The 57014-nt window shown below is 69.8% G+C and carries 55 protein-coding genes and 1 riboswitch (1 of these 56 running past the window's edge); of the genes, 9 read left to right on the top strand and 46 right to left on the bottom strand.

Annotation, left to right across the window (positions count from 1 at the left end):
• Positions 1 to 399 precede the first annotated feature (399 nt).
• Genes B0I29_RS40410 through B0I29_RS40420 form a run of 3 tightly spaced genes read right to left on the bottom strand, consistent with a single transcriptional unit; the run spans position 400 to position 1996 of the window.
• Positions 400 to 846 carry a PH domain-containing protein gene (locus B0I29_RS40410; protein WP_111654466.1) on the bottom strand — a complete coding sequence of 149 codons (447 nt, stop codon included), beginning with the start codon at positions 844 to 846 and terminating at the stop codon, positions 400 to 402.
• A complete protein-coding gene (hisG, locus tag B0I29_RS40415) occupies positions 846 to 1688 on the bottom strand; it encodes an ATP phosphoribosyltransferase (protein ID WP_111654467.1) in 843 nt (280 codons plus the stop codon). Before hisG ends, B0I29_RS40410 begins: the two co-directional genes overlap by 1 nt.
• 44 nt (positions 1689 to 1732) lie before the next feature.
• Positions 1733 to 1996 (bottom strand): phosphoribosyl-ATP diphosphatase, encoded by a 264-nt coding sequence (locus tag B0I29_RS40420; RefSeq protein ID WP_111654468.1) that lies wholly within the window; start codon positions 1994 to 1996, stop codon positions 1733 to 1735.
• Between the two features lie 78 nt (positions 1997 to 2074).
• Between B0I29_RS40420 and B0I29_RS40425 the strand changes: the two genes are divergently transcribed.
• The 3 genes from B0I29_RS40425 to B0I29_RS40435 are packed head-to-tail and all read left to right on the top strand — an operon-like array spanning position 2075 to position 4528.
• On the top strand, positions 2075 to 2950 hold the full coding sequence (locus B0I29_RS40425) for an ABC transporter substrate-binding protein (protein WP_111654469.1): 876 nt from the start codon (positions 2075 to 2077) through the stop codon (positions 2948 to 2950).
• Complete coding sequence (locus B0I29_RS40430) at positions 2947 to 3786, top strand: amino acid ABC transporter permease (protein WP_111654470.1); 840 nt, start codon at positions 2947 to 2949, stop codon at positions 3784 to 3786. The genes B0I29_RS40425 and B0I29_RS40430 overlap by 4 nt, the downstream gene beginning before the upstream one ends.
• Before the next feature lies 1 nt (position 3787).
• Positions 3788 to 4528, top strand: coding sequence for an amino acid ABC transporter ATP-binding protein (locus B0I29_RS40435; protein WP_111654471.1), 741 nt, complete (start codon positions 3788 to 3790; stop codon positions 4526 to 4528).
• A gap of 7 nt (positions 4529 to 4535) precedes the next feature.
• Here the strand turns inward: B0I29_RS40435 and ribH are convergent, their stop codons facing one another.
• From ribH to ribD, 4 genes are read right to left on the bottom strand one after another with little or no spacing between them, the layout of a single operon-like run.
• Positions 4536 to 5027: a 6,7-dimethyl-8-ribityllumazine synthase gene (gene ribH / locus B0I29_RS40440; RefSeq protein ID WP_111654472.1), complete on the bottom strand. Its 492-nt coding sequence runs from the start codon at positions 5025 to 5027 to the stop codon at positions 4536 to 4538.
• Positions 5028 to 5075: 48 nt separating this feature from the next.
• Entirely contained in the window at positions 5076 to 6284 is a 1209-nt protein-coding gene (locus tag B0I29_RS40445; protein WP_111654473.1) for a bifunctional 3,4-dihydroxy-2-butanone-4-phosphate synthase/GTP cyclohydrolase II, read from the bottom strand.
• A complete protein-coding gene (locus B0I29_RS40450; protein WP_111654474.1) occupies positions 6277 to 6876 on the bottom strand; it encodes a riboflavin synthase in 600 nt (199 codons plus the stop codon). Before B0I29_RS40450 ends, B0I29_RS40445 begins: the two co-directional genes overlap by 8 nt.
• Complete coding sequence (ribD, locus tag B0I29_RS40455; protein ID WP_111654475.1) at positions 6877 to 7959, bottom strand: bifunctional diaminohydroxyphosphoribosylaminopyrimidine deaminase/5-amino-6-(5-phosphoribosylamino)uracil reductase RibD; 1083 nt, start codon at positions 7957 to 7959, stop codon at positions 6877 to 6879.
• Between the two features lie 129 nt (positions 7960 to 8088).
• A riboswitch (FMN riboswitch) is annotated at positions 8089 to 8264 on the bottom strand.
• A gap of 159 nt (positions 8265 to 8423) precedes the next feature.
• Between ribD and B0I29_RS40460 the strand changes: the two genes are divergently transcribed.
• Entirely contained in the window at positions 8424 to 8999 is a 576-nt protein-coding gene (locus tag B0I29_RS40460; protein ID WP_111654476.1) for a TetR/AcrR family transcriptional regulator, read from the top strand.
• Positions 8996 to 9685, top strand: a complete 690-nt coding sequence (locus B0I29_RS40465) for a lysophospholipid acyltransferase family protein (protein WP_111654477.1) — start codon at positions 8996 to 8998, stop codon at positions 9683 to 9685. Before B0I29_RS40460 ends, B0I29_RS40465 begins: the two co-directional genes overlap by 4 nt.
• On the opposite strand, the gene B0I29_RS40470 is transcribed toward B0I29_RS40465, so the two are convergent.
• Complete coding sequence (locus tag B0I29_RS40470) at positions 9640 to 10644, bottom strand: GGDEF domain-containing response regulator (RefSeq protein WP_181558227.1); 1005 nt, start codon at positions 10642 to 10644, stop codon at positions 9640 to 9642. The genes B0I29_RS40465 and B0I29_RS40470 overlap by 46 nt on opposite strands.
• Positions 10645 to 10704: 60 nt before the next feature.
• On the bottom strand, positions 10705 to 11382 hold the full coding sequence (gene rpe / locus B0I29_RS40475) for a ribulose-phosphate 3-epimerase (protein WP_111654478.1): 678 nt from the start codon (positions 11380 to 11382) through the stop codon (positions 10705 to 10707).
• A 119-nt stretch (positions 11383 to 11501) separates the two neighbouring features.
• On the opposite strand from rpe, the gene B0I29_RS40480 reads away from it, so the two are divergent.
• Positions 11502 to 12764 carry an acyltransferase family protein gene (locus B0I29_RS40480; protein ID WP_245973149.1) on the top strand — a complete coding sequence of 421 codons (1263 nt, stop codon included), beginning with the start codon at positions 11502 to 11504 and terminating at the stop codon, positions 12762 to 12764.
• A 71-nt stretch (positions 12765 to 12835) separates the two neighbouring features.
• On the opposite strand, the gene B0I29_RS40485 is transcribed toward B0I29_RS40480, so the two are convergent.
• The 18 genes from B0I29_RS40485 to pyrR all read right to left on the bottom strand — a co-directional run bounded on the left by B0I29_RS40485 (position 12836) and on the right by pyrR (position 34403).
• Positions 12836 to 14332, bottom strand: coding sequence for an RsmB/NOP family class I SAM-dependent RNA methyltransferase (locus B0I29_RS40485; protein ID WP_111654480.1), 1497 nt, complete (start codon positions 14330 to 14332; stop codon positions 12836 to 12838).
• On the bottom strand, positions 14329 to 15255 hold the full coding sequence (gene fmt / locus B0I29_RS40490) for a methionyl-tRNA formyltransferase (RefSeq protein ID WP_111654481.1): 927 nt from the start codon (positions 15253 to 15255) through the stop codon (positions 14329 to 14331). Before fmt ends, B0I29_RS40485 begins: the two co-directional genes overlap by 4 nt.
• Positions 15256 to 15259: 4 nt before the next feature.
• Positions 15260 to 15811, bottom strand: coding sequence for a peptide deformylase (gene def / locus B0I29_RS40495; RefSeq protein WP_111654482.1), 552 nt, complete (start codon positions 15809 to 15811; stop codon positions 15260 to 15262).
• A gap of 69 nt (positions 15812 to 15880) precedes the next feature.
• Entirely contained in the window at positions 15881 to 18316 is a 2436-nt protein-coding gene (locus B0I29_RS40500) for a primosomal protein N' (RefSeq protein ID WP_111654483.1), read from the bottom strand.
• A 1085-nt stretch (positions 18317 to 19401) separates the two neighbouring features.
• Positions 19402 to 19962, bottom strand: coding sequence for a histidine phosphatase family protein (locus tag B0I29_RS40505; RefSeq protein WP_111654484.1), 561 nt, complete (start codon positions 19960 to 19962; stop codon positions 19402 to 19404).
• 127 nt (positions 19963 to 20089) lie between these two features.
• Positions 20090 to 21280 (bottom strand): methionine adenosyltransferase, encoded by a 1191-nt coding sequence (gene metK / locus B0I29_RS40510; RefSeq protein ID WP_111654485.1) that lies wholly within the window; start codon positions 21278 to 21280, stop codon positions 20090 to 20092.
• A gap of 45 nt (positions 21281 to 21325) precedes the next feature.
• Entirely contained in the window at positions 21326 to 22543 is a 1218-nt protein-coding gene (gene coaBC, locus B0I29_RS40515) for a bifunctional phosphopantothenoylcysteine decarboxylase/phosphopantothenate--cysteine ligase CoaBC (RefSeq protein ID WP_111654486.1), read from the bottom strand.
• A 94-nt stretch (positions 22544 to 22637) separates the two neighbouring features.
• A complete protein-coding gene (gene rpoZ, locus B0I29_RS40520) occupies positions 22638 to 22901 on the bottom strand; it encodes a DNA-directed RNA polymerase subunit omega (protein ID WP_014446315.1) in 264 nt (87 codons plus the stop codon).
• A gap of 27 nt (positions 22902 to 22928) precedes the next feature.
• On the bottom strand, positions 22929 to 23528 hold the full coding sequence (gene gmk / locus B0I29_RS40525; protein ID WP_111654487.1) for a guanylate kinase: 600 nt from the start codon (positions 23526 to 23528) through the stop codon (positions 22929 to 22931).
• A 32-nt stretch (positions 23529 to 23560) separates the two neighbouring features.
• Positions 23561 to 23878, bottom strand: a complete 318-nt coding sequence (gene mihF, locus B0I29_RS40530) for an integration host factor, actinobacterial type (RefSeq protein ID WP_111654488.1) — start codon at positions 23876 to 23878, stop codon at positions 23561 to 23563.
• Positions 23879 to 24062: 184 nt separating this feature from the next.
• Positions 24063 to 24893 carry an orotidine-5'-phosphate decarboxylase gene (pyrF, locus tag B0I29_RS40535; protein ID WP_111654489.1) on the bottom strand — a complete coding sequence of 277 codons (831 nt, stop codon included), beginning with the start codon at positions 24891 to 24893 and terminating at the stop codon, positions 24063 to 24065.
• Between the two features lie 20 nt (positions 24894 to 24913).
• The gene (locus B0I29_RS40540) at positions 24914 to 26188 is read right to left on the bottom strand and encodes an adenosylmethionine--8-amino-7-oxononanoate transaminase (RefSeq protein WP_111654490.1); all 1275 of its coding nucleotides are present in this window, start codon (positions 26186 to 26188) and stop codon (positions 24914 to 24916) included.
• Positions 26185 to 27213, bottom strand: a complete 1029-nt coding sequence (locus B0I29_RS40545; RefSeq protein ID WP_111654491.1) for a quinone-dependent dihydroorotate dehydrogenase — start codon at positions 27211 to 27213, stop codon at positions 26185 to 26187. The genes B0I29_RS40540 and B0I29_RS40545 overlap by 4 nt, the downstream gene beginning before the upstream one ends.
• A complete protein-coding gene (gene carB, locus B0I29_RS40550; RefSeq protein ID WP_111654492.1) occupies positions 27210 to 30527 on the bottom strand; it encodes a carbamoyl-phosphate synthase large subunit in 3318 nt (1105 codons plus the stop codon). Before carB ends, B0I29_RS40545 begins: the two co-directional genes overlap by 4 nt.
• Positions 30528 to 30533: 6 nt before the next feature.
• Complete coding sequence (gene carA / locus B0I29_RS40555) at positions 30534 to 31640, bottom strand: glutamine-hydrolyzing carbamoyl-phosphate synthase small subunit (RefSeq protein WP_111654493.1); 1107 nt, start codon at positions 31638 to 31640, stop codon at positions 30534 to 30536.
• The gene (locus tag B0I29_RS40560) at positions 31640 to 32905 is read right to left on the bottom strand and encodes a dihydroorotase (RefSeq protein WP_111654494.1); all 1266 of its coding nucleotides are present in this window, start codon (positions 32903 to 32905) and stop codon (positions 31640 to 31642) included. Before B0I29_RS40560 ends, carA begins: the two co-directional genes overlap by 1 nt.
• Complete coding sequence (locus B0I29_RS40565) at positions 32902 to 33822, bottom strand: aspartate carbamoyltransferase catalytic subunit (RefSeq protein ID WP_111654495.1); 921 nt, start codon at positions 33820 to 33822, stop codon at positions 32902 to 32904. Before B0I29_RS40565 ends, B0I29_RS40560 begins: the two co-directional genes overlap by 4 nt.
• Positions 33819 to 34403: a bifunctional pyr operon transcriptional regulator/uracil phosphoribosyltransferase PyrR gene (pyrR, locus tag B0I29_RS40570; protein WP_375790596.1), complete on the bottom strand. Its 585-nt coding sequence runs from the start codon at positions 34401 to 34403 to the stop codon at positions 33819 to 33821. Before pyrR ends, B0I29_RS40565 begins: the two co-directional genes overlap by 4 nt.
• A 288-nt stretch (positions 34404 to 34691) precedes the next feature.
• Between pyrR and bldD the strand changes: the two genes are divergently transcribed.
• The gene (bldD, locus tag B0I29_RS40575; protein WP_014446326.1) at positions 34692 to 35180 is read left to right on the top strand and encodes a transcriptional regulator BldD; all 489 of its coding nucleotides are present in this window, start codon (positions 34692 to 34694) and stop codon (positions 35178 to 35180) included.
• A 251-nt stretch (positions 35181 to 35431) separates the two neighbouring features.
• On the opposite strand, the gene B0I29_RS47195 is transcribed toward bldD, so the two are convergent.
• Positions 35432 to 35692, bottom strand: coding sequence for a hypothetical protein (locus tag B0I29_RS47195; protein ID WP_245973150.1), 261 nt, complete (start codon positions 35690 to 35692; stop codon positions 35432 to 35434).
• Between the two features lie 6 nt (positions 35693 to 35698).
• Between B0I29_RS47195 and B0I29_RS40580 the strand changes: the two genes are divergently transcribed.
• Positions 35699 to 36430, top strand: a complete 732-nt coding sequence (locus tag B0I29_RS40580) for an endonuclease domain-containing protein (RefSeq protein WP_245973151.1) — start codon at positions 35699 to 35701, stop codon at positions 36428 to 36430.
• 318 nt (positions 36431 to 36748) lie between these two features.
• Here the strand turns inward: B0I29_RS40580 and nusB are convergent, their stop codons facing one another.
• From nusB to aroB, 4 genes are all read right to left on the bottom strand, one after another.
• Positions 36749 to 37183: a transcription antitermination factor NusB gene (nusB, locus tag B0I29_RS40585; protein WP_111654498.1), complete on the bottom strand. Its 435-nt coding sequence runs from the start codon at positions 37181 to 37183 to the stop codon at positions 36749 to 36751.
• Positions 37183 to 37740 (bottom strand): elongation factor P, encoded by a 558-nt coding sequence (efp, locus tag B0I29_RS40590; protein WP_111654499.1) that lies wholly within the window; start codon positions 37738 to 37740, stop codon positions 37183 to 37185. Before efp ends, nusB begins: the two co-directional genes overlap by 1 nt.
• 74 nt (positions 37741 to 37814) lie before the next feature.
• A complete protein-coding gene (gene aroQ, locus B0I29_RS40595; RefSeq protein ID WP_111654500.1) occupies positions 37815 to 38234 on the bottom strand; it encodes a type II 3-dehydroquinate dehydratase in 420 nt (139 codons plus the stop codon).
• Positions 38231 to 39304 (bottom strand): 3-dehydroquinate synthase, encoded by a 1074-nt coding sequence (gene aroB, locus B0I29_RS40600; RefSeq protein WP_111654501.1) that lies wholly within the window; start codon positions 39302 to 39304, stop codon positions 38231 to 38233. Before aroB ends, aroQ begins: the two co-directional genes overlap by 4 nt.
• A 100-nt stretch (positions 39305 to 39404) precedes the next feature.
• On the opposite strand from aroB, the gene B0I29_RS40605 reads away from it, so the two are divergent.
• Positions 39405 to 40118: a Clp protease N-terminal domain-containing protein gene (locus B0I29_RS40605; RefSeq protein WP_111654502.1), complete on the top strand. Its 714-nt coding sequence runs from the start codon at positions 39405 to 39407 to the stop codon at positions 40116 to 40118.
• Here the strand turns inward: B0I29_RS40605 and B0I29_RS40610 are convergent.
• The 14 genes from B0I29_RS40610 to B0I29_RS40685 form a co-directional block, all read right to left on the bottom strand.
• Positions 40115 to 40615: a shikimate kinase gene (locus B0I29_RS40610; protein ID WP_111654503.1), complete on the bottom strand. Its 501-nt coding sequence runs from the start codon at positions 40613 to 40615 to the stop codon at positions 40115 to 40117. The two genes, B0I29_RS40605 and B0I29_RS40610, sit on opposite strands and share 4 nt — an antisense overlap.
• Positions 40615 to 41793 (bottom strand): chorismate synthase, encoded by a 1179-nt coding sequence (aroC, locus tag B0I29_RS40615; protein WP_111654504.1) that lies wholly within the window; start codon positions 41791 to 41793, stop codon positions 40615 to 40617. Before aroC ends, B0I29_RS40610 begins: the two co-directional genes overlap by 1 nt.
• Before the next feature lie 67 nt (positions 41794 to 41860).
• Positions 41861 to 42730, bottom strand: coding sequence for a shikimate dehydrogenase (locus B0I29_RS40620; protein WP_111654538.1), 870 nt, complete (start codon positions 42728 to 42730; stop codon positions 41861 to 41863).
• Between the two features lie 25 nt (positions 42731 to 42755).
• Positions 42756 to 43931: an endolytic transglycosylase MltG gene (gene mltG, locus B0I29_RS40625; RefSeq protein WP_111654505.1), complete on the bottom strand. Its 1176-nt coding sequence runs from the start codon at positions 43929 to 43931 to the stop codon at positions 42756 to 42758.
• Between the two features lie 277 nt (positions 43932 to 44208).
• Positions 44209 to 45390, bottom strand: coding sequence for an endolytic transglycosylase MltG (mltG, locus tag B0I29_RS40630; protein WP_111654506.1), 1182 nt, complete (start codon positions 45388 to 45390; stop codon positions 44209 to 44211).
• Positions 45391 to 45852 (bottom strand): Holliday junction resolvase RuvX, encoded by a 462-nt coding sequence (gene ruvX, locus B0I29_RS40635; protein ID WP_111654539.1) that lies wholly within the window; start codon positions 45850 to 45852, stop codon positions 45391 to 45393.
• Between the two features lie 89 nt (positions 45853 to 45941).
• Entirely contained in the window at positions 45942 to 48623 is a 2682-nt protein-coding gene (alaS, locus tag B0I29_RS40640; RefSeq protein WP_111654507.1) for an alanine--tRNA ligase, read from the bottom strand.
• The gene (locus B0I29_RS40645; RefSeq protein ID WP_111654508.1) at positions 48620 to 48910 is read right to left on the bottom strand and encodes a hypothetical protein; all 291 of its coding nucleotides are present in this window, start codon (positions 48908 to 48910) and stop codon (positions 48620 to 48622) included. The genes alaS and B0I29_RS40645 overlap by 4 nt, the downstream gene beginning before the upstream one ends.
• Positions 48911 to 48935: 25 nt before the next feature.
• Positions 48936 to 49385 carry a DUF948 domain-containing protein gene (locus tag B0I29_RS40650; protein ID WP_111654509.1) on the bottom strand — a complete coding sequence of 150 codons (450 nt, stop codon included), beginning with the start codon at positions 49383 to 49385 and terminating at the stop codon, positions 48936 to 48938.
• A 79-nt stretch (positions 49386 to 49464) separates the two neighbouring features.
• On the bottom strand, positions 49465 to 53232 hold the full coding sequence (locus B0I29_RS45440) for a hypothetical protein (RefSeq protein ID WP_146617048.1): 3768 nt from the start codon (positions 53230 to 53232) through the stop codon (positions 49465 to 49467).
• Positions 53229 to 54818, bottom strand: a complete 1590-nt coding sequence (locus B0I29_RS40670; protein WP_111654513.1) for a replication-associated recombination protein A — start codon at positions 54816 to 54818, stop codon at positions 53229 to 53231. Before B0I29_RS40670 ends, B0I29_RS45440 begins: the two co-directional genes overlap by 4 nt.
• A gap of 130 nt (positions 54819 to 54948) precedes the next feature.
• The gene (locus B0I29_RS40675) at positions 54949 to 55173 is read right to left on the bottom strand and encodes a hypothetical protein (protein ID WP_111654514.1); all 225 of its coding nucleotides are present in this window, start codon (positions 55171 to 55173) and stop codon (positions 54949 to 54951) included.
• An 18-nt stretch (positions 55174 to 55191) separates the two neighbouring features.
• Complete coding sequence (locus tag B0I29_RS40680; RefSeq protein WP_111654515.1) at positions 55192 to 56454, bottom strand: MFS transporter; 1263 nt, start codon at positions 56452 to 56454, stop codon at positions 55192 to 55194.
• A protein-coding gene (locus B0I29_RS40685; protein WP_111654516.1) for an ArsR/SmtB family transcription factor crosses the window boundary here: on the bottom strand, positions 56451 to 57014 show its 3' portion. The gene runs 24 nt beyond the window's last position; only the last 564 of its 588 coding nucleotides appear in the window; its start codon lies off the right edge, out of view — the gene reads right to left on this strand; its stop codon occupies positions 56451 to 56453. Before B0I29_RS40685 ends, B0I29_RS40680 begins: the two co-directional genes overlap by 4 nt.

Here is a 57014-nt window from a genome sequence, read left to right on the forward strand (position 1 = left end):
CGTGGTTCGACGCTGATGGGGCCTCCTCAGAACGTTGTTCTCTCATCCATAACGCCGTGTGCGTTACGAATGATGCCAATGGCGGTCGGCCCCGAGTGTCCCGATGGTGGCGGGACGCCGGGAAAGCAGAAGACCCCGTCAGTGCTGTGAAAAGCACATGGCGGGGCCCGCTCGACCGGTCATCGGCGTCCGGGAGGACGCGCCCCAGCACAGAGCAGAACTCTGTCCGGGTGACCGGACCCAGCCACCTAAGTGACTCGGGTGGGAACCTAGCGGGCTCCTCTTTCGCGCCTGTGCCCTCTTTCCGGAGACCGGTTCGAGGGCATGGCGTGGTCGACTAGCGGCAAGTCTAGCAGCTCCGCTGGTGGCTCCCTCACGGGAGCCACCAGCGGGTGAAACTCAGGCTTCCGTCGCCGCCGAGTGCAAGGACCTGAGGGTACGCACACCCTCCACCGCGTAGTCCTTGTCGACCGCCTGCAACGCGTGCACCGAGACCTGATCGTCGTCGAGCAGCTCCAGGCTCGCCCAGGCCGCGTTCCGGTCGAAGCGGACCGCACGGATCACGTCCCACGGCAGGTCGTAACCGCCCACCACGTTGCGCACGTGCACGCCCTGCTCGTCAGCGGTGACCCGCGGACGGCAGAACGCCAGGATGCCCAGCCCGAGCAGGATGCCCAGCCCGATCATCGCGGCCTGGTCACCGCGCTGGAAGCTGGCCCGCGAGTTCTCGAACCCGGCGTTGCCGTGCAGGCCGAAGCTCAGGACGGTGAACAGCACCGCCACCGCGATCGCCGCCGGGATCGCCACCACCCGGATCTTCTTGGGCCGGAAGACAACCGCTGTCATCACAACCTGCAATTCGCGATGTCGGTGACGAGGATGGCACGGGCGCCCAGCTCGTACAGCTCGTCCATGATGCGGTGCACCTCGCCGCGCTGGACCATCGCCTGCACGGCGACCCAGCCCTCGCGGTGCAGCGGGGAGACCGTCGGCGACTCGATGCCCGGCGTCAGCCCGGTCGCCTGGTCCAGCAGGTCGGCCCGGACGTCGTACGCCAGCATCACGAAGTTCCGCGCCACCAGCACACCCTGCAGGCGCCGCAGCAGCTGGGCGGCGCCGGCCGGCACCTGCTCCTCACGGCCGATCAGGATGGCCGAGGACTGCATGATCGGGTCGCCGATGGTCACCAGCCCGGCCTGCCGCAGCGTCGCGCCGGTCTCGACGACGTCCGCGATCAGGTCGGCCACACCGAGACGGACCGCGTTCTCCACCGCGCCGTCCAGGCGGACGACGTCCGCCTTCACCTCGTTCTCGGCCAGGTAACGGCCGACCACACCGGGGTACGCGGTGGCGATCCGCCGGCCACCGATCTCGGCCGTGCTGGTCAGCGCGCCGGCCGGTGCGGCCCAGCGGAACGTGGCCTTGCCGAAGTTCAGGTCGAGCAACTCGGATGCCGGAACACCGGAGTCGACCAGCAGATCCCGGCCGGTGATGCCGAGGTCGAGGTCACCGGAGCCCACGTACGTGGCGATGTCCTTCGGACGGAGGTAGAAGAACTCGACGTTGTTGGCTTCGTCACGGCAGAGCAGGTCTTTGGGGTCGGTGCGCTGGCGGTACCCGGCGTCCCGCAACATCTGTGACGCCGGTGCGGACAGGGTGCCCTTGTTCGGAATGGCGATGCGCAGCATCGGACGTGCTCCTTCGATCTCTGTCAACGGGTCAGGGACGCGCGTCAGAGATGTCGGTAAACGTCCTTGAGCTCGAGTCCGGTGGCGATCATCAGCACCTGTGCCTGGTAGAGCAGCTGAGAGATCTCCTCGGCAGCCCGCTCCGGCCCCTCGTGCTCGGCCGCCATCCAGGACTCGGCGGCTTCCTCGACGACCTTCTTGCCGATGAAGTGGACTCCGCGTTCGAGCGCCGCGACCGTGCTCGAACCGGGGGTCTGTTCCGCCGCCTTGCTTTGCAACTCGGCAAACAGTTCTTCGAACGTCTTCACGGGAAACGATTGTGGCAGCTCATCACGTCTTGACGACGAACGCCCCCAGCCACTGGGACGTCTTCTAAGCTGCCCGGCATGGTCAGCCGATACACCCCCGCTGCGCTCGGCGGCGTGGCGCTCCTCTTCGCCGCCGTCACCGCCTGCTCTCCCGTGGAGGAAGATTCCTCCCCCACCGCCTCAGCGTCGTCCTCCTCGGCGGACAACTGCGCGCCCGGCAGCCTCGCCACCGAGACGCCAGGCAAGCTGACGATCGGCACCGACAACCCGGCGTACGAGCCATGGTTCAGTGACAACAAGCCGGCCAACGGCAAGGGCTACGAGTCCGCCGTGGCGTACGCCGTCGCCGACCGTCTCGGGTACCCGGCCGCCAACGTGGTGTGGGCGTCGGTGACGTTCAACAACGCGATCGCGCCCGGCCCGAAGGCCTTCGACATCGACATCAACCAGTTCTCCATCACCGACGAGCGCAAGGAGGCCGTCGACTTCTCGTCGCCGTACTACCTCGTGCGGCAGACGGTGATCGCCACCAAGGGCTCGAAGATCGCCGGCGCCACGTCGATCGCCGACCTCAAGGGCGCGAAGCTCGGCGCCCAGGTCGGCACGACCAGCTACCAGGCCGTCACCGACCTGATCAAGCCGGACGCGCAGCCGTCGGTCTACAACAACAACGACGACGCGAAAGCGGCGCTGGAGAACGGCACCATCGACGGCCTCGTCGTGGACCTGCCGACCGCGTTCTACATGACCGGTGCGGAGCTCACCGACGGCCTGATCGTCGGCCAGCTGCCCCAGGTCGGCGTGCCCGAGCAGTTCGGCATCGTGCTGGACAAGGGCTCGGCGCTGACCGGATGTGTCAGCAAGGCGGTCGATCAGCTGCGCCAGGACGGAACTCTCGCTGTACTGGAGAAGACCTGGCTCGCCGACACCGCCGGAGCGCCCGAACTCTCGTGACACACGCACCAAGCACCAGGCAACGGGAACGGATCGCCTACCGCCGCCGGAAGGCGGTCCGTTCCGTGCTGCTCGCGGCTCTCTCCACGGCCGTGGTCGGCACTCTGCTCGCCGTCGGGATCACCGGCGCTCCCGGCTGGGACCGGGTCAAGACCTCGTTCTTCGACCCGGACGCGGCCGTGGAGTACCTTCCCGAGATCCTCACCGGGCTCTGGCTCAACATCCGGCTGCTCGTGGTCTGCGCCGCGCTGGCGCTCACCCTCGGCCTGGTGGTCGCGGTCCTGCGTACCCTGCGCGGCCCGGTCTTCTTCCCGGTACGCGCGCTGGCCACCGGATACACGTACTCGTTCCGTGGCCTGCCGCTGATCATCGTGATCTATCTGTACGCGTTCGGCATCCCCGGCCTGCGTCTGCAGGGCACACCGGACGTCCTGGTCCTCGGCGCGGCCGCGATCATCGTGACGTACGGCGCCTACCTGGCCGAGGTGTTCCGGGCCGGCATCGAGTCGGTGCATCCCAGCCAGATCGCGGCGGCCCGTTCGCTGGGGCTCAGTTACCGCCAGGCGATGCGCCACGTGGTCCTGCCCCAGGCGGTACGCCGGGTCGCCCCGCCGCTGCTCAACGACACCGTGGCACTGCAGAAGGACGTCGGCCTGATCTCGCTCGCCGGTCCGATCGACGCGATCCGGGCGGCACAGATCGGTGTCGCACAGGATGCCAACTTCACCCCGTACATCGTCGCCGGGGTTCTCTTCGTCCTGCTCGCCCTGCCGCTCATCGGGGTCACCGACTGGGTGACGCTGCGCGCGGCCCGCCGCCAGAACGCGGGGTCCTGACGTGGTTCTTTCCTGCGTGGATGTCCGGAAGTCGTTCGGCGATCACGTCATCCTCGACGGGCTCACGCTGGACGTGGCCGAACACGAGGTGGTCGCCCTGATCGGCGCCTCCGGCTCGGGCAAGTCGACGCTGCTGCGCTGCGTGAACCTCCTGGAGGAGATCGACGACGGCACGATCACCCTCGACGGCGACGAGATCACCGACCCCCGGGCGAACCCCGACGCGGTACGCCAGAAGATCGGCCTGGTCTTCCAGTCCTACAACCTGTTCCCGCACATGACGGTGCTGGACAACATCACCCTGGCCCCGGTCCGGGTGCACAAACGCCCCGCGGCCGAGGCGAAGGAACAGGCGATGACCTGGCTCGACCGGGTCGGCCTGACGGCGAAGGCCTCGGCATATCCGGACCGGCTCTCCGGCGGGCAGCAGCAGCGCGTGGCGATCGTACGCGCGCTGGTGAACAACCCCCGGCTCCTGCTGCTCGACGAGGTGACCTCGGCGCTCGACCCGGAGCTGGTCGGCGAGGTGCTCACGATGATCCGTGACCTCAAGGGCGAGGGCATGACGATGGTGCTGGCCACCCACGAGATGGGTTTCGCCAAGCAGGTCGCGGACCGGGTGGCGTTCCTCGACGGCGGCAAGGTCCTCGAACAGGGGCCGCCCGCACAGGTGCTGGGCGACCCCGTCGAGGCACGCACGCGCCAGTTCCTGGCACGCATCATCGAAGCCGGGCGGCTCTGACCGGCCGTTACCGGTTGAAGATCCCCGGCTTGCCGATCTCGCGGAGGGTGAGGGCCGCGTCGAGCACGGCCACCGTGGCCTGCCAGCCCTTGTCCTCGATCGAGTCCTCCAGGCCCGCACGGTCGCGGGCCTGGCCGAGGCTCTGCACGGTGAGCACGCCGTGCGCGACAGGCGTGCCCTCGTCGAGGGCCACCCGGGTCAGACCGCTGGTGACCGCGTCGCAGACGTACTCGAAGTGCTGGGTCTCGCCCTTGATCACGACGCCGAGAGCGACCACCGCGTCGTACTTGCGGGCCAGCGCCTGAGCCACGACCGGCAGCTCGACCGAGCCGGCGACCCGGAAGACGCCCACGTCGGTCACCCCGCACGCCTCGGCAGCCGACTTGGCCCGCTCGATCATGTGCTCGACCAGGTCGTTGTGCCAGCGGGAGCCGACGATGCCGATCGAAAGCCCGGCAGCGTCGACGGGTTCCGTGTGCGGGTCACCAAAGCCAGCCATGATAAGTCCCCCTTTTTCCGTTCAATCTTCCCTTACGCGGGAACCAGATCAGCCCAATGCCTCGAACAGATGCCCCATGCGGTCGCGCTTCGTCCGCAGGTAGTGCACGTTCTCCGGGTGCAGCCGGACCGGCAGCGACTCACGGCCGGTGACACGCAGACCGTAACCCTCCAGGCCGGCCCGCTTCGCCGGGTTGTTCGTGAGCAGGCGCATCGAACGGATGCCCAGCTCGGCGAGGATCTGCGCGCCGGTGCCGTAGTCACGCGCGTCGGCCGGCAGCCCGAGCTCCAGGTTCGCGTCGACCGTGTCCAGCCCGCGGTCCTGCAGCTGGTACGCCTGAAGCTTGTGCAACAGCCCGATCCCCCGGCCCTCGTGGCCGCGCATGTAGAGCACCACGCCGCGCCCGGCCGCCGCGACCCGTTCCAGCGCCGCGTCCAGCTGCGGGCCGCAGTCGCACCGCTTCGAGCCGAAGACGTCGCCGGTGAGGCACTCGGAGTGCACCCGGACCAGCACGTCCTCGCCGTCGCCGATCTCGCCGAAGACCAGCGCCACGTGCTCGCCGTTGTCCGCCTCGGTGCGGTAACCGACAGCGGTGAAGTCGCCGTGCTCGGTCGGCAGCTTGGTCTCCACGACCCGCTCCACCTGGCGGCCCTGACGCAGGGTCAGGTACGCCACCAGCTCGGCGATGGTGACCACGGTGAGTCCGTGCTCGGCGGCGAACTTCTCCAGGTCGGGGCGGCGCTGCATGGTGCCGTCGTCGTTCACCATCTCGCAGAGCACGCCCGCGGCCCGCGCCCCGGCCAGCACCGCGAGGTCGACCGACGCCTCGGTGTGGCCCGGCCGGCGCAGCACGCCACCCGGCTTGGCCCGCAGCGGGACGATGTGACCCGGGCGGGTGAAGTCGTTCGGCTGGGTCTCCGCGGAGGCGAGCAGCCGGATCGTCCGGGCCCGGTCGGCGGCGGAGATGCCGGTGGTGCCGCCCACCCGCGCGTCCACCGTGATGGCGTACGCCGTCTTGTAGGAGTCCTGGTTATGCTCCACCATCGGCGGCAGGTCGAGGCGGTCGGCCTCAGCCTCCGGGATCGCCACGCAGACGTAACCCGACGTGTAGCGGACCATGAACGCGACCAGCTCCGGCGTGGCGTGTTCCGCCGCGAAGATCAGGTCGCCCTCGTTCTCCCGGTCCTCGTCGTCCACCACGATCACCGGCTTGCCGGCCGCGATGTCCGCGATCGCTTGCTCGATGCTCTCAAACATTGCGGCTCCCCAGCATCTTCTCGACGTACTTCGCGATCACGTCGACCTCGAGGTTGACCGGATCGCCGATGGCCTTGCTGCCCAGCACGGTGAGCTTCGAGGTGGCCGGGATCATCCCGACCGCGAAGCTGTCCGCGGTGACCTCCATGACCGTCAGCGAGACGCCGTCGACGGTGATCGAGCCTTTGTGAACCACGTACTTCTCCAGCTCGGCAGGCAGCGAGAAACGCACGATCTCCCACTGGTCGGCCGGCTCGCGGGCGATGATCCGCGCGACGCCGTCCACGTGCCCCTGCACCAGGTGACCGCCGAGGCGGCTGTTCAGCGCGGCGGCCCGCTCCAGGTTGACCTGGCTGCCGACCGCCAGCGCGCCGAGGGAGCTGCGGCGCAGCGTCTCGCCCATCACGTCGGCCGTGAAGATCCCGCCCTCGTTGTCGATGACGGTGAGACAGACGCCGTTCACCGCGATCGAGTCGCCGTGCCCCGCGTCGGACGTGACCAGCGGGCCGCGCACGGCGATGACCGCCGAGTCGCCGCCGTCGTCCGTCAGGCGAACAATCTCGCCAAGCTCTTCGACGATTCCGGTGAACATTCAGCTCTCCTTCTGCTGCGGCATTGAGAGGCTCTCCTTCTGCCGCAGCAACGCGGTGAAGCGCAGGTCGCCGCCGATCTGCGTGATCTCGGTGAACTCCAGCTCGACGGCGTCGGCGATGGTGCCGATGCTGGCGTCGATCAGGGCAGCCCGGCCGTCGCCGAGCAGTTTGGGCGCGATGTATCCGATGACCCGATCGACCAGTCCGGCGTCCAGAAAAGCGCCGGCCAGCGTCGGGCCGCCTTCCAGCAGCACATTGCGCACGTCTCGCGCGTACAGCTCGGTGAGCATCCGGCTCAGATCAACCCGGCCCGCAGGGCCGCTTCCGGCCGCGGCCGCGGTGACGATCCAGGTGGGTGCGGCGGCGTCACGCACGCGGGCGTTTTCCGGGGTACGCCCGGAGGAGTCGACCACCACACGCAGAGGCTGCTTGATCGCCAGGGTGCCGTCGCGCAAGTCACGAACGGTGAGCTGAGGGTCGTCGGCGACCACGGTGCCGACGCCGGCCACGATCGCGTCGACGGTGCTGCGCAGCACGTGCACGTCGGCCCGGGACTCGGCCGAGGAGATCCACTGGCTGGTGCCGTCGGCGGCGGCCGAGCGGCCGTCCAGCGTCGCGGCGAACTTCCAGGTCACGTACGGCCGGCCCCGGCGCACCGCGGTCAGCCAGGCGACGTTGCCGAGCTCGGCCTCCTCGCGGCGGACCCCGGTGGTCACCTCGATGCCGGCCGCCCGCATCGTGGCGGCGCCGCCGGAGGCGACCGGGTTGGGGTCGTCCACCGCGATCACCACGCGCCGCACACCGGCCGTGATCAGCGCTTCCGAGCACGGACCGGTACGCCCGGTGTGGTTGCACGGTTCGAGAGAGACGACGCAGGTCCCGCCCCGGGCCAGCTCGCCGGCCTGCGCGAGGGCGACGATTTCGGCGTGCGGGCCGCCCGCGTACACATGGAAGCCCTCACCGACGACCTCGCCGGACGCGGAGAGAAGCAGGCAACCGACGACCGGGTTGGGGCTGGTCGTGCCGAGGCCGCGGGAGGCAAGCGCGATCGCGCGGCGCATCGCCTCGTCCTCGGTCACCATCGGGCATTCCTCTCGCGCGGTACGGACACGCGCGCCGAGGATGATGGGAAACGCCGGGAATCGGACACAAGGGTACGCTTCGCGCACCCCGGTGGAGTCGCGGCCACGAGGGCACGACTCACCGATTCCGCGCGCTGTCTCCCATCCGGACTGTCTGACCAGACTTTCGCCTGATCAACCGTCGGCCCTGGAGTCTCACCAGGTCAACCGCATGTCGATGGAACGACATCCGGGTCGCGGGCTTACCGAAGCTTTCGCTCCGGATCACCGCCGGTTCGGAATTTCACCGAGTCCCGCCAGCGCGTGGTGGGTCAAGTCAGAGTCTTGCACGCAATAACGAATTTGCCACCTGGCCAGCGAGCTACCTCACATCACGTGCCCAACGGGAACATTCGGCGAACCCACCATTCCTACCAATTTGGCAGGAGTAGACAACGTCTACGATCTCCTGGTAGACATTGTCTATGGAGTCTGACCACGGATTACGGGAGCGACTGGTGCGAGCCGGCATCGACCTGGTCCGCGCCGAGGGCTCGGCTGCGCTCTCCTTGCGGGAGATCGCCCGCCGCGCCGGCGTCTCGCACGGCGCGCCCCGGCGACACTTTCCCACCCATCTGCAACTGCTCTCGACGATCGCCCGGGCCGGGTTCGCCGACCTCGCCGCCCGGGTCGCCACCGCCCTCGCCGACGCGCCGGCCGATCCGCGCGCCAGGGTGGTGCTGCTCGCCGGGGTCTACGCCCGGTTCGCCACCGAGGAGCGCGGCATGTTCGAGCTGATGTTCCGCCACGACCTGCTGGAGAGCGGCCACCTGGGGCTTCGCGGCACCAGCATGCCACTGTTCGGCCTGCTCGTGGACCTGGTCGCCGAAGCCAAGCCGGCCGACGCGCCGCCGGAGGTGACCGCCGGGGCGCTCTGGGCCGGGCTGCACGGGGTGGTCCAGTTGTGGAACTGGGGCAGTCTCCCACTCGCCACCGGCCTGCCCGGCCCCGAACCCCTGCTCGAGGCCGTGATCACCGCGCACATGGGAGGCGTTCGGTGACGCGTACCCCCGCTCTTTATGTCCTCACGAACGTGACCGTCGGCAGCACCTTGCGCCGCGTGTGGCGACCGCAGGTCGCCGGTCTGGAACACATCCCGGCAGGCGGCGCGATCCTCTGCCCGAATCATCAGACCGTCGGTGACCAGCTGTTTCTCGGGGTCACAGTGCCGCGGCACATCGCGTTCTGGGCGAAGGCCGAATATTTCCGGGCGACCGGGCCGCGGGGCTGGCTCACCCGGCACGCGGTCACCGGCATGGGCGCCATCCCGGTGGAGCGCGCCGGCGGGCGGGCCGTGCTCAGCGCGTTCGACGCGGCGGTGCCGATCCTGCGCGCCGGCGGGCTGGTCGCGGTCTTCCCGGAAGGCACCCGATCCCCCGACGGCCGTCTCTATCGAGGCCGCACCGGCGCGGTCCGCCTCGCCGCACAGGCCGGTGTCCCGATCGTCCCGGTCGGCATCCTCGGGACCCGCGAGGCCCGCCCGGCCGACATCCTGCGCCCGAAACGGCGACCGATCTCGATCACCTTCGGACCGGCGCTGGACGTGGCCGGACGTGCTCAAACCCCGCGCGAGGCCCGTGCGCGCACCGACGAGCTGATGGCGACGATCCAGGCCATGACCGGTCAGGAGTACGTGCCGGCTTACGCGCCTTCCTCGGCCTCACGGCGGCGGTCGATCGCGACGTAGGAGCCCGGCTGGGATTTCGCGACCTTCTTCATCTCCGAGGCGACCGCGATGACCACCCGGGGATCGGCGAACCGGCGGCCCTCCGAGGTCGCCTGCGCCACCCCGATCGACAGCGTGACCAGAGCGGCTTTCTGCTTGTTGCCGCGCCGGTCCGGCACCTCGATGAAACCCCGCTGGGCGTCGATCGGCTCGTAGAGGCGGTCGGCCACCCGCTCGAAATCGGTGACGGTGCGCTTGGTCAGCGGCAGGACCTGGTCCGGCGTACAGATGAAGACGAAGTCGTCGCCGCCGATGTGGCCCATGAAGATGGACGGCGGGCCGGTTTTCGCGCTGGCCCGCTGGAGGCTGCGTGCCAGCGCGATGATGAAGTCATCGCCGCGGTCGAAGCCGTAGACGTCGTTCACGCTCTTGAAGCGGTCGATGTCGATGTAACCCACCGAGTAATCGCCGCCGTTGCGCATCCGCTCGCCGATCTCCCGGCGGACCCGCGCGTTGCCCGGCAGGCCGGTCAGCGGCGACACCTCACGGGCGTCCTTGTGACGGCGCAGCGTGGTGGAGACCCGCGCGATCAGCTCGGCCGTGTCGAACGGCTTGACCAGGTAATCGTCGGCGCCGGCGGTGAGGCCGACCACCTTGTCCACGGTCATGCTCTTCGCGGTCAGCATGATCACCGGCAGCGCCGAGGTGAGCGGCTCGGCCCGGATCCGGCGGATCAGCTCGACGCCGTCCATCCGGGGCATCATCCAGTCGACCACGGCGAGACCCGGCCGGTGCGTCTCCATGACCTCGAGCGCTTCCTGACCGTCCTTGGCCCGGACCACCTCGAAGCCGTGCACCTTCAGGTTGAACTCGACGAAGCTGGCGATGTCCTGGTCGTCGTCGACCACCAGGATCAGGTCGGGACCCTCCTCGGATTCCAGCTCCGGATCGATCTCGGGGCGGGACTCAGCCGCACTCATCGCACCTTCCTGGACAGCGCCGGGGGACAGTGGTTCCGATGATGGTCCCTGAACGGGCCGTCACGCCACCCCCATCGCCCGGGCGGCGAGACCACGCAGCTTGCGGATCGCCTCGGCCGGGTCGGCGGCGCCGTAGACGGCGGTGCCCGCGACGAACGCGTCGGCGCCCGCCTCGGCGGCCTGCTCGATGGTGTCGGCCGCGATGCCGCCGTCCACCTCGATCCGGATCTCCAGGTTGTTGACCTTGGCGCGGCGGCGCACGTCACGCACCTTGTCCAGCATCTCCGGCATGAACGCCTGGCCGCCGAAACCCGCCTTGATCGTCATGATCAGGATGGTGTCGAGGTAGGGCAGCAGCTCCAGGTACGGCTCGACCGGGGTGTCCCGGTCGATCGCCAGGCCCGCCTTGGAGCCGGCCGCGCGCAGCGTTTTCGCGAGAGCCACCGGGTCGTCGCAGGCCTCGGCGTGGAAGGTGACGTTGTAGGCGCCCGCTTCGGCGTACGCCGGGGCCCAGCGCTGCGGGTCGGTGATCATCAGGTGCACGTCGAACGGGATCGCCGTGGCTTTACGCAGGCTCTGCACCACGGGAAGGCCGAGCGTCAGGTTCGGCACGAAGTGGTTGTCCATGACGTCCACGTGGACCCAGTCCGCGGCCCCTTCGATCGCCCGCACCTCCTCCCCGAGCCGGGAGAAGTCGGAAGCAAGGATGCTCGGCGCGATGATCGGCGACAGTTCCACGGCTGAAAGTGTATGGCCCGGGCGGCCGGGCGCACACTTGCCCGGTTGTATCTCACCTGGCAATGCCCTGGCCATGGGGACCATGTGCGCCACCTGTGGTCTATGTATTGTTACCCGCCATGACGCTTCTCCCCGGCCTGCGGCGGCCGGAGCCCGCCGCCCCGGCAGAGCAGGGCGGTGCCCGCCCGCGCACCAACCGGCTCGCCGCGCTCGACGGCCTGCGCCTCGTCGCGGCACTCATCGTGTCGCTGTACCACTACACCGGTTACACCCGTGGCGTCGAGGACTCCTGGGGCGTGAAGCCGGAAACCGCCTTCCCCACGCTGCATCACGTCGGTCAGTACGGCTGGATGGGCGTTCAGCTGTTCTTCATGATCAGCGGTTTCGTCATCTGCATGAGCTGCTGGGGCCGGACGCCAGGGGCGTTCTTCCAGTCCCGGATCATCCGGCTGTTCCCGGCGTACTGGGCCGCCGTGCTGATCACCACCGCGGTCATCACCATCTGGCCGGTGGTGCGCAACCCGAAGAGCTGGCACGACGTGGTCCTCAACCTGACCATGCTGCAGGCGCCGATCGGGGCCCCGCACGTGGACGCGGTGTACTGGACCCTCTGGAACGAGGCGCTCTTCTACCTGCTCTTCACCGTCGTGGTGTGGCGCGGGCTCACTCTGCGCCGCACGGTGATCTTCGGGTACTCCTGGCTGCTCGCCTCGGCGATCTCCTTCCAGACGGACTTCCCGCTGCTGAAGGTTCTGCTCCAGGCCGAGTACGCGCCGTTCTTCGTCGCCGGCATCACCCTGTACCTGATCCACCGGTTCGGGCCGGACATGCTGCTCTGGGGGCTGCTCGCGGCGTCGTTCGCGATGGCCCAGTACTGGACGTTCCGGCGGGTCGGCTACGTCGGCCGTACCCACCTGGACGCCCAGCTGTCCGGCACGGTCGGCGCGATCCTGGTGACGCTCTTCTTCCTGATCCTGCTGGCGATCGCCCTCGGGTACACCTCGCGCATCCAGTGGCGCTGGCTGACCACGGCCGGGCTGCTGACCTACCCGTTCTACCTGCTGCACGAGAACATCGGCTGGACGATCATCTACGGCATCCGCGACTTCGCGCCGCGGCCGGTGGTGCTGGCCGTCGTCATCGCGATCATGCTGGTGTCGGCGTACCTGTTGCATCGTCTGTTCGAGAAGCCGATTGCCCGGATTCTGAAGACGAAGCTCGCTGCGGCGGCGGGATCTCTCGGCCGCGGTGACCGGTACGCGTCCGCGCGCCCGGCAGCGCCGGCCGCTCCGGCCGCTGAGGTCGCGCCGGTGTCGCCCGCCCCCGTCATCCCGGGGCAGCGTGCCTCCACGGAGAACGAGGGCGTGACGGCGGTCCGATAGTTCGCTTCACACGGAAAAGGCCGGGCCCATCGGGCCCGGCCTTTTCCGTTCGTTCGTTCTTCGCGCTCTGCTCAGCTCGTGCGGCGCAGGACCGCCAGGAACATCGCGTCCGTGCCGTGCCGGTGCGGCCACAGCTGCACCGTCGGGCCGGGGCCGAGGCCCGGCATGCCCGGCGGCAGCAGCGGCCGGGCGTCCACGAAGTCCACCTCGACACCACTCCGGCGGGCGCCCTCGCTCACCGTCACCTGCGTCTCGACCATGTGCGGCGAACACGTCACGTACGCCACCACGCCACCCGGCCGGACCGCCCGCAGCGCCGCCACCAGCAGTTCCCGCTGCAGCTTCGTCAGCGGCGGCAGGTCGGCCGGCTGACGACGCCAGCGCGCCTCGGGACGACGCCGCAGCGAGCCGAGCCCGGTGCACGGCGCGTCGACCAGAACCCGGTCGAACGACTCCTCCGGCAGGTCCGGGTCACGCCCGACCGACCGGCCGTCCATCGGCAGCACCGTCACCGGCATGCCCTCGGTGGCCTGGTCGACCAGGCGGGCCCGGTGCTCGGACACCTCGACCGCGGTCACCTCGGCGCCACGGCCGGAGGCGATCGCGCCGATCAGGCCGGTCTTGCCGCCCGGGCCGGCACACAGGTCCAGCCAGCGGTTGTCCCGGCCCTCGACCGGCGCGGCCAGCAGCGCGGCCGCGACCAGCTGCGAGCCCTCGTCCTGCACGTGGGCGCGACCCTCACGGATGGCGGCCATCTCGCGCGGCGCGCCACCGTTCAGATAGACCGCGTACGGCGAGAACGCGCCGGGAACACCGTCCACCTCGTCGGCCAGGTCGATCGCGTCCGCCCGGCCGGGGCGCGCGCACAGGTGCACGGCCGGCGGCTGGTTGTCCTCGATCAGCAGGCGGGCCGTCTCCTCCAGGTCGCCGCCGAGCGCCTCGGCGAACGACCGGATGATCCACTGCGGGTGGTGGTGGATCACCGACAGGTTGGCGATCGGGTCGGCCTCGTAATCCGGCGCGACCTTGGTCAGCCACCCGTCCAGCGGCGTCTCGGAGACCGTACGCATCACCGCGTTCGCGAAACCGGAGGCTCCCGGCGCGACCGCGCGGACCAGGTCGACCGTCTGGTTCACCGCGGCGTGCGCCGGCACCCGGGTGTAGAGCAGCTGGTAGACGCCGAGCCGCAGAGCGTCCCGGGCCGGCGGGTCGATCCGGGCGACTTCCCGGCCGGCCGCGTCCGCGATGATCAGGTCGATGGTGCCGAGCGCGCGGAGCGTCCCGTACGTCAGCTCGGTCGCGAACGCCGCGTCCCGGCCGTGCAGACCCATCCCGCCGAGGATCTCGGAGAGGACCAGGTTCGCGTACGCGTCATCGCGGTGCACCGCGGCGATCGCCTCGTACGCGGCCTGGCGTGCCGGGTCGGACGGCGGGCGACCGGCGCGCGGCGCCCGGCCACTGCGGAAGTCACGCCCGTCCCTGCCGTCGCGGCCGTCACGGCCGTAACCTGGCCCCGCCGGCCGGCGCGGACCGCCGCTGTGCGGCCGCGATGCGCGATGTTCCGTCATGCGAATTTCTCCCCTGCTTGGATCCGCATGCCTCGCGCCCAGTCGGTGGCGGACATCGGTTTCTTACCGGCGGCCCGGACCTCGCCGAGAATCACCGGAGTTGTCGCGGTGCCGGCCAGCACCTGCGTACGTTCGACCAGCAGCTCACCGGGCGGAAGCGAGCCGGCGTTCGCCACCGGGCGTACCGGTCCCAGCTTCAGCCGATCGCCGCGCAGCGTCGTCCACGCGCCCGGCGCCGGAGTGCAGGCGCGGATCCGCCGGTCCACCGCGAACGCCGGGTCGTCCCAGCGGATCCGGGCGTCGTCGACGGTCAGTTTCGGCGCGAACGAGACACCGTCGGCCGGCTGCGGGTGAGCCCGGGCAGTGCCCGCCTCGATCGCGTCGAGCACCGCGACCAGCAGGCCGGCGCCCTCGACAGCGAGCCGGGCCAGCATGTCACCCGAGGTGTCGTTGAATCGGATCTGATCGGTCAGCGTGCCGTAGATCGGGCCGGTGTCCAGCCCCGCCTCCAGCTCGAAGACACTGGCGCCGGTCACCGAGTCGCCGTGCAGCACCGCGTGCTGCACCGGCGCGGCACCACGCCAGGCCGGCAGCAGCGAGAAGTGCAGGTTCAGCCAGCCGCGTTTCGGGATCTCCAGCGCGCTCGGCGGGACCAGAGCGCCGTACGCCACCACGGGCACACAGTCCGGCGCGATCTGACGCAGCCGCTCCTGGAACTCGGGGTCACGCGGTTTCTCCGGGGTGAGCACCTCGATGCCGCGCTCGTCGGCCCACGCACCGGCGGGCGAGCGGACCAGGCGGCGGCCACGGCCGGCCGGCGCGTCCGGACGGGTCAGAACCGCGACCAGCTCGTGGCGGGAGGCGGCGATCGCGTCGAGACTCGGGATCGCGACCTCGGGTGTGCCGGCGAAGACTATCCGCATGTGATCACCGCCCGAACCCGAAGATGCTGTGCGGGCTCTCCTTGACCGTCGGAGGCTTGCCGGCGTCGTACCACTCGGCGGAACGGATCTGCTTCATCGCCTCCTTGCGGGAGGCGGCGTCCAGCCGGTCCAGGAACAGAACGCCGTCGAGGTGATCGGTCTCGTGCTGCACGCAGCGGGCCATCAGGCCGGTGCCGACGAGCTGGATCGGCTCGCCGTGCTCGTTGAAACCGTTCGCGACCGCGTTCTGCCGGCGCTTGGTGTCGATGTAGATGCCGGGGATGGAGAGACAGCCCTCGGGGCCGTCCTGCTCCTCGTCGTCCGGGAAGGAGAGCACCGGGTTGACGATGTGGCCGACCACGTCGTCGACGTCGAAGGTGAAGACGCGCAGACCGACGCCGAGCTGCGGGGCGGCCAGTCCGGCGCCACCCTCGTCCTGCATCGTTTCGACCAGGTCCTTGACCAGATTACGCAGTTCCTTGTCGAAATCGACGACGGTGTCGGCCGGGGTACGCAGGACCGGGTCGCCGAAAAGACGGATGGGCTGGACGGTCACGCGGCGAAACTCCTGACTGTGGTGGCTTGCACCCGCCCAGTCTACGTTTCGTTCTTCTTACGGCTGAGGTCAGAACAGGTCGGCCGGATCCACCTGGATGCGTACCGGCTGAGCCGCCTTGCGCGTGCTGCGCATCGCGGCCGCCTCGTGCAGCGCCCGCGCCAGGTCACCGGCCTTGGATCGGGACACCCGCAGCAGCATCCGCTCCTGTTCCTCGGGGGCCTCGCCACCGTTCGCCGGTGGGCCACCGCGGGCCGGCGTTGCCGGAACCGGGCCGAGCACCTCGGCGCCGTCCGGCAGGCTCGCATGGGCCAGCAGGTCGGCCACCGCCGCCGCCGTACCGGTGACACTCGCCATCCGGGCGGCCGGTGGAAAGCCCAGCTCACGGCGTTCAGCCAGCTCACGAGCGGCGAACCAGCCCGGGTCCCAGCGCAGCAGCGCCTGCACCGGCGCGAGCGATCCGTCCGCCACGACGACCACCTTGCCGCCTTTGTTGGCCGGCTGAGCCAGCGCCGCCGCGTTCAGCCAGCGGCGCATCGTCTCCTCAGCGGCACGCAGATCGGAACGGCTCAGCAACGCCCACGCGTCGAGCAGCAGCACCGCTCCATATCCCCCGCCCTCGGCGGCCGGCTCGGCGCCGGGCGTGGAGACCACCACGGACGCGACCCCCGGGACCGTGACCAAGACCTCATCCTTGCCCGATGTGCGCACCGGCACACCCGGGAAGGCACGGCCCAGCTCCTCGGCGGTCCGCCGGGCACCGGTCACCGAGGCACGCAGCCGCCGCTCACCACAGGCCGGGCACGAGTACGCCGCCGACCCCCGGCCGCACCAGTGACAGATCGGCACGTCCCGCGCGCCCTGCAGCCCCAGCGGCCCGGCACAGTGCGGGCACCGTGCCGGCGTCCGGCACTCGGCACACGCCACCGACGGCAGATAACCCCGGCGCGGCACCTGGACCAGCACCGGAGCGTCGTTCTGCAGAGCCTGCCGCGCGGTCTGCCACGCCAGGCTGGGCAGCCGCGCACTCACCGCACCCGGGTCGCGAGCCAGCTGCGGGTCATCCCCGGTGGGCGCGATCGCCGGCGACCGCCGGCGCAGCACGGCGCGCTCCGCGACGATCTCTTTCGCCCACCCGGTCTCCAGCAACAACTGCGCTTCCCCGGTACGCGCGAAGCCCCCCACCAGCACACCGCAGTCGGCCAGCTGAGCCCGGGTGAGCAGCACCTCCCGAGCATGCGGGTAAGGCGCCCGAGGCTCGGCGAGCACATCGTCACCGTCGTCCCAGATGACCACGAGCCCGAGCTTCTCCACCGGCGCCCACATGGCCGCCCGGGTCCCGGCCACCACCGGCACCCGATGCCGGCTGGCAGCGAGAAACCGCCGGTAACGCTCGGCCGGCCCGAGAGCCGCGTTCAACGCGACGTGCCGCCCCTCACCGAGCACGGCACCGAGAGCCCGATCAACCCGGTCGAGATCCCGGGCGTCCGCGACCACGATGACAACCCCACGCCCGCCGCGCACGGTGGCAGCGGCAGCCTCAGCGATCCGGGCGGCCCAGTCCTCCCCCGGCAGCCCCGACCACACAGCCCGAGCAGCCCGCCCGTCCTCCAGAGCCCGCAGATATCCCAGCCCGGTCGCATAGGAGTCCCACCCACCCGGAGCCGGCCCCCGAATCTCCCCCAGCCCGCCCCCAGCGGCCGGGCCCACTAGCAGCGGCCCTAAGCCCGCGCCCAGCCGCGCCGCAGCCGCAGTCCCTGGCCCAGCCTCTGTCCAGGTCTCAGCCTCAATCCCAGGCCCAGCCTTAATCCGGGTCGCAGCCCCAGGCCCAGCCTCAGACCGGGCCTCAGTCCCGGGCCCAGCCTCAGTCCCGGGCCCAGCCTCAGTCCCGGGCCCAGCCTCAGTCCCGGGCCCAGCCTCAGTCCCGGGCCCGCCCTCAGTTCCGGCCTCAGCCTCGGGCTCAGCCTCAGCCGACGCCAAGTCCTCGGCCTCGTTCTCACCTGCGACCGACGCAGCAGGCTCAGCTGTGTCCGGCTCTGTTGTGTGCGGTTCTGTTGTGTGCGGCTCAGAATCCGGCGTGGCCGGGGTCGCCTCTGCGATGGTTGGCTTGGCCGGCGCGGCCTGGGTCTCGACCCGCGCGTGCCGAGGCGGAACCGCCAGCCGCAGCACGTCGGCGAGGTTGCCCGCGTAACGATCGGCGACCGCCCGCGCGAGCCTGGCGATCTCCGGATCGAGCACCCGCTCGGCCGAGACGACCTTCTCCAGATATGACAGCTTGCCGCCGTGACCGGACGACTCCACCCGCTCCAGCAGGAAGCCGCTCATCAACTGCCCGGCGAACCGCACCTTGACCCGCACACCAGGCTGCGCGGCCTCGTCGTCGGCCGCCGCCACCAGATAGTCGAACGGCCGATCGAGGTGCGGCAGCGCCACATCGACGCAGACTCGGGCGACCGGCAGCCGCTCGGCCGGTTCCCGTTCACTGCGCGCACCCTTGGTCCCCATCGCCGAACATTCTGCCCGGCCCCTACGACAACTCTGCCCGGACACCGCCCCACCACACGTGAGACACCACTCAACCCGCCACCCAAAGCTCGGCTGTACCCCACGGTCACCACGCCGTACAGCCGGCAGCCCCCAGCGCCAGCCGTCCAAACCCGGCTGTCACAGGCGGTCGCCACGCCGTACAGCCGGCAGCCCTCAGCGCCAGCCACACACCCGGCTGTCATTGGCGGTCGCCACGCCGTACGGCCGGCAGCCCTCAGCGCCGGCCAACCGCCGTGAGTGGCAAGCCCGGCCAGCGCTTACGGTCGTTGAATCGCCCAGCCGGCGACCACAAGCACAAGCCGGCCCCGCGTTGCGGTCCAGCTCCCGCCGATCTTGAGCCTTTGTGCACGCCCGGCGGTGGAGAAACGCTCAAGATCGCCACGGGCGCGTAGACCCGGGCACACGGTGGCCTCACGTGTGGCCTGGCCCACCCGCCGACAGGTCCAGCTGGCTCCGCCTCACGGGCAGCCGATCAAGCACCCACAGCCAGCCGGACGAAACGAGCTGGCTCCCAGCGCCGTCACAGCACTGACCCTGCTGGTCAAATTGAGGTAGCCATCTACCCGCGGGATGCGTGACGTCGAATCGTGGTCGGGTGTGTTCTGCCGCCGGCGGTGAGCCGTACGCCGGGACGAGCCGTAGCTCAGATAGGTCATGAGGGTGCGATTACATATCTGGCCTACGGCTCGCGCCGGCCAGCCGTAGGCCAGACACCTCATAACGGCCCGATGACCTATCTGGGCTACGGCTCGCCCCACTGAACGGCTCACCCCGCGAGCACCCCACCCGGTGCGTGTCGAGTTAAGGCGCGTATCGAACCCGAAATCAACACACCCGTCGGGAACGCGCAGTCTTGGGCCGCGGCTGCCGCCGGGCCGCGATTCGGGGACCACGATCGCCACGGAAAAGCCGAGCCGCAGAGGCGATCAAGAACGACCGTCCTCCGCCAACGAGACCTCAATGAACCAGCAGGATCAGCACCGAGCACCAGCCAGACCGTCCAGCGCCGAGCCCCCCGAGCCCCCCGAGACCCCCAGCACCCCTCAATGGGTGACGCAGCGGACCTCTTCATGCACCAAATCGATCTCCACGATGTCCGGGAACCGAAGCTCCGACCAGAACACCGCAGGATCCGCGATCTGGTACCGCGACGCCATCCACACCGTAGGCGCCAGCCCGTGCGTCCCCACGACCAAAGTCCGGCCCTGCGAAGCGGCAGCAGCCGCGTGTTTCACCATCGCCCCGTCAAAGCGCGAGATCACCGCGGAATGCGGCTCCCACCCCTCCGGGCACCCGCCCGACGCATAATCCAGGGCGGCCGAGCGATATTCGTCATCACTGAACCAGAAGTGCGGCCGATGCACCTCAGCCAGCGCGTCATCAGTCACGACGTGCTGAGCCCCGGCGATCTCCTGCATCGTCTGCGCGGCTTTCGGCTCGGTGCTGGCCACGTAATAAGCGGGATGGGAGACGTGCAGGCGCAGCAGCCGGGCGGCGACCCGGCTGTCCCACGCGAGGGGCCAGTGCTCGGAAGGAACGGCCGGGTCGACGGCCGGCATCGCGTGCCGGACGAGGATCAGCCGTTCACCCTGGACAGCCGTCATCGCCGAAGAGTAGCCCTCTGAACCATCCACAACGTTCATGCGAACAAACACGCAAATCACCGGCGCACAGATCAAAAGAGCCGGCGCCCCAACGGGCACCGGCTCCTCCAAAACCAGAAAACAACGATCAGGAAGCGGCGTTCTTCAGGTCCGCGGCCCGGTCGGTGCTCTCCCAGCGCAGCTCGGCCAGCTCCCGGCCGAAGTGGCCGTAAGCGGCGGTCTGCTGGTAGATCGGGCGCAGCAGGTCGAGGTCGCGGATGATCGCGGCGGGACGCAGGTCGAAGACCTCGTTGATCGCCTTCTCGATCCGGTCCACCGGCACGGTCTCGGTGCCGAACGTCTCGACGAACAGCGACACCGGGTGCGCCTTGCCGATCGCGTACGCCACCTGGGTCTCGCAGCGCTCGGCCAGGCCGGCGGCGACCACGTTCTTCGCCACCCAGCGCATCGCGTACGCCGCGGAGCGGTCCACCTTCGACGGGTCCTTGCCGGAGAACGCGCCGCCACCGTGGCGGGCGTAGCCACCGTAGGTGTCCACGATGATCTTGCGGCCGGTCAGGCCGGCGTCGCCCATCGGGCCGCCGATCTCGAAGCGGCCGGTCGGGTTCACCAACAGGCGGTAACCCTCGGTGTCGATGCCGAGGCTCTCCAGCTCCGGCGCGATCACGTGCTCGCGGATGTCCGGGGTGAGCAGCGACTCCAGCGAGATGTCCGCGGCGTGCTGCGACGACACCACGACGGTGTCGAGCCGCACCGGGCGCAGACCGTCGTACTCGATGGTGACCTGGGTCTTGCCGTCCGGGCGCAGGTACGGAATGGTGCCGTCCTTGCGCACGGCGGACAGCCGGCGGGCGAGCCGGTGCGCGAGGGCGATCGGCAGCGGCATCAGCTCGGGCGTCTCCGAGCAGGCGAAGCCGAACATCATGCCCTGGTCGCCGGCGCCCTGGGAGTCGAGCACGTGCTCGCTGTCACCGGAACGCAGCTCGAGGGCGCTGTCCACACCCTGCGCGATGTCCGGCGACTGCGAGCCGATCGAGACGCTGACGCCACAGGAGGCTCCGTCGAAACCCTTCTTCGACGAGTCGTAACCGATCCGCAGGATGGTGTCGCGCACGATCTTGGGGATGTCGGCGTAAGCCTGCGTGGTGACCTCACCCGCGACGTGCACCTGGCCGGTCGTGATCAGGGTCTCCACCGCGACGCGGCTGCGCGGGTCCTGCTCGAGCAGGGCGTCGAGAATGCCGTCGCTGATCTGGTCAGCGATCTTGTCCGGGTGGCCTTCCGTGACCGACTCGGAGGTGAACAGGCGGCGTGCCACGGTGCTCCTCAGATTTGTCGAATACAACGTAACGCGGAAGTGTAGTCAGCCCCGCTGGATGGCCACGGCCTGGGCATCCAGGCGTGCCACGACGTGGTCCAAAATCATATCGGCCACATCGTCTTTGGGGAGTTCACCGAAGGTGGCGGTGGATCCGTCGGCGCCCAGCAGAGTGACCGTGTTGCTGTCCTGGCCGAACACGAGGCCCGGACCCACCTCGTTAACGACGATCAGGTCGGCGCGTTTCTTCACCAGTTTGGCGCGCGCGTGCTCCAGCGCGTCATGCGTCTCGGCGGCAAACGCGACAAGCAGCTGACCAGGACGCTTCGCCGCACCCAGTTCGGCCGCGATGTCCGGGTTCACATCCAGAACGATCGGGTCGGGCGCGGAGCCCGGAAGCTTCTTGATCTTCTGCGACGAAACGACCGCCGGACGGAAGTCAGCCGGCGCGGCCGCCATGATCGTCACATCCGCCGCGGCGGACACCTCCACCGTGGCCTTGCGCAGCTCCTCCGTGGTGCCCACCCGGACGAGATCGGCGCCGGCCGGGTCCGGGAGTGACACGTTCGCCGAGACGAGTGTCACCCGGGCTCCCCGCGCGAGCGCGGCTTTTGCGAGGGCATAACCCTGTTTGCCAGAACTGCGGTTGCCGAGGAAACGCACCGGATCCAGCGGCTCCCGCGTCCCGCCTGCGGTCACCACCACGTGCCGACCAGCAAGATCAAGTTCAAGACCCCGCTTGAGTACGCGCATCGCGTACTCAAAAATCGCGACCGGATCCGGCAACCGGCCTTTCCCGGTGTCCTTGCCGGTCAGCCGCCCGACCGCCGGCTCGATGACGATGGCGCCGCGCTCGCGCAGAGTCGCCACGTTCGCCCGGGTGGCCGGGTTCTCCCACATCTCGGTGTGCATGGCCGGCGCGTACACGATCGGGCAGGTCGCCGTGAGCAGCGTGTTGGTGAGCAGGTCGTCGGCGATGCCGTGCGCGGCTTTCGCGAGGATGTCGGCGGTGGCCGGCGCGACCACGACGAGCTCGGCGGCCCGGCCGATCCGCACGTGCGGCACCTCGTGCGCGTCATCCCAGACCTCGGTGGCGACCGGGCGGCCGGAGAGCGCGGCCCAGGTCGGCTCGCCGACGAACTTGAGGGCCGACGCGGTCGGCACCACCCGCACGCCGTGCCCCGACTCGGTGAAGAGCCGCAACAGCTCGCAGGCCTTGTAGGCGGCGATCCCGCCGCACACCCCCAGGACGACCTCGGTCACGCCGCACCTCTGCGTAGCAGGAGAACCACAGATAACAATTGATCCCGCGCCCAAGACCTGGGACGCGGGATCAGCATGCTGGATCAGATTTAGATCACGGGTTGTCGGTCGGCTCGGCCGTCAGCAGGCCGGCGTTGATCTCCCGCATGGCGATGGAGAGCGGCTTCTCCTGCGGAGTGGTCTCCACCAGGGGGCCGACGTACTCCAGGAGACCCTCGCCCAGCTGGCTGTAGTAGGCGTTGACCTGGCGGGCGCGCTTGGCCGCGAAGATCACCAGCGAGTACTTCGACGAGGTCTTGTCGAGCAGCTCGTCGATCGGCGGGTTGGTGATGCCTTCGGGGTTCGCGATGGTTCCCACAGTCAGTGCTTCCTTAATGCTCGGGACTCAATGCTCGTGTGCTTGAGCTGGCGCTAAGTACGATGAACCGAGCAATCCTACCAGCTCATCGGCGGCCCGTTCGACGAAGTCGTTGACCACGGTGCGGTCGAATTCGGCCTCGGCGGCCAGCTCCTCGTCCGCGTGGGCCAGTCGGCGGCGGATGGTCTCCTCGTCGTCGGTGCCCCGGCCGATGAGACGGCGCTGGAGCTCCTCGACACTCGGCGGCGCCAGGAAGACCAGCTGGGCCTCCGGCATCGCCGCACGCACCTGACGGGCGCCCTGCAGGTCGATCTTCAAAAGAACGGGCCGGCCCTGTTGGAGCCAGCCCTCGACCTGCGCTCGCGGTGTCCCGTACAGATTGCCCGCGAATTCCGCCCACTCCAGCAGCTGACCGCCATCGATCAGGCGCTGGAACTCCAAGCGGTTCACGAAGTGGTAGTGCTCCTGGTCGGTTTCGTAGTCCCGTTTCTTACGGGTCGTCACCGAAACGGACAGCCTGATCCAAGGCGAGCGCGCCCGGATCAGCTCGATCACACTGTCCTTTCCGACCCCGGAAGGGCCGGAAAGAACGGTGAGGCGTGCTGCCGGGCGCGCGTCGTCATCCATGCTCACGGCTCATGTCTACACGAGCCCATGAGTCAGTTCGCAGCGAACTCCCCCAGGAGGGCCTTCCGCTGCTGGTCGCCAAGACCCCGGAGCCGGCGGCTCTCGGCAATCTTGAGCTTCTCCATGATCTGGGTCGCGCGGATCTTGCCGATGCCCGGCAGCGCCTGAAGCACGGCCGAGACCTTCAGCTTGCCGACGACCTCGTCGCCCTCCGCGCGGTCGAGCACGGCGGCGAGGGTGGTCTTGCCGGACTTGAGCTGTTCCTTCAGCTCAGCCCGAGCCTTGCGGACTTCCGCAGCCTTCTCCAGCGCAGCTTGGCGCTGTTCGGGGCTCAGTGACGGGAGCGGCACCAGTTCTCCTCAGGTCCCTTACGCGGCGGTGGTTCAATACCGGCGCTTCTGTGAAACGTGGTGTGCCAGGGAACCAAAGGGGCATGTGGTTCCCGGCGCCGGGAAAACTAGCGGTCAACGGCGCTTTCGGCAACGTGGGGGTACCCCGCGAACCGCTTCCTGACGCCCTGGTACGCAGGCAGTTTCACCCGAGCGCGGCTCGACAGTCGTCAAGAACACGTTCGCCGGCGGCGCGCAGATCGGCGATCTCCGGGCCCGCGCCGAGGACCTCGCGTGAGTACGAGGGCAACACGTTCCGCAGGCTCTCGCCGAAGACGGCGCGCAGGTCGGACGGTGTCGCGCCCTGCGCTCCGAGGCCCGGAGCGAGCAGCGGGCCGTTGACCGCGGAGAGGTCGTGGCCGGTCTCGCCGATCGTCGCGCCGACCACGAGCCCGAGACTTCCGAGCGGCACCGCACCCGCGTTGACCTGCGAAATCTCGTCGATGACGGTTTGCGCGACAGTTTTTCCGGACGCTGTGACGGCGTGCTGGACGGCCGGGCCCTCGGGGTTCGAGGTCAGCGCGAGAACGAATACACCGCCGCCGTGAGCGGCCGCCAGATCGAACGCCGGCTGCAATGAGCCGACGCCAAGATAGGGACTCACAGTAATCGCGTCGGCACACAGAGAACTCGCCGGATCCAGATATGCCGACGCATAAGCGGCCATCGTCGAGCCGATGTCGCCACGTTTCACGTCGAGAAGGACGATCGCGCCGGCCTCTCGGGACTGTCGGATAGTTGACTCAAGAATCGCGACGCCACGTGACCCAAATCTCTCAAAAAACGCGGACTGTGGTTTCAGAACGGCCACCCGATCGGCCAGCGCCTCGACCACCGTTAGGGCGAAGCGTTCCAGGCCGGCGATGTCGTCGGAGAGGCCCCAGCGGGTGAGCAGAGAAGCGTGCGGATCGATGCCGACGCAGAGCGGACCACGCTCCGCCACGGCCGCGTGAAGCCGTTCGCCGAAGGTCTCCATTGATATTTCCCCCAAACGTGTCAGGTAGCTGCCACCGCGGCGATGATCGCCGCGGTAATGCGGTCCACGTCCGCGTCGTCCGCCACATAGGGCGGCATCGTGTAGATCAGGTCCCGGAACGGCCTCAGCCAGACGCCCTCGGCCACAGCGGCCGCGGTCGCCGCCGCCATGTCCACCGGATGATCAAGCTGCACCACACCGATCGCACCGAGAACGCGGACGTCCGCGACCCCTCGCGCCCCCCGGAGCGGCCCCAGGCCGTCTTTCAGCCGGCTTTCGATCATGGGTACGCGCGAAGCCCACCCGCCATCCCGCAGGAGGCCCAGCGACGCGTTGGCCACCGCGCAGGCCAGTGGATTGCCCATGAACGTCGGGCCGTGTGCCAGCCCGCCGCCCTCCCCCGCCGAGATGGCCGACGCCACCTCCGGCGTGCACAGCGTCGCCGCGAGGGTCAGATAACCACCCGTCAGGGCTTTACCGAGGCACATGATGTCCGGGCTCACCCCGGCGTGATCAGCCCCGAAGAGCGTGCCGGTCCGGCCGAACCCGGTAGCGATCTCGTCGAAGATCAGGAAGATGCCGTGTGCCGCGGTCACCTCGCGCAGCACCCGCAGGTACTCCGGGTGGTGGAACCGCATCCCGCCGGCCCCTTGGACGACCGGCTCGACGATCACCGCGGCGATCTCGCCCTGATCCCGCTTGATCATCTCGGTGAGTTCGTTCGCGTAAGCGTCGTCGTATTCCGCCGGAGGCGGGCCGGCGAAGACCTGGACCGGCAGCACCCCGGTCCACAGCGAGTGCATTCCGCCCTCCGGGTCGCAGACGCTCATCGGGTGGAACGTGTCGCCGTGATAGCCGCCCCGCCAGGTCGCCAGGCGCTGCCGTTCCGGCCGGCCCAGCGCCCGCTGCGCCTGGAGCGCCATCTTGATCGCCACCTCGACCCCGACCGAGCCGGAGTCGCAGAGGAAGACGTGGTCCAGGCCCGCCGGGGTCATCTCGACAAGCGTGCCGGCCAGCCGGATCGCCGGCTCGTGGGTGAGCCCGCCGAACATCACGTGGCTCATCCGGCCGGCCTGATCGGCCAGGGCCGCGTCCAGCACCGGGTGCCGGTACCCGTGGATCGCCGCCCACCAGGACGACATCCCGTCCACGAGTTCCCGGCCGTCGGCCAGGCGCAGCCGGACCCCGGCCGCACTCTCCACCAGATAGGGGTCGGTGCGACCGGGCATCGGGCCGTACGGATGCCAGACGTGCGCCCGGTCGAGCGCGAGAAGCTCGCGCTCGGACGTGCTCATCGCGCGCGGTGCGAGCGGATCGGCCGGGCGCCCCGGGCGATCGCCCGGACCAGGTCCGGTCCCCGATAGATGAACCCGCTGTAGAGCTGCACCAGCGAGGCTCCGGCGTCCAGCAACCGGGAGGCGTCGTCGACCGACATGATGCCGCCGACCCCGATGATCGGCAGCCGGCCGCCGGTCTCGTCGTGCACGAACTTCACCACCTCGCGGGCCCGCTCGGTGAGCGGCTTGCCGGAGAGTCCGCCGGCCTCACCCGCGAGGTGCTGGTCGGCGTCGGCGATCCCGTCCCGGGACAGCGTGGTGTTTGTGGCGATCAGACCGGCCGCGCCGTGGTCGAGGCAGACCTCGAGGAGCTGGGCGATGGCCGGCTCGGTCAGGTCCGGGGCGATCTTCACGAGCACCGGCACCGGGCCGCTCAGCGCCTTGAGCAGCGCACCGATCGAGTCGGCGTCCTGCAGCGAGCGCAGCCCCGGCGTGTTCGGCGAGGAGACGTTGACCGCGATGTAATCGGCGTACGGGTGCAGCAGCCGGTACGAGGTCAGGTAGTCCTCGACCGCGTCCTCCAGGGGCGTGACCTTGGACTTGCCGAGCGAGATGCCCAGCGGGACGTCCAGCTTGCCGGCCGACGCCAGCCGCTCGGCCAGCGCGGCCGCGCCGAGGTTGTTGAACCCCATCCGGTTGATGATCGCGTCGGAGCCCTTGAGCCGGAACACCCGTGGCTTGTCGTTGCCCGGCTGCGGCTTCGCGGTGACCGTGCCGGCCTCGACGAACCCGAACCCGAGCGCGGACCACGCCGGCAGCGCGATCCCGTTCTTGTCCATCCCGGCGGCCAGGCCGACCCGGTTCGGGAACCGGACGCCGAACGCCTCCACCGGCGCGGCGAACGAGTACTGACCGCGCAGGGCGGCCAGCGCCGGAGCCGGCAGCGAGGCGAGCCGGTTCAGCGTCCACTCGTGGGCGTGCTCGGCGTCGCCGCCGCCCAGCCGGAACAGAACCGGCCGGACGGCGTTCGCGAACAGATTCACTTGGCCAGCTCCGGCCGGAGCAGCGCGTGCAACTCCTGCAAGGGGCGGACCGTCATGTCGCCGCGCATCAGCGCCTCGATGCCCATCACCGCGGCGGCCGCGCCGGGCACCGTGGTCACACTCGGCACGTCGGCGGTGACGGCGGCGCTGCGGATCTCGTACCCGTCGAGCCGGGCGCTGGCGCCGGAGCCCTGCGGGGTGTTGATGATCAGGGCGATCTCGCCGGCCAGGATCAGCTCGACGGCGTTCTTGCCCGGGCTCTCGTAGTGCTTCGGGACGACCTCGCACTCAATGCCGTACCGGCGCAGGACCTCGCCGGTGCCGGCCGTGGTGACGATGGTGAAGCCCAGGTCGGCGAGGCGCTTGACCGGGAAGACCATCGAGCGCTTGTCCCGGTTCGCCACCGAGACGAAGACCTTGCCCTTGGTCGGCAGCGAGCCGTACGCGGCGGCCTGCGACTTGGCGAACGCCTGGCCGAAGCCCGCGTCGATGCCCATCACCTCACCGGTCGACTTCATCTCCGGGCTGAGCAGGTTGTCCACGCTCTTGCCGGCCGGGGTGCGGAACCGCTTGAACGGCAGCACCGCTTCCTTGATGGCGATCGGCGCGTTCGCCGGCGTGGTGCCGCCGTCGCCGTCGGCCAGCAGCAGGCCCTCGGCGCGCAGCTCGGCGATGGTGGCGCCGAGCGCGATCCGAGCGGCCGCCTTGGCGAGCGGGACCGCTGTCGCCTTGGAGACGAACGGCACGGTCCGGGACGCACGCGGGTTGGCCTCCAGGACGTAGAGGGTCTCGTCCTTGAGCGCGTACTGCACGTTGAGCAGGCCGCGGACGCCGACGCCGCGGGCGATCGCCTCGGTGTACCGGCGCACCTCCGCGATGTGCGTGGCGGCCAGGTTGATCGGCGGCAGCGAGCAGGCCGAGTCGCCGGAGTGGATGCCGGCCTCCTCGATGTGCTCCATCACGCCGCCGAGGTAGACCTCGCCGGTGGAGTCGCACAGCGCGTCGACGTCGATCTCGATGGCGTCGTCGAGGAACCGGTCGACCAGCACCGGGTGGTCCGGTGAGATCTCGGTGGCCCGCTCGATGTAACCCTTCAGCGTCGGCTCGTCGTAGACGATCTCCATGCCCCGGCCGCCGAGCACGTACGACGGGCGGACCAGGACCGGGTAACCGATCGAGTCGGCGATCGCCTTGGCCTCGGGGAAGCTGACCGCGGTGCCGTGGTCCGGCGAGCGCAGCCCGGCCTCGGCCAGGACCACGCCGAACAGGCCACGGTCCTCGGCCAGGTCGATCGCTTCCGGCGAAGTGCCGACGATCGGCACGCCGGCCGCCTTGAGCCGGTGCGCCAGGCCCAGCGGCGTCTGCCCGCCGAGCTGGACGATCACGCCGACCACACCGGGTCCGCCGGCCGCCTTGCCCGAGCTGTCCTCGGCGTGGAAGACCTCGAGGACGTCCTCGAAGGTGAGCGGCTCGAAGTAGAGCCGGTCCGCGGTGTCGTAGTCGGTGGAGACCGTCTCCGGGTTGCAGTTGATCATGACGGTCTCGAAGTCGACACCGCGAAGAGCCTGTACGGCGTGCACACACGAGTAGTCGAACTCGATGCCCTGACCGATCCGGTTCGGCCCGGAGCCCAGGATGATCACCTTGGGCCGGTCGCTCGGCGCCACCTCGGTCTCCTCGTCGTACGACGAGTAGTGGTACGGGGTGTTCGCCTCGAACTCGGCGGCGCAGGTGTCCACGGTCTTGTAGACCGGGCGGATGCCGAGGCGGTGCCGCAGCGAGCGGACACCGTCCTCGCCGGCCAGCTCGGGGCGCAGTGCCGCCAGCTGCTTGTCGGAGAGTCCGGAACGCTTCGCCCGGCGCAGCAGCTCGTCGTCGAGGACCGGCGAGGCCAGGATCTCGGCGCGCAGCTCGACCAGGGCCTGGATCTCGTCGAGGAACCACGGGTCGATCCGGCCGCTGGCCTCGTGCACCTGCTCGACGGTCGCGCCGAGCCGCAGCGCGGCCTCGACCGTGTAGAGCCGGCCGTCGTGCGGGATCCGCAGCGCGGCGAGGGCCTCGTCGAGGTCGGTGAAGGTGGGCGCGGTCCAGAAACCGGCCGCCTTCGTCTCCATCGAGCGCATCGCCTTGTTGAGCGCCTCGGCGAAGTTGCGGCCGAGGCTCATCGCCTCGCCGACCGACTTCATCGTGGTGGTGAGCTCCTTGTCCGCCCCCGGGAACTTCTCGAAGGCGAAGCGCGGGATCTTCACGACCACGTAGTCGAGGGCCGGCTCGAACGCGGCCGGCGTCTTGAGCGTGATGTCGTTCGGGATCTCGTCGAGCGTGTACCCGATGGCCAGCTTCGCGGCGATCTTCGCGATCGGGAAGCCGGTGGCCTTCGAGGCGAGCGCCGACGAGCGGGAGACCCGGGGGTTCATCTCGATCACGATCATCCGGCCGTCGTCCGGGTTGATCGCGAACTGGATGTTGCAGCCGCCGGTGTCCACGCCGACCTCGCGCAGCACGGCGATGCCGAGGTCACGCAGGTTCTGGTACTCACGGTCGGTCAGCGTCATGGCCGGCGCCACGGTGACGCTGTCGCCGGTGTGCACGCCCATCGGGTCGATGTTCTCGATCGAGCAGACCACCACGACGTTGTCGTGCTTGTCGCGCATCAGCTCGAGCTCGTACTCCTTCCAGCCGAGCACGCTCTCCTCGATGAGCACCTCGGTGACCGGGGAGGCGGCCAGGCCGGAGCCGGCGATCCGCTCCAGGTCCTCGTCGTTGTGCGCCATGCCGGAGCCGAGCCCGCCCATGGTGAACGAGGGGCGGACCACGACCGGGAGGCCGATCTCGGCGACGGTCGCGCGTACCTCGTCCATCGAGTGACAGACCCGCGAGCGCGGCGTCTCGCCGCCCGCTTTCGCCACCACGTCCTTGAAGAGCTGCCGGTCCTCACCCTTGCGGATGGCCTCGACATTGGCGCCGATCAGCTCGACGCCGTACTTCTCCAGGACGCCGTTCTCGTGCAGCGCGATCGCGGTGTTCAGCGCGGTCTGCCCGCCCAGGGTCGGCAGGATCGCGTCCGGGCGCTCCTTGGCGATGACCAGCTCGACGAACTCGGGCGTGATCGGCTCGACGTAGGTGGCGTCGGCGAACTCCGGGTCGGTCATGATCGTGGCCGGGTTGGAGTTGACCAGGGAGACGCGGATGCCCTCGGCCTGCAGCACCCGGCACGCCTGGGTGCCGGAGTAGTCGAACTCGCAGGCCTGGCCGATGACGATCGGGCCGGACCCGATCACCATGATGTGCTTGAGATCTTCACGTTTCGGCATGGGTGGTCAGCCCTTCTTCTCGACGAGCTCGACGAAACGGTCGAAGAGGTAGTCGGCGTCGTGCGGGCCGGCTGCGGCCTCGGGGTGGTACTGGACGGTGAAGGCGGGGATCTCGATGCCCCGCAGGCCCTCGACCACGTTGTCGTTGAGGCAGACGTGCGAGACCTCGACGGCGCCGAACTCGGTGTCGATCACCTGGTTCAGCGGGGCGTCCACGGCGAACCCGTGGTTGTGGCTAGTGACCTCGACCTTGCCGGTGGTCTTGTCGAGCACCGGCTGGTTGATGCCCCGGTGGCCGTACCCGAGCTTGTAGGTGCCGAAGCCGAGCGCGCGGCCGAGGATCTGGCTGCCGAAGCAGATGCCGAAGAGCGGCACCTCGCGGCGCATCACGTCCTGGGCCAGCGCGACCGGTCCGTCGGCGGTCGCCGGGTCGCCCGGGCCGGGCGAGAAGAAGACCGCGTCCGGGCTGACCGCGAGCAGGTCCTCGATCGACGAGGAGGCCGGGAAGATGTGCGTGGTGACACCGCGCGCGGCGAGCCGGCGGGCCACGTTGCGCTTGATGCCGAGGTCGAGCGCGGCGACCGTGTACCGGTGCTCGCCCTCGGCCTTGACGGTGTAGAGCGCGTCCGTGCTGACCTGGGCGGAGAGGTCCGCGCCGATCATCTGCGGCTCGCCCTTGACCCGCTCCAGCAGCGACTGCGGGTCGAGGTCGACCGAGGAGATGCCGACCCGCATGGCGCCGCGTTCGCGCAGGTGGCGGGTGAGCGCGCGGGTGTCGACGCCGCTGATCCCGACGACGCCCTCGGCGGCCAGGCGCTCGCCCAGGTCACCCTGCGAGCGCCAGTTCGACGGGCGGCGGGCCGGGTCGCGGACCACGTAACCGGCGACCCAGATCCGGTCCGACTCGTCGTCCTCGGCGTTGACGCCGGTGTTGCCGATCTGCGGTGCGGTCTGCACCACGACCTGCTTGTGGTACGACGGGTCGGTCAGCGTCTCCTGATATCCGGTCATGCCGGTGGTGAACACCGCCTCGCCGAACGTCTCGCCGACAGCTCCGTAAGCCGTCCCGGAGAACGTGCGACCGTCCTCCAGCACCAGAATCGCCTTGGTCATTACTTGACCGCCTTCCCGTCCAGAACCGTCGCTTCTCCCCGCAGGAAGGTCGCCACGATGCGACCCGGCAGGTTCATGCCCGCGTACGGCGTGTTTCGGCTGCGGCTCGCCAGCTCGGCCGGGTCGACGACCCAGCGGGCGGACGGGTCCACCAGCGTGATGTTTGCGGGCGTGCCGGCGCTCAGGTCGCCGCCGTGCCCGGTCAGCCCGGCGATGCGGGCCGGCGCGATCGACATCCGGTCGGCGATCAGGTCCCACTTCTCACCGAAGACGCTCAGCACGATCGGCAGCGCGGTCTCCAGACCCAGCATGCCGGGGCGGGCGTACGACCACTCGCATTCCTTGTCCTGCACGGCGTGCGGCGCGTGGTCGGTGGCCACCACGTCGATCACCCCGTCCAGCAGGGCCTGGCGGAGGGCTTCGACGTCGTTGCGCGTACGCAATGGGGGGTTGACCTTGAAGACCGGGTCGTAACCGGCCGCGAGTTCGTCGGTGAGAAGGAGGTGGTGGGGGGTGACCTCGGCGGTCACGCGCACGCCGCGGGCCTTGGCCTGGCGGAGCACCTCGACCGAACCGGCGGTGGAGACGTGGCAGACGTGCAGGCGGCTACCGACGTGCTCGGCCAGGAGCACGTCCCGGGCGATGATCGCCTCCTCGGCGACCGCGGGCCAGCCGGTCAGGCCGAGGCGAGTGCTGACCTCGCCCTCGTGCATCTGCGCGCCCTCGGTGAGGCGCGGCTCCTCGGCGTGCTGGGCGATCACGCCGTCGAACGCCTTCACGTACTCCAGGGCCCGGCGCATCAGGCGCGGGTCGGCGACGCAGAAGCCGTCGTCGGAGAAGATCCGCACGTTCGCGGCGGAGTCGGCCATCGCGCCCAGCTCGGCGAGCTGCTTGCCGGCCAGACCGATGGTGACGGCGCCGATCGGCTGCACGTCCACCAGACCGGCCTCGCGGCCGAGCCGCCAGACCTGCTCGACCACGCCCGCGGTGTCGGCGACCGGCGAGGTGTTCGCCATCGAGCAGACCGCTGTGTAACCGCCGAGCGCCGCGGCGCGCGAGCCGGTCTCGACCGTCTCGGCGTCCTCGCGGCCGGGTTCGCGCAGGTGGGTGTGCACGTCGACGAGGCCGGGCAGCGCGACCAGGCCGGTCGCGTCGATGACCTGAGCGTCGTCGGGAGCTTTGTCGGAAATGACGCCATCAACGATGGCCAGGTCGGTCGGCGCGGCGCCGAGGATCGAGACGCCCTTGAGCAGGTACGCCATCACTTGCCTCCCAAAAGCAGGTAGAGGACTGCCATCCGGACGCTGACGCCGTTGGCGACCTGTTCGACGATCGTGGATCGGGGCGAGTCGGCGACCTCGGGTGCGATCTCCATGCCCCGGTTCATCGGACCCGGGTGCATGACGATCGCGTGCTCCGGCAGCCGCCTCATCCGCCGCATGTCGAGCCCGTACCGGCGGCTGTACTCACGGGCCGACGGGAAGTACGAGTCCTGCATCCGCTCGGTCTGCACGCGCAGCATCATCACCACGTCGCTGTCCGGCAGCACCGCGTCCAGGTCGTACGAGACCTGGGTCTTCTCGGCCAGCGCGGCCGCGGTGTCCAGCGGGATGAGCGTGGGCGGGCCGACCACGGTGACCTGCGCGCCGAGCGTGGTCAGCAGCAGGACGTTGGAACGGGCCACCCGGCTGTGCAGCACGTCGCCGACGATCGCGACCTTCAGGCCGTCGAGCCGGCCCAGGCGCGAGCGCATCGTGTACGCGTCCAGCAGAGCCTGTGTCGGGTGCTCGTGGGTGCCGTCACCGGCGTTGACCACCGAGCCGTCCACCCACTCCGCCAGCCGGTGCGGCGCGCCGCTGGCCGGGTGCCGGATCACCACGGCGTCGGCACCCATGGCCTGCAGGGTGAGCGCGGTGTCCTTCAGGCTCTCGCCCTTGGAGACGCTGGAACCCTTGGCGGAGAAGTTGATGACGTCGGCGGAGAGCCGCTTGGCCGCCGCCTCGAAGGAGATCCGGGTCCGCGTCGAGTCCTCGTAGAAGAGGTTGACCACGGTGCGGCCGCGCAGCGCGGGCAGCTTCTTGACCTCGCGGCCGGAGAGAGCGGCCATCTCGGCGGCGGTGTCCAGGATCAGGGTCGCGGTGGCGGCGTCCAGGTCGGCCGCCGAACGGAGATGCTTGATCATTTGAGGCCTCCGATCAGGCGTACCTCGTCGGCGCCGTCGGTCTCGGTGAGCGCGACCTTCACGCTCTCGCTGAGCGCGGTCGGGATGTTCTTGCCGACGTAGTCGGCGCGGATCGGCAACTGCCGGTGACCGCGGTCGACCAGGACCGCGAGCTGCACCGAGCTGGGCCGGCCGAGATCCTGCAGCGCGTCCAGGGCGGCGCGCACCGAGCGGCCGGAGAAGAGGACGTCGTCGACGAGGATCACCCGCAGCCCGTCGATGCCGCCGCTGGGCAGCTCGGTCTTGCCGAGCGCGCGGGTGGCCTTGAGGCGCAGGTCGTCGCGGTAGAGCGTGATGTCGAGTGATCCGACCGGGACCTCGACGCCTTCGAAGGCGTGGATCCGGGCGGCGAGCCGGTGCGCGAGCGGGACACCCCGGGTCGGGATGCCGAGCAGCACCGTGCCGGTGGCGCCGGAGGTCTTCTCGAGGATCTGATGCGCGATGCGGTCCACGACCCGATGCAGGTCGGAACCCTCTAAAATGATCTTGCTCGGCGCGTCTGCGCGTGGCTGCGCCACGGCGGACCTCCTTCCCCGCCTCACGGGACGGGTCGTTAAAGGATGTCGGTTCGGTTTCGGCCCCAGTTCAGGCCGGCCCGATGGCTGACGCTACGTTACCAGTGGACGCAGCGTTGACCATGGTGACGTGCCTGACTGGAGCAGACCGGACAAATCCTGCAACTGGGGATACAGCCGGTAACTTTGGTGCGGCCCGCACGACTCATCGGTAACCAACACTTGACCGGCGGTCGCAAACTCCGTACCGTCACGCAGCGTAGCGATCCGTGAGGAAAGAACCCTCCGGGCCAGCACAGTACCGGGAGTGTCCGTATGCCGTCTGAGTACGCCAAGTCGCTGGGCGCTCGCCTGCGCTCCATCCGCCAGCAGCAGGGCCTGTCCTTGCAGGGCGTCGAAGAGAAGTCCAACGGCCGCTGGAAAGCTGTCGTGGTCGGCTCGTACGAGCGTGGTGACCGCGCGGTAACCGTCTCGCGTCTGGCCGAACTGGCCGACTTCTACCGAGTGCCCGTCTCGGAGCTCCTGCCCGACGGCAGTGGCATCCGCCTCGAGGCCACCAACAAGATCGTCCTTGACCTGGAGAAGCTGTACGACACCACGGGCGAAGACCTCGCGTACGTGGCTCGTTACGCCCGGGCCATCCAGCAGCAGCGCGGCGACTACAACGGCCGCGTCCTGTCGATCCGCGCCGACGACCTGCGCGCGCTCGCCATCGTGTACGACATCTCGCCCTCCGGCTTGATCGAGCGCCTCACCGAGCAGGGTGTGCTGGTCGCTGACCCGCGCGCGTTCTTCGCCAGCTGATTCACCGCACCGCCAAAGCCCGCGCCTTCCCGGCGCGGGCTTTCCCGTTTCCCCACCCAGCGAGCCGCCAATGGGCAGCTTCACCACGCGCCGCCCGCAACCCCCCTTTCTCGCGATCTTGTGGAGTTTCACGAACCGTTTCCGGTGATGTCCACAAGATCGGCTCGGGGTGTGTGCCTCCCGGCTCCACTCCTTTCGATCTTGTTGATCTGACTCCACCCCGTGCTCGTGGAAATCAACAAGATCTGGCGTTATCCACAGGCAGAAAATTTGGCAGCCGAGCGAGCGGTGCTTCCCAGCAGGGTGAGGCCATGCTTCTCCGAACTCCCAGTGACGATGGGAGCGAGTTCGAATGGTTGCTCTACGAACAGGCTGGCGTCGTCACCACCCGTCAGGCAATCACGCTGCTCGGTCGCGCACCGGTCGAGCGCCATCTCCGCCATGGCCGATGGCGCAGTCTGAGCCACGGAATACTCCTGACCGATAACGGCCGGCTTCACCGTGAACAGCAACTATGGGTGGCCATCCTGGCGGCCGGGCCCGGCGCCCTGCTCGCCGGCATCACTGCGGCGACCGCATGGGGAGTGACCGGTCTCCCCAGCGAGCCGATCCAAGTGATCATTTCGGCTGAGCGCAGCCGGAGCGCGCGTCTTGCCCGGTTCCCTGCCGACATGGCTTCGGTACGCGTGTACCGCTCGGCCGTACTCCCGCCGGAGCATCAGCACACCGGCCTACCCCCACGGACCAGCCTGGGACGTTCCGTCATCGACGCGGCAGCGTGGGCCGGCACCGATCGCGAGGCACACGTGGTGATCGCCGCCGCATGTCAGCAACGGCGGGTCCTGCCCTCGGACATCAGGCGCGCGCTCGACCTGTTCCCGCGAATACGCCGGCACCGGTTGATGAGCGATCTGCTCGCTGACCTGGCCGGAGGCGCGTCCGCACTCAGTGAGATCGACCTGGTCCGCCTGTGCCGGCAGTACCGCCTGCCACTACCGGTATTACAGGAGCATCGGACGGACAGCGCCGGTCGCAGGCGTTACCTCGATGCCTACTGGCCGGACTTCCGGCTGCACGTCGAGGTCGACGGGGCACATCACATGGATGCCGAGCAGTGGACCGCCGACATGCTCCGGCAGAACGCTGTGTGGATCAAAGGCGACCGAATCCTGAGATTCCCGGCATCGCTGCTCCGATCGAACCCCAGCGCCGTCGCCGCCCAGCTGAAAGCAGCCATGACAACGCCATAAACCCCCGCGCACCCAAGCCCCCGCCACCCCACCACCCCGCCGCCCGCCGCGGATCTTGTTGAGTTCCACGCAAACGGTTCACCCAAGTCGACAAGATCGCAACGAGCAAACCCACCCCTAGCCGATCTTGAAGAACTCCCCGACTACGAGACGGAGTAAGTCAACAAGATCGAAAAAGCGACAGCACGACGCGTCACAAGATCGCGGCGAAACCAGCAGTACAAGCCCCCGAACCCCGAACCCCAAACCCCGAACGCACCCCGTACACCAACGCGAAGCGGCCCGGACCATCCGGTCCGGGCCGTGCGGAAACCCTGTTCAGCGCGTGGCGAACGCCGCGATGCGGTCGAGAAGGCCGTTCAGGAAGCGAGGGCTGTCGTCGGTCGACATCTCCTTCGCCAGCTCCACCGCCTCGGTGATGGCGACCGGGTCGTCCACGTCGGGCACGTAGAGCAGCTCGAACACCGCGATCCGCGCCAGGTTGCGGTCGACGGCCGGCATCCGGTCGATCGTCCAGCCCTCCGCGTAGCTGGCGATCAGCTCGTCGACCCGGTCGATGTTCTTGGCGACGCCCTCGATCAGCTCGGTGGCGTAACCCATGTGTTCCGGATGCGGCTTGGCGATCCGGTCCAGGTAGGTGACGAGAACCTGGCTCGGCGGAAGGTCACGCAGGTCGGCCTCGAAGAGGACGTCGAGTGCTCGCTTGCGCGCCTTGCGACGCGCGAGCCGTTCCTTTTTGGGACCTTCAGCCATCAGCTGCGGCCGAGGTAGCGGCCGTCGCGGGTGTCGACCTTGATCTTCTCACCGGTGGTGATGAAGAGCGGAACCTGAACGGTGGCGCCGGTCTCGACGGTCGCCGGCTTGGTGCCGCCGGTGGACCGGTCACCCTGCAGACCCGGCTCGGTGTAGGTGACCTCGAGGAACACGCTGGTCGGCAGCTCGATGTAGAGCGGCACACCCTCGTGCAGCGCGACCGTCGCCTCAGCCTCGGGGAGCAGGTAGTTCGCGTTCTCGCCGAGCGTGCCACCCTGCACGTGGATCTGGTCGTAGGTGTCCAGGTCCATGAAGACGTAGTCTTCGCCGTCCTTGTACAGGTACTGCATGGTGCGCTTGTCCACGGTCGCGGTCTCGACCTTGGTGCCCGCGTTGAAGGTCTTGTCGACGACCTTGCCGGACAGGACGTGCTTCAGCGTGGTGCGGACGAACGCCGGACCCTTCCCCGGCTTGACGTGCTGGAACTCGACGACAGTCCACAGCTCCTTGTCGAGGTTGAGCACCAGGCCGTTCTTCAGGTCGTTGGTGGAAGCCATGTCCTGCCTTGGTTTGAAGCGTATCGGTGACCGAACCACTCTACCGGCGGTGAGCAGTCCCCTGCGAATCGGGCTTACCGGGCAATATGGTCTATTGCGAGGCGATATCCAGCGAAGCCGAGACCGGCGATCACACCGGTCGCAACGGCCGAAATCACCGAATGGTGCCGAAACTCCTCACGGGCGTGGATGTTCGAGATGTGCACCTCGATCAGCTTGCCGCGCAACATCGCGCAGGCGTCACGCACCGCGTAGTTGTAATGGGACCAGGCCCCCGGGTTCAGCACCACGTCGGCACCTTCGTCGGCCGCCTGGTAAAGCCATTCGAGCATCTCATGCTCGGCGTTGGTCTGCCGCACCTCGACGGTCAGGCCGAGGTCCTTCGCCGCGGTCTGGCACAGATCGACCAGATCCTGATAGGTCGACGAGCCGTAGATCCCCGGCTCACGCAGCCCCAGCCGCCCCAGGTTCGGCCCGTTCAGCACGTAGATCATCGGGCCACCGCCGCGTAGGCCCGCTCCAGCAGGTCCTCGTCCGGCCCGGCCAGGATGCCCGGCTTCGCCAGGCCATCCAGAACCACGAACCGCAAGGTCGCTGCCCGCGCCTTCTTGTCGACGCGCATCGCGGGCAACAGCTCGGTCCAGGCACTTCCTTCGTACGCCGTAGGAAGCCCCAGGGACTCGAGAACCGCTCGGTGCCGTGCCGCGGTCGCGTCGTCCAGCCGCCCGCTGAGCCGGCCCAGCTCAGCCGCGAAGATCATGCCCACCGAGACCGCGTGCCCGTGCTTCCAGGAGTACTTCTCCCGCCGCTCGATCGCGTGACCCAGCGTGTGCCCGTAGTTGAGGATCTCCCGCAGCCCGGACTCCTTGAGGTCGACGCCGACCACGTCCGCCTTCACCTGGATCTTGCGTTCGATCAGCTCGCGCAGCACGTCGCCGCGCGGGTCGAGCGCCCCCGCCGGGTCGGCCTCGACCAGTTCCAGGATCCGCGGGTCGGCGATGAACCCGCCCTTGACCACCTCGGCCAGACCCGCAGCCACGTCCTCGGCCGGCAGCGTGTCGAGCGCGTCCAGGTCACAGAGCACACCGGCCGGCGGGTGGAACGCGCCGACCAGGTTCTTGCCGGCCGCGATGTTCACCCCGGTCTTGCCGCCGACGGCAGCGTCGACCATGCCGGCCACCGACGTCGCGACCGGCACCCAGCGCACACCCCGCAGCCAGGCCGCCGCGACGTACCCCGCCAGGTCCGTGGTGGCTCCGCCACCGACACCCACGACCACATCGGTACGCGTGAACCCGGCCGCACCCAGCTCGTCCCAGCAGCGGGCCGCCACCTCGATCGACTTGCCGCGCTCAGCGTCCGGCACCTCGATCGGCACCACGGTCACCGCGCCGGCCGCCTTGGCGACGGCCTCGGCACGGTCGCGCAGCGTCGGCGGATGCAGCACGGCCACCCGCGCCGCACCCTCGATCAGTGCGGGCAGCTCGTTCTCGAGTCCACGCCCGACGATCACGTCATACGGACGGTCACCCGTCACCGGAATTCGCGTCACCACGGGCGTCACCTTATCCGCGCGGTCCGGTCCGGCTATGCACCCACCATCGACATTCCACTCCTCGGATGGGGTTATATACAGATAACCCCAAGAGGGTTACAACGGTGGCATGCCGAAAATCAACGTGTACCTCCCCGACGAGCTCGCCGACGCCGTCCGGGAGACCGGCCTGCCCGTCTCGCCGATCTGCCAGCGCGCCCTGGAGCATGCGGTCCGCCGGATCACCACGATCCGCCAGGCCGTGCTCAGCGACCTCGACCCGGACCGGCTCTCCGAGCGGCTGCCCAGCTTCACCGGCCGCCTGATCATCACGCTCACCCTCGCGGCCCGCCGCGCCCAGGAGGCCGGCGCCGCCACGGTGACCACCGCCGACCTGCTGCACGGCCTGCTCGCCGAGAACCACAACCTGGGCGTGCAGATCCTCACCGCGATGGACGTGGCACCGGACTCACTGACCGCGCCGTCCACCCCGGAGCCCGACAGCGGCGGCAGCGGACTGCGATTCAGCGCACCGGCCGCGGTCGCCCTGGAGCTGGCGGTCGGCGAGGCCATCGGATTCGGTCACAACTACGTCGGCTGCGAGCACCTGCTCGTCGGTCTGGCCGCCGAACCGGACGGCTCAGCCGGCGAGCTCCTGCGCTCCCGGGCCGTCGACGGCAAAGCCGCCCGCCGAGCGGTGGCCGCCGCCGTCGCCGGCTACGCCCACCTGCGCTCCACCGCCCCCGACCAGCAGGCCGCCCCAGCAGCCCTGCTCACCGCCGTCCGAGCCGAGCTGACCCCCCTGATCGAACGCATCGAACGCCTGGAGAGCCGCCTCAACTAACGGAGCAGGCCGGTGATCTCGTCGGCCAGGTCGTCGGGTTCGCGGCCGTCCGTTGTCACGCTGTGCGTCGCCACCTCCAGGTAGAGCGGCTTGCGCTGCTCCATCAGGTGACGCAGGGTCGCTCGCGGGTTGATGGCGAGCAGCGGCCGGCCCGAGCCCAGACCGACCCGTTTGATCGCGTCGGACAGGCCGACTTCGAGGAAGACGACTGTCTGGCCGGTGAGCAGTTTGCGCGTACCCTCGTCGAGGATTGCGCCGCCGCCGAGGGCGAGCACGCCCGCGAAGGTCTCCACGCACTCAGCCACGACCGCGCGCTCCTGCGCGCGGAAAACGTCCTCGCCGTCATCGACGAAGATCTCCGGGATGGGCTTGCCGGCCCGCTCCTCGATGATCGTGTCGGTGTCGGCGAACGGTACGCCCAGCCGCGAAGCCAGCGCCGCGCCGACGGTGGTCTTGCCGGCGCCCATCACGCCGACCAGGACCACTGCCGGAGCCATCAGCGGATGACCAGGTTCTCGAGGTACGACGCGAGGTTGCGCTTGATCTCGGCGACCGAGTCGCCGCCGAACTTCTCGACGGCGGCCTCGGCCAGGACCAGCGCGACCATCGCCTCGGCGACCACCGCGCCGGCCGGCACCGCACAGACGTCGGAGCGCTGGTTGATCGCGGTGGCCGGCTCGCCGGTGACGATGTCGACGGTCTGCAGTGCCCGGTTCAGCGAGGAGATCGGCTTGAGCGCGGCACGGACCCGCAGCGGCTCACCGTTGGTGATGCCACCCTCCAGGCCGCCGGCCCGGTCGGTGATCCGCTTGACGCCGTCCGCGGTCGGGACGATCTCGTCGTGCGCCACCGAGCCGCGCGACCGCGCCTGGGTGAAGCCGTCACCGATCTCGACGCCCTTGACCGACTGGATCGACATGAGCGCGGTGGCGAGGCGGGCGTCCAGCTTGCGGTCCCACTGCACGTGCGAGCCGAGGCCCGGCGGCACGTTGTAGGCCAGCACCTCGACGATGCCGCCGAGGGTGTCGGCGTCCTTCTTGGCGGCGTCGACCTCGGCCACCATCCGCTCGCTGGCCTCCGGGTCGAGGCAGCGCAGCGGGTCGGCGTCGATCCGGTCGAAGTCGTCCGGCGTGGGCAGGACGCCCGGTTTCGCGGCGACCGAGCCCAGCTCGATCACGTGCGAGACGATGTCGATGCCGAGCGCCTGCTTGATCAGCTGTTTGGCGACCACACCGATGGCGACGCGGGCCGCGGTCTCCCGGGCGCTCGCACGCTCCAGGATCGGGCGGGCGTCGGTGTGACCGTATTTCTGCATGCCGGCCAGGTCGGCGTGGCCGGGACGCGGGCGGGTCAGCGCCTCGTTGCGGGCCTGCGAGGCGAGCAGGTCGGGGTCCACCGGGTCGGCGGACATGACCGTCTCCCACTTGGGCCACTCGCTGTTGCCCACCCGCAGCGCGACCGGGCTGCCCTGCGTCACCCCGTGCCGGATGCCGCCGATGAGCTCTAGCTCGTCCTGCTCGAATTTCATCCGGGCGCCGCGTCCGTAACCCAGGCGGCGGCGCACGAGGTCGCGCATGATGTCCGCGCTCGTCACCTCCACCCCGGCGGGAACACCCTCCAGGAGCGCGACAAGAGCCGGACCATGCGATTCACCTGCGGTTAGCCAGCGCAACACGGGAAACAGTCTGGCACGAACGCCTCGCTGCCCGGAATGCGGGCAGCGCCGTCCCGTTCTGCGGGAGTCAGCTGCGGGCTTTCTCCATCGCGGCCCGCATGGCGTCCTCGGGTGCCCGGCCGACCCCGGTGAACTGCTCGAACTGGCTCAGCGCCTGGGCCAGCAGCAGGTCCAGGCCGGAGTGGACGGTGACACCGGCCTTGATCGCCGAAGCGGCGAGCGGCGTGGGCCAGGGGTCGTAGATCGCGTCGAAGAAGACACCGTCGTGGTGCCAGGTGACCTGATCGGCCAGCTCGTCGGCGGCGCCCTTGGGGACCGTGGAGATCACCGCGTCGGCGTCGAAGGCGATCGGCGCGTCGGCCCAGGCGACGCCCGAAAGCTTCAGGCCCAGCGCCACCGCGACCGGGTCGAGGACCTCGCGGGCCTCGGGCCGGCGGGTCACCACCCTCACCTGCTCCGCGCCGAGCTCGGACGCGGCGGCCAGCGCGGCGCGGGCGGTGCCGCCACCACCGAGCACGGTGATCCGCGGCGGCGCCACCTTGGCAGCGTGCCGGCCGCGGCTGACACCGACGCCGGCCTCACGCAGCACCCGGACCAGGCCACCCACGTCGGTGTTGTCGGCGTGCCAGGAGCCGTCCGGCTGGTGCACCAGCGTGTTCGCGACCCCGGCCGCGATGGCGACCGGGGTGGCCACCGCGGCGATCCGCAGCGCGGCCTCCTTGAGCGGCATGGTGAGCGACAGACCGGCCCACTCCGGGCCGAGGCCGGCCACCAGGTCGGGAAGCTCCGACTCGGCGCACTCGATCGCCTCGTAGGTCCAGCCGGACAACCCGGCCGCCGCGTACCCGGCATTGTGGATCACCGGGGAGAGCGAGTGGGCGATCGGCTTACCGAGCACCGCGGCCTTGCGGGTGGTCGGGGTCTCGTTGTGGCTCAACACCCCGACCACTGTACGGAATCGCTCAACAGAGCTTGCTGATCCCGTTGTCGCAGGCCTTCTTCACGTTCTTGTCGTGCTCGGCGCTGGTCACCGCGAACGCCGACCGGCCGTCCTTGTCGACCGCCACGAAGAACAGCCACGGACCGGCGGCGGGCTTCATCGCGCCGGTCAGCGCGGCCCGGCCCGGGCTGTTGATCGGCCCGATCGGCAGACCCACCACGATCTCCGTGTTGTACGGGTTCTTCGGGTCCTCCATCTCCTTCTTCAGAAGGTCGCCGGAGTGTTTCGGGTCCTTGCCGTTGAGTTCGAGCCAGTAGTTCGTGGTGACGTCGAACTGGAGCGTCATCTTCTCCTTGTAGGCCCGGTTGTACGCGACCCGCGACACCTTCGGCAGGTCGTCGGCGATGCCGGCCTCGGCCTGCGACAGCGACGCCACGATCAGCGCCTCGTACGGCGACACGGCCAGGCTCCTCTGCACGTCGTCGGCGAACCCGATCTCACCGGTGACCGTCAGGAAGTGGTCGACCATGGTCCGCAGCACCTGTTCGGCGTTGGCTTTCGGGTCGAACTCGTACGTGTCCGGGAAGAGGAAGCCCTCGGAGGTCTTGGAGACCTGCTTGCCGTCGGTCCGCTTGAACCACCAGTCCGGCACGCCGAGCGCCACCGGGTCCTTCGCGGCTTCCTCGAAGTCCTTCACCGGCAGGCCTGTCGCTTTCGCCAGCAGGTCGAACGTCTGCTTCGCGGTCTTGCCCTCAGGGATCGTCACGCCCTTGCTGAGCCGGGCTGCCGGGTCGAGCAGCAGCGCCACCGCTTCCTTGGCCGCCATCTGCTTGCGCAGGTTGTACGTCCCGGACTGGATGTTCTTGCTGCGCGGCTCGGCCTCGGCCGCGTTCGTGAACGCCTTGGTACTTTTCACGACGTCGACCTTGACGAGCTCGTTGCCGATCTCGGTGAGCGACGCGTTCTTCGCGACGGTGACCTCGACGGGCTCCGCTCCGGCGCCGCTGTAGTCGGCGGCCACGAAGAAGCCGCGGACCTTGGTGTACCCGAAGTACACCCCGCCGCCCAGGCCTGCCAGCAGCAGGAACGTCATGAGCAGAGCGATCGCCGATTTCCCACCGCCCTTACCGGCACGGTGGCGGCGCGGTTTGCTCCGCTCGGCGTCCTCATCGAACGCCACATCAAGTTCGTCGATCACGTCGTCCGCCTCCGCTGCCCGTCCCAGCCGGCACCACCGCGTTCCCCGGCGGCGTTCACCGGCGCAAGCCAGTGACCACGGTCAAGGCGCGGCACTGAGGCGCACCATACCCACATCGATGCCCTGCCGCCCACCCCAGCGACCCTCCGCTCACCCGACCGTCACGCTCCGTTTCCGGAAATCACCCGAAGCACGCTTGCCTAACGCAGCGGGAGCGCTCGCGAAACGCCGCGACCGCCGGGCATCGTGCTCCGGCGGTCGCGTTGAGTGATCATGCTCAGCAGATCGGGATGCCGTTCTCGCAGGCCTTCTCGATGTTCTTCTCGTGGTCGGCGAAGGTCTTGCCGTACGCCATGGCGCCCTTGTCGTTGACCGTCACGAAGAAGTAGTAGTCACTCTTCTTCGGGTTCATCGCCCCACGCAGCGCCACGTCACCCGGGTTGCTGATCGGGCCGACCGCCATGCCCTTGACGTCGTAGTTGTACGGGTTCTTCGGGTCGTGCAGCTCCGAGGCGAGCAGCTTCTCCGAGGACTTCGCCTCCTTGCCGGTCAGCCGCAGCCAGTAGTTGACAGTGCTGTCCAGCTGCAGGCACTCACAGGGGAAGTTCCCGGTGTACGCCCGGTTGTAGAGCACCCGCGCGACCGGGCCCATGTCCTCGTCCAGCAGCGCCTCGACCTGCGCGATCGACGCCGCGACCAGAGCCTCGTACGGCGAGATGTTGAGCTTCGCCGCGACCGTTTCCGGGAAGTTCAGCTCGGTCATCTCGGTGTTGAAGTTCGCCACGACCTTCTTGAGCACATCGGTCGCCGTGGCGTCCTTGGCGATCTCGTACGTCGCCGGGTACAGGAAGCCCTCGATGTTCGTCTTGTCGATCTTCTTGCCGTCGCCGCGCTTGAACCAGAGCGACGGCACACCGAGCGCCGCCGGGTCCTTGCCGGCTTTCTTGAACTCGTCGACCGAGATGCCGGTGGCCTTCGCCAGCCGGTCGTAGACCTGGAGGTACGTGAGACCCTCCGGCAACGTCACCCGGTGCACGTTCAGGTTCTTCAGATCGAGCAGCCACGTCAGCGCGTCGGCGGCCTTCATCTCCTTCTTCAGGAGATACGATCCGACCTGAATGTTCTTGCTGTCGGAATTGTCCTTGGCGGCGTTGATGAAGGCCGCCTGGCTCTTCACCACACCCTCCCGGTACAGGGAGTCGGCGATCGCGGTCGCGGAGTCCCCGGACTTGACCTCGACGACGGCCTCACCCTTGCCGGGGCCGTCGAAATCAGCCGCGGTAAAGAAGCCCTTCGCCTTGTCATAGCCGTACCAGAGGCCGCCACCGAGGACGCCGAAGAGCAGCAGGACCATGAAAAGGGCGGCAAAGGTCCGGCCGCCGCCCTCCTTGCGGCGATGTCGCCATCGCCCCGGGTCCGCGTTCTGCTCGAAACTGAGATCAAGCTGCTCGTCGATCAATTAGCTCTGCCTCCGCCGGGCGTCCAGCCAGCCTTGCAGGATCTCGACAGCGGCCGCCTGGTCCACGACCGCACGTTGACGCCGGCCTTTCACGCCCCGCTCGGACAGCCTACGACTGGCGACGACGGTGGACATGCGCTCATCGGTCAACACGATCGGCACCGGCGCGATGACCGCGCCGAGCCGTTCCGTGTACGCGCGGATGTGGCCGGCCGCCACACCCTCGCGCCCGTTCAGAGCGACCGGGAGCCCGACGACGACCTCGATCGCCTCGAACTCCTCGATCAGCCCCGCGAGCTCCTTCATGTCCGCCGGAACACCGTCCGCGCCAGTCACCTGGTCACGTGCGACGGTTTTCACCGGACTGGCCAGGATGCCGTCGGGATCGCACCTCGCGACCCCGACACGCACCTGTCCCACGTCCACGCCAAGGCGTACGCCTCGAACGAAGCGCTGCGTCACGCCATCACCCTGCACAGCAGCAACACGCGCCTCCAAGTCCCGATCAAGCTACGACGCGAAGAGTAGCCACCGATCGGTCGCGGCCGCTATCAGCTCGCTTCGATGATCGCCTTCTCGATCGCGCCCAAGAGCTTAGCCGCTTCAGTAGCGGGAACGCCGCCACCCTGAGCAAGGTCCGCATTGCCCCCGCCACGACCGGAAAGGGCCGCCTTGACCAGGTCCGACGCGGAAAGGCCGCGAGTCTTGGCCGCGCCGTTGATCGCTACGATCAGTGACGCCTTGCCCCCGGAGCGCGCTGTCACCGCGACAACCGCGGGCCGAGCCTTGTCGATCTTGCCGCGAATCTCCTGTGCGAGGGTCCGCACGTCGTTGACCGCCGCGCCCTCCGGCGCCTCGGTGCCGACGTACGCCACGCCGTCCAGGTTCTTGGCCGCGTCGACGAGCCCGGCGGCGCCCGCGAGCACCGCCTGCGCCCGCATCTTCTCCAGCTCCTTCTCCGCGTCGCGCAGGGCCGCCACGGTGTGCTCGACCCGGTCGGCGACCTGGTCGTTCGGCACCCGGAACAGCTCGGCGATACGGGAGACCAGCAGGTGCTCCTTGGCGAGGAAGCCGAACGCGTCGATGCCGACGAGCGCCTCGACCCGGCGTACGCCGGAACCGATCGACGACTCGTTGAGGATCTTCACGAGGCCCAGCTGGCCGGACCGCGCCACGTGCGTGCCACCACACAGTTCACGCGCGTAGTCGCCGACCTCAACCACACGGACCTCATCGCCGTACTTCTCACCGAAGAGCGCCATCGCGCCGAGCCGGCGCGCCTCGTCCTGGGAGGTGATGAACGCGTGCACTTCGAGGTCGCGCAGCAGCACCTCGTTGATCTGCTGCTCCACGTCGTTCAGCACGGTCGGCGAGATCGCGCCCGGCGTGTTGAAGTCGAACCGCAGACGGCCCGGCGCGTTCAGCGAACCCGCCTGGGTCGCCGACTCGCCGAGGAAGTTGCGCATCGTCTGGTGGACCAGGTGCGTCGCGGTGTGCGAGCGCGAGATCGCCCGGCGGCGGTCGATGTCGATCTCCGCGAAGCCGGTCTCGCCGGAGCGCACCTCGCCGCTGAGCACCCGCGCCTTGTGCACGATCAGACCCGGAATCGGCTGCTGCACGTCGACGATCTCGAGCCGGCCGCCGCCCACGTTGATGAAGCCGGTGTCGGCCTGCTGGCCGCCGCCCTCCGCGTAGAACGGGGTGGTGTCGAGCACCAGCTCGACGTAGTCACCCTCGCCGGCCACCTCGATCCGGCCGGAGTCGCCGATCAGCGCGCGAACGCGCGACTCCCGGCTCACCTCCTGGTAACCGGTGAACTCGATCGCGCCGCCCTCGTCCAGCGCCGAGCGGTACGACGAGAGGTCCGCGTGGCCGGTCTTGCGCGCCGCCGCGTCCGCTTTCGCCGCCTGCTTCTGCTCCGACATCAGACGGCGGAAACCGTCCTGATCGACCCGCAGGCCCTGCTCGGACGCGATCTCCAGGGTCAGATCGATCGGGAAGCCGTAGGTGTCGTGCAGCTTGAACGCCTGCGCACCCGACAGCAGGTTGCCGCCCGCCGAGCGAGTCTCGGCAATCGCGGTGTCCAGGATCGTGGTGCCGGCCTTCAGCGTGGAGACGAACGCCTCCTCCTCCGCGTACGCGTACGTGGAGATCCGGCCGAACTCCTTCGCCAGCTCCGGGTACGACGGGGCCATGCAGTCCCGCGCGATCGGCAGCAGTTCCGGGAACGTGGCGCCCTGCCAGCCCAGCAGACGCATCGCCCGGATCGCGCGGCGCATGATGCGGCGCAGCACGTAACCACGGCCCTCGTTGCTCGGGGTGATCCCGTCGCCGATCAGCATCAGCGCGGTGCGCACGTGGTCCGCGATCACCCGCAGCCGGATGTCGTCCGGGTGCGAGGTGCCCGCCTCGTGGCCCGAGTGCGCGCCGTAGACCTTGCCGGCCAGCTCCGCCGCCTTGGACAGGATCGGCTTGACCTCGTCGATCTCGTACAGGTTGTCGACACCCTGCAGGATCGACGCGACCCGCTCCAGGCCCATGCCCGTGTCGATGTTCTTCTTCGGCAGATCACTGACGATCGTGAACTGCTCCTTGCTCTTCACGTCGGTGATCTCGTACTGCATGAAGACGAGGTTCCAGTACTCCATGTACCGGTCCTCGTCGACCTCCGGGCCACCCTCTTTGCCGTACTCGGGGCCACGGTCGTAGAAGAGCTCGGAACAGGTGCCACCCGGGCCGGGGATGCCCATGTGCCACCAGTTGTCCTTCTTGCCCCGGCGGACGATCCGCTCGGCGGGCACGCCGATCGCGCGCCACATCTCGAACGCCTCGTCGTCGTCGAGGTACACGGTCGGCCAGATGCGCGTCGGGTCGAGGCCGAAGCCGCCCTTCTCGATCGGGTTGGTCGACAGCTCCCAGGCGAGGCGGATCGCCTCTTCCTTGAAGTAGTCGCCGAACGAGAAGTTGCCGTTCATCTGGAAGAACGTGCCGTGCCGGCTGGTCTTGCCGACCTCGTCGATGTCCGGCGTCCGGATGCACTTCTGCACGCTGACCGCCCGCGAGTACGGCGGCGTCTGCTGGCCCAGGAAGAACGGCACGAACTGCACCATGCCGGCGTTGATGAACAGCAGGTTCGGGTCGTCGATAGCCGGCAGCGGGGCACTCGGGACCACGGTGTGCCCGTTCGCCTCGAAATGCGCCAGATAGCGCCGCTTGATCTCCGCCGTCTTCATCGGTTTCCCTCCTGCGTGCCGTACTCCGCGTCCTCGCGCAGGTCGGCGAACTTGTCCTCGTAAAGCTCACCGGCGGCGAACGCCTGGTGGATCTGTTCTTCCCGCTCGGCCATACCGTCGCGGACGTCATCAACGAAGCTACGCAGTGACTCGACGAGCCCGCCAGCGGATTCCGACAGAGACGTCGCGATCCCGGTCGGAGTGAACTCGTTGGCCTTCTGGTTGAGCTTGCGGACGACGATGGCGCCGACGGCCAGGCCGACACCGAGCCAGAGCAGGCGCTTCATGACGGCGATCCCCTTATCTAGGTGTTCAGCGTCCGGCTTTGCGGCGCTGCTTGAGGGTGGCGCGGACCTCACGGTCGTCCTCGGCGGCCCTGCGGGCGGCGGCGGCCTTGCGGATCCCGTACCCGAAGGACGCGACCTTGACCAGCGGGTTGGCCGCGGCGGCGGACACGACGGTGACCAGGTTCGCGACGTTCGCGGTGACGTTCTGCGCGTGCTCGGTCATCGTGTCGACCTTGGCGAGCTGCACGTTCACGCCGTCCAATGAGACCTGAACCTGGCCGAGCGCGGTGTTCACGTTCTCCACGGTCGTGTTCACATTGGTCAGCAGCGGGCCGGTGCGGTCCACCACATCGTTGATCGCACGCGTTGCGGCGTCGACCGTCCGTCCCAGCTTGAGAATCGGCACGGCCAGCACGAGCACGAGCATCAGGAAAGCACCCGCCGCAATCAGGCCTGCGACTTCTCCGGGTTCCATGTAGCGCGTCTCCTCTTCGGGTGGTCACGGTTCGGCGGGACAACGCAGGTGACCCTACCGTCCGTGACCACCACGCGCGTCACGACGCCTCGGGTGTCGGATCCAAGAGGGGATCATCGGTCGGCAGCACCGCGTCCGGCTGCACCCCGACGAGCCCAGGATTGGTGTCCGCCTTGCCCCGCTGATCCATGACCGTGTTCTGCACCTTGATGCTGACCGTCGATCCGTCGCACTCCTTCGGAGCGGCGTCCTCGGTCCCCTCCGCGAGCGTGACCTGCTCCACGGCACAGCCCGGCAGGCTCACATAGAGGTCCAGAGTCAACTCGTCCCGCCGCCAGCAGGTGTAGGAGCCCTCTTCCTTGTCGATCGCCGTCTCCGGGCAGTCGGCGACCTTCCACTGCGTCCAGCCGGCGTCGGTCAGCGCACCGGTGTAAGCCTTGGCGGTCTCCGCGAACGGCTTCTCCGACACGGCCATCCGCTCCCGGAACCGGCAGTCCAGGAAACACCAGCGGCTGTTGCTCGCCTGGTCCTCCACGTCCTGCGCGGCCCACCCGGGCACGCTCAGCTTGTCGAGCGACGCGAACACCGGATCGCTGCTGATCGCCCGGATTCCGAAGAATGCCGGAAGCACCAGCAACACCACAGCCGCCAGCGTCAACAGCACACCGACACGCAGACGCCGTTGCGTACGCATCTTGTGCCGAAGCTCGGAAAGCCCACCCTCACTCGCGGCCCCTGCGGCGCCTTCTTCACCCCCATGGGGTACGCCCAACGCCCTGCCCGTGGTCCCGGAGGACGCCCGTCCGCCGCCGCCAGAAGCCGCCGGATCCGCGCCGGCCCGCACAGCCCCCGTCCCGTCAGGCCCTGATCCGGCCTGTCCCAGCGCTTCGGGGCCGGCACTCGCGCGGCCGGGCACAGCGGCGCCAGCCCTGATCGGCCCGGTGCCCTCAGGTCCGTTACCGGGGGCCCGCCCGGGAACGGCGACACCGACCCGAGCCGAGCCCACATCCGAGCCCGGACCCTGTCCATCGGGGCTGACAACCGCGCGGCCAGGAACCGCGGCTCCTCCCCGAACGGGTCCCGCACCCGGTCCACCCTGCCCGTCTTGGCCTTTAGTTTCCGGGCCGGCGCCGGGGCGTCCGGGCACCATCGCGCCTGCCCTGGCCTGACCGGTCTGCGGGCCGTTACCGCCACGGACCGCGCCGGTCTGCGGACCAGCAGCCCCCCGCACCTGCGGGCCGGTGCCACCGCGGACCGCGCCGGTCTGCGGACCGCTGGCGCCGCCGGCACGAACCGGACCGGTCTGCGGACCGGTACCGTCCGGTCCGGCGCCGGGCTGTCCCGGAGCCGTGACACCCGCCACGCCCGCACGTGCCTGAGCTGCTTCCGGTCCCTGCGGGCCGCGCCCGGGCGCTCCGCCACGCGCACCGCTGACCGGGCGCGCCTTGCCGGCCCCAGCCCTGCCTGCAGCGGCGCCGGCGGCGGCGCCGAGCGCTCCCGCGGCAGCCGCGCCCATCACTCCGGGTCCGCCCTGGACTCCAGGTCCGGCCTGGACTCCGGGACCGCTCTGGGCTGCTCCGGGCACGGCGGCGCCGCCCCGGGGCGTGCCGGGGCGTTGTGCGCGGCGGCCCGGTACGTTGCGGGCGCGGTCGTTGTCGTCCGCCCAGTTGTCGCTTTCCGGGCCGTCCGGCGTGCTCGCGCGGCCGGGCCGGCGAACCACTCCCGGCTGACCGGGCGCGGCCGTCGCGGCCGGACCCCCGTCCTGGCCGGGCTGCGGCGGAACTCCGGCCGCACCACGCTGGACCCGAGCCGTACCCGGGCGCTGGATCACACCTGACGTGCTGTCCGCCATCGCGCCGGCCCGGCCCGGAAGCGCCGGGGTGCGGGCACCCTCGGGTCCCGGAACCACCGGCGGAACCACAGCGGCGCCGGCGCGCACCGGCCGCCCGTCACCGGGTCCCAGCCGGCGCGGTCCGGTCACACCGCCGGTGCCGGGCTGGTCCCCTGCGTCCTCGGGGCCGCGTCGTCCCGGGCGTACGAATCCGCGCGTGCCGGAGTCCTGACCACCCTCCGGCTCGGCCGCACGGTGGCCGGACCGGATGAACCCCTGCGTACCGGGGTCCTGCTCCGGCTCGGTGGCCCGATGTCCGGGTCGCATGAAGCCGTGCGTGCCGGTGTCCGGCTCGGTTTCCGGGCCGCCCCGGCGGCGCACGAACCGCTGCGCGCCGGTCTCGGTGCCGACCTGGGTGCCCACACGCCGGGCACCCCGGCTGCGCGGCTCCTCGCCGGGCGTCACGATGCCGTAGGAGCCACTGTCCGTACCCACGCTGGCAGCACCGGTATCCGTGCCGCCCTGCGCGCCGTGGCGGCCACGCGGCTCACCCGGCCCGGCAGCGCCTGGCCCCGCCACCGGTCCGGCAGCGCCTGGGCCTCCTGCCGGTCCGGCAGCGGCCGGTCCTGTTACTCGTCCGGGAGCGACTGGTCCTGTTGCCCGTCCGGGAGCGACTGGTCCTGTTGCCCGTCCGGGAGCGACTGGTCCTGTTGCCCGTCCGGGAGCGACTGCTCCCGGGCCGCCGCTGACCGGGGTGGCCCGTCCCGGCGCTGCGATGCGGCCGTGACGGCCGGTCGGCTCTTCGACGTACCCATCCGCTTCGGCCCGCGCCCGCCGTCCCCGGACCGGCGCCTGGCCCTGACCCGGTCCCTGCGGAATCGCACCGGACTGGTGCACGGCAGGGTCCACCGGCGCGCCACCCGGACGGCCGCCGCGCGGAACGGGGCCGGTCTGATAAACGGCAGGGTCGACCGGCGCACCACCGGGCCGGCCGGGACCGCCGTCGAATCCACGCGGGATCGGACCCGACTGGTGCACGGCCGGATCGCCGGGAGCGACACCCGCGCGGCCGGCGCCGGCGTCGAAGTTCCGCGGAATCGGACCCGACTGATCGGCGCCCGCCCGCCCGGCACCGCCCTCGAAACCACGCGGGATCGGACCCGACTGATGCACGGCGGGATCGCCACCCGGCCCGAAACCGCGCGGGATGGCACCGGACTGGTGCACGGCGGGATCGATCGGAGCGGCGCCGGCCTCGTGGGCCCGGAAACGATCACGGGCCGGACCGGCCGGCGACGTGGGGCGGACGCCCGGCTGGGTTCCGCGCGGATCGGGCGCTCCGGGACGGCCGCCGGGAGCGGCACCTCGCGCACCGAGCTGCGGGGGGCGGTTGCCCGGGATCTCGGGCGCGTTGCCGGACGCCGGAATGGGAGCACCGGCGGGCGCGCCGCCCTCGCCATCGATCTGCCGGCGGCCGTGACCGGGCTCCGCGGCCGGACCCGCACCCGGGCGAGCGCCCGGCGCACCGGGCCCACCGCGCCGCGCACCCGCGGGCAGATGTCCCGGCGGCATTTGCCCTGGCTGCATCGGACCGGGCTGCATAGGTCCGGCCTGCATCTGACCGGGCTGCATCGGACCGGGCGGCATCGGTGCGGGCTGCATCGGTCCCGCGGGTCCGGGCTGGCCCGGCATGGCGCCGCCGGAGACTGGGCGCGGCCCGCCCATCTGTCCGGCCGAGGGGCTCTCCTCGTGGCCGGGCAGGAAGATGTCATCGGAGGGAGCGTCGTCCGGGCCGGGCGCGACACGGCCGGACTTGCTGATCCGCCCCTCGCCGGGGAGCGTGCCCGGGCCGATCGCCGAGCGCTCCTCCTTGGCGGTACGCAGATCGTCGAGCCAGCCGGTCTCCTCCTGGGGAGGCGCGGACTCCGGCTCGGCGGGGCGGCCTCGACCGAAGCGCCGGCCTTTCTTACCGCCCACGCCGGTGTCGTCGGGCCGATCGGCACCCCGCGCTGTCACGGCTGTTCCTCCCCGGCGTCGCCGCCGCTGTCGTCTATCCGTATGCCATCGTTTCCGGGACCGTCGGGAGCCGGATCGAAGTCCGCCGACGACTGTGACTCATCGTCGGCTCGATCACCACCCGCCGCGCGGTCCGGCGTACCCGACGAAGCGGTAACCGACCTGGTCACGCCCCGGGTCACGGGTTCGCCGGCGCTCGTGCGCGGACCGGGGCCGAGACCACGCACGATTCTGCGCAGACGCGGCACCCGCTCCCCCACGGCACGTTCGGCACCGTGGTCGGTCGGCCGATAGTAGTCGGTGCCCACGAGATCGTCCGGCGCGTACTGCTGGCGGACCACACCGCGTGAATCGTCGTGCGGGTAGCGGTAGCCGCGCCCGTGCCCGAGCCCTTTCGAGCCCTGGTAGTGCGCGTCGCGCAGGTGCGCCGGAACCGAACCGCCGCGCCCGGCCCGCACATCGGCCATGGCCTCACCGAGCGCGGTGGTCACGCTGTTCGACTTGGGCGCGGTCGCGTTGTGAACCACGGACTGCGCCAGGTTCAGACCCGCTTCCGGCAAACCCACATTCTGTACGGCCGACATGGCCGCCGTGGCGACGAGCAGCGCCTGAGGATCGGCCATCCCGACGTCCTCACTCGCGAAGATCACCAGCCGCCGGGCGATGAACCGCGGGTCCTCGCCGGCCACCAGCATCCGCGCGAGGTAGTGCAGTGCCGCGTCCGGGTCGCTGCCCCGCATGCTCTTGATGAACGCGCTGATCACGTCGTAGTGCGCGTCGCCGTCCCGGTCGTAACGGACCGCCGCCACGTCCACCGCGCGCTCGGCGGTGGCGAGGTCGATCTCTTTCACGTCCTGGGCCAGTGCCGACCCCGCCGCGGCTTCGAGGGCGGTCAGAGCTTTGCGGACGTCGCCTGACGCCAGGCGTACCACGTGCTCCTCGGCCTCGGTGGAAAGGGTGACGGCGCCGCCGAGCCCGCGCTCGTCGGTGGTCGCGCGCCGGACGAGGCCGCGCACGTCGTCGTCGGTGAGCGCCTGCAGCGTGAGCAGCACGCAGCGCGACAGCAGCGGAGAAATGACCGAGAAGTACGGGTTCTCGGTGGTCGCCGCGAGCAGCGTGACGGTCCGGTCCTCGACCGCCGCGAGCAGCGAGTCCTGCTGGGTCTTGCTGAAACGGTGAACCTCGTCGATGAAGAGGACCGTCGGCGGACCGCCGTAGCGGCGCTCACGTTTCGCCGTGTCGATCACCGCGCGCACGTCCTTGACGCCGGCGGTGAGCGCGGACATCGCGACGAATTTCCGATCGGTGGCGTGCGCCACGAGATGCGCGATAGTGGTCTTGCCGGCGCCCGGCGGACCCCAGAGGATCACCGACATCGGGCTGGCGCCGGTCACCAGCTGGCGCAGCGGGGCGCCGGGCGCGAGCAGGTGCTCCTGCCCGACGAGCTCATCCAGCGTCGCGGGCCGCATGCGCACCGGCAGAGGCGCGTCAGCGGCGGGCCTCCCGAAGCCGGCGTTGTCGCCGCCGGCCGGGGCCGAAGCCGGCGCGCCCGGTGGCGCGAGTGAGAAAAGCCCGTCCGTGTCCATCGTCATCGACAGTACCGGCCTCCATGACCCAATCCGAAACTCGCGGACGGCCGGCCGGACAGCCGACAGCCCGGGCCTCGCCGGCAGAACCAGCGGGACCCGGGCCGTGGGGCGGAGCGTGCCGGCGGCGTCAGCCGCGGCCGGGGCGGCGGCCGTAGAAGCGGCGGCCGGACGAGCCGGTGCCGTTGCCGGCGCGCGGGCCGCTGCCGATGCCGGCGAGGTAGAGCGAGAGCAGCAGCAGGCCGAGTGAAGCCATCGTGGGGAAGTTGAACAGGTCGGGAGCGCCGAAGTTCGTATCCAGCAGATCAGCGAGCAGCCAGATGCCGAAGACAACGGCGGCAGCGATGGCGAGCATCAAGTACCTCCGGGGGGATCAGAGAGCCAGTGGCCTGCTGGTACCCGCGTGGGAGTGCTCCCGAAACCCGTCTTTCGATCTAATCAGATATAGAGGTGCCGCGATGGCCAGAACCACGCCGCCCGCGACGATCGCGGCCTGGGTCCCGGCACCGGCAGCGACGGCGGTCAACACGATCGCGCCGATCGAGAAGCCGGGCTGGCCGACCATCGAATTCAGCGAGAGCAGGCTCGTCCGGAACTCGCCCTCCGCCTGCCGATGCAGCAGGCCGGCGTGCACCGGGTTCGCCGCGCCGTGCACGGCGTAACAGAGCAGGAACGCGCCGATCAGGCCGGCCGGCCCGGCGAACAGTCCCATCCCGACGATCGTGACGCCCTGAACGATCTTCAACGTGAAACCGGCCCAGGCCGGACCGACCCGGCGGGCCAGCAGCGGAACGAGCGCGGCACCGGCCGCCGATGCCACCCAGGCCGCCGAGTTGACCGGGCCGAGCAGCGCGCCGGCCGCGTCCGAACTGGTGACCTCGCTGAGGCGGACCGCCATCAGCTTCTCGAAGGTCACCATGCCGAAGCTCCAGAAGAACTCGACCGCCAGGAGCGCGAGCACCACACGGGAGCCACGAGCCAGGCTGAGCGCCCCGCCGATCGCCGCCGGCACGCCACGGGCCGATGCGACGAACGCCGCGAGACCACGGGCCGGGCGGTCCTCGGTCATCAGGAGCGCCACCGCGATCGTGCCGATCACGCTCATCCCGAGAGCGACGAACACCGGCACGGTCAGCGCGCTCACCGATCCGATCGGGCCGAGCCAGACCAGGCCGCCGCTGAGCAGTGCGGCACCGGCGATGGCGAGACCGAGCACCACGCCGCTGCGGGACAGGCCGCCCTCGATGTCGGCCTCGGGATCGGCAGCCAGGGCATGATCGACGTACCACGCCTCGAGCGGGCCGCTGTCCAGCGCGCGGTAGATCCCCTGGAGCAGGTAGACCGTGGCGAACAGCGCGACCGTGTCGGCGAACGTCCAGATCGCCAGTGCCCCGACGTTGACCAGCCCGGCGATCAGCAGCACCGGCCGGCGGCCGACCGCGTCGGAGAGGCCACCGGTCGGCAGCTCCAGGACCAGGACTGTGATCCCCTGGATCGCCGCGACCGCACCGACCTGGGCGATGCTGAGCCCACGCTCGAGCGGCAGCAGCACCACGACCGGGATCGTCAGCCCGACCGGGAACCAGCGCAGCCCGAGCAGGAACAGATAGCGGAAGCGAGCCTGCTCGACGGTCATCGCGATCCCTCCTGCGCCGGCGCGGCCGGCTTCGGCAGCGCGGCCAGATAGAGGCTGACCGGCTTGGCGCCCGGCCCGGGCTCATGCCGGGCGTGCCGCTCGACCACGGCCTCGATCTCGTCCATCAGGGCGCGCACCTGGGTGGGATCGAGGTTCAGCATGTAGTCGGAGAGCCCGCCGGTGTCGCGCCACTCCTCGCTCTCCGCAGACACCGCGCGCTGCCAGGCCTCGGCCAGCTCGACGAAGCGGTTGACCTGGAACGTCTCCAGCCACACCACGGCGGCCCGGGCATCCGGGTCGTCGTCGTACCCGGTGCGGCTCCAGCTCGACATCTCGTGCACGGCCCGCCACCAGCGCTGGCGCCCGCTGCCGGCCCGATCCTCCTCGGCGACCAGGCCGACCTCGGCGAGCTGTCGCAGGTGATAGCTGGTCGCGCCGGTGTTGGTGTCGAGGACCTCGGCCAGCTGGGTGGCGGTTTTCGGGCCCTCGCCGCGCAGCCGGCCGAGCAGCTGGATCCGCAGGGGATGAGCCAGCACACGGATCTGTCGATGGGTGAGTCG

The sequence above is a fragment of the Actinoplanes lutulentus genome (genome assembly GCF_003259845.1).
Classification (GTDB): Bacteria; Actinomycetota; Actinomycetes; order Mycobacteriales; family Micromonosporaceae; genus Actinoplanes; species Actinoplanes lutulentus.

Excerpts from the sequence above, each read along its gene's own strand:
- B0I29_RS40410 (WP_111654466.1), bottom strand. The coding sequence starts at position 846 with ATGACAGCGGTTGTCTTCCGGCCCAAGAAGATCCGGGTGGTGGCGATC.
- hisG (WP_111654467.1), bottom strand. The coding sequence starts at position 1,688 with ATGCTGCGCATCGCCATTCCGAACAAGGGCACCCTGTCCGCACCGGCG.
- B0I29_RS40425 (WP_111654469.1), top strand. The coding sequence starts at position 2,075 with ATGGTCAGCCGATACACCCCCGCTGCGCTCGGCGGCGTGGCGCTCCTC.
- ribH (WP_111654472.1), bottom strand. The coding sequence starts at position 5,027 with ATGGCTGGCTTTGGTGACCCGCACACGGAACCCGTCGACGCTGCCGGG.
- B0I29_RS40445 (WP_111654473.1), bottom strand. The coding sequence starts at position 6,284 with ATGTTTGAGAGCATCGAGCAAGCGATCGCGGACATCGCGGCCGGCAAG.
- B0I29_RS40450 (WP_111654474.1), bottom strand. The coding sequence starts at position 6,876 with ATGTTCACCGGAATCGTCGAAGAGCTTGGCGAGATTGTTCGCCTGACG.
- ribD (WP_111654475.1), bottom strand. The coding sequence starts at position 7,959 with ATGGTGACCGAGGACGAGGCGATGCGCCGCGCGATCGCGCTTGCCTCC.
- B0I29_RS40460 (WP_111654476.1), top strand. The coding sequence starts at position 8,424 with ATGGAGTCTGACCACGGATTACGGGAGCGACTGGTGCGAGCCGGCATC.
- B0I29_RS40470 (WP_181558227.1), bottom strand. The coding sequence starts at position 10,644 with ATGAGTGCGGCTGAGTCCCGCCCCGAGATCGATCCGGAGCTGGAATCC.
- B0I29_RS40480 (WP_245973149.1), top strand. The coding sequence starts at position 11,502 with ATGACGCTTCTCCCCGGCCTGCGGCGGCCGGAGCCCGCCGCCCCGGCA.
- B0I29_RS40485 (WP_111654480.1), bottom strand. The coding sequence starts at position 14,332 with ATGACGGAACATCGCGCATCGCGGCCGCACAGCGGCGGTCCGCGCCGG.
- fmt (WP_111654481.1), bottom strand. The coding sequence starts at position 15,255 with ATGCGGATAGTCTTCGCCGGCACACCCGAGGTCGCGATCCCGAGTCTC.
- B0I29_RS40500 (WP_111654483.1), bottom strand. The coding sequence starts at position 18,316 with ATGGGGACCAAGGGTGCGCGCAGTGAACGGGAACCGGCCGAGCGGCTG.
- B0I29_RS40505 (WP_111654484.1), bottom strand. The coding sequence starts at position 19,962 with ATGACGGCTGTCCAGGGTGAACGGCTGATCCTCGTCCGGCACGCGATG.
- gmk (WP_111654487.1), bottom strand. The coding sequence starts at position 23,528 with ATGGATGACGACGCGCGCCCGGCAGCACGCCTCACCGTTCTTTCCGGC.
- pyrF (WP_111654489.1), bottom strand. The coding sequence starts at position 24,893 with ATGGAGACCTTCGGCGAACGGCTTCACGCGGCCGTGGCGGAGCGTGGT.
- B0I29_RS40540 (WP_111654490.1), bottom strand. The coding sequence starts at position 26,188 with ATGAGCACGTCCGAGCGCGAGCTTCTCGCGCTCGACCGGGCGCACGTC.
- carB (WP_111654492.1), bottom strand. The coding sequence starts at position 30,527 with ATGCCGAAACGTGAAGATCTCAAGCACATCATGGTGATCGGGTCCGGC.
- carA (WP_111654493.1), bottom strand. The coding sequence starts at position 31,640 with ATGACCAAGGCGATTCTGGTGCTGGAGGACGGTCGCACGTTCTCCGGG.
- B0I29_RS40565 (WP_111654495.1), bottom strand. The coding sequence starts at position 33,822 with ATGATCAAGCATCTCCGTTCGGCGGCCGACCTGGACGCCGCCACCGCG.
- bldD (WP_014446326.1), top strand. The coding sequence starts at position 34,692 with ATGCCGTCTGAGTACGCCAAGTCGCTGGGCGCTCGCCTGCGCTCCATC.
- nusB (WP_111654498.1), bottom strand. The coding sequence starts at position 37,183 with ATGGCTGAAGGTCCCAAAAAGGAACGGCTCGCGCGTCGCAAGGCGCGC.
- efp (WP_111654499.1), bottom strand. The coding sequence starts at position 37,740 with ATGGCTTCCACCAACGACCTGAAGAACGGCCTGGTGCTCAACCTCGAC.
- aroQ (WP_111654500.1), bottom strand. The coding sequence starts at position 38,234 with ATGATCTACGTGCTGAACGGGCCGAACCTGGGGCGGCTGGGGCTGCGT.
- B0I29_RS40605 (WP_111654502.1), top strand. The coding sequence starts at position 39,405 with ATGCCGAAAATCAACGTGTACCTCCCCGACGAGCTCGCCGACGCCGTC.
- B0I29_RS40610 (WP_111654503.1), bottom strand. The coding sequence starts at position 40,615 with ATGGCTCCGGCAGTGGTCCTGGTCGGCGTGATGGGCGCCGGCAAGACC.
- alaS (WP_111654507.1), bottom strand. The coding sequence starts at position 48,623 with ATGAAGACGGCGGAGATCAAGCGGCGCTATCTGGCGCATTTCGAGGCG.
- B0I29_RS40645 (WP_111654508.1), bottom strand. The coding sequence starts at position 48,910 with ATGAAGCGCCTGCTCTGGCTCGGTGTCGGCCTGGCCGTCGGCGCCATC.
- B0I29_RS40650 (WP_111654509.1), bottom strand. The coding sequence starts at position 49,385 with ATGGAACCCGGAGAAGTCGCAGGCCTGATTGCGGCGGGTGCTTTCCTG.
- B0I29_RS40670 (WP_111654513.1), bottom strand. The coding sequence starts at position 54,818 with ATGGACACGGACGGGCTTTTCTCACTCGCGCCACCGGGCGCGCCGGCT.
- B0I29_RS40675 (WP_111654514.1), bottom strand. The coding sequence starts at position 55,173 with ATGCTCGCCATCGCTGCCGCCGTTGTCTTCGGCATCTGGCTGCTCGCT.
- B0I29_RS40680 (WP_111654515.1), bottom strand. The coding sequence starts at position 56,454 with ATGACCGTCGAGCAGGCTCGCTTCCGCTATCTGTTCCTGCTCGGGCTG.